This is a genomic window from uncultured Maricaulis sp. (genome assembly GCF_963975345.1).
Classification (GTDB): domain Bacteria; phylum Pseudomonadota; class Alphaproteobacteria; order Caulobacterales; family Maricaulaceae; genus Maricaulis.
This window is the reverse complement of sequence record NZ_CAXBGE010000004.1, coordinates 168940-224382: the sequence shown is the minus strand read 5'-3', so window position 1 is coordinate 224382 and position 55443 is coordinate 168940. Positions and strand designations below refer to the sequence as shown.

Annotated in this window: 58 protein-coding genes (2 of these 58 cut by a window edge); 38 read left to right on the top strand and 20 right to left on the bottom strand. The window is 60.8% G+C overall.

The window, feature by feature from the left end:
* Positions 1-878, bottom strand: partial view of an AraC family transcriptional regulator gene (locus tag AAC029_RS06080; RefSeq protein ID WP_339745146.1) — the 5' portion only. Its footprint begins 295 nt before the window's first position; 878 of the gene's 1173 nt are visible here — the first part of the coding sequence; it begins with the start codon at positions 876-878; its stop codon lies beyond the left edge, outside the window.
* A gap of 258 nt (positions 879-1136) precedes the next feature.
* Here AAC029_RS06080 and AAC029_RS06075 point away from each other — a divergent pair, with 258 nt between their 5' ends.
* The 8 genes from AAC029_RS06075 to cyoD all read left to right on the top strand — a co-directional run bounded on the left by AAC029_RS06075 (position 1137) and on the right by cyoD (position 10047).
* Complete coding sequence (locus AAC029_RS06075; RefSeq protein ID WP_339745144.1) at positions 1137-1817, top strand: hypothetical protein; 681 nt, start codon at positions 1137-1139, stop codon at positions 1815-1817.
* A gap of 108 nt (positions 1818-1925) precedes the next feature.
* Positions 1926-2600, top strand: coding sequence for a hypothetical protein (locus tag AAC029_RS06070; RefSeq protein ID WP_339745142.1), 675 nt, complete (start codon positions 1926-1928; stop codon positions 2598-2600).
* A 56-nt stretch (positions 2601-2656) separates the two neighbouring features.
* Positions 2657-4939: a DVUA0089 family protein gene (locus tag AAC029_RS06065; protein ID WP_339745139.1), complete on the top strand. Its 2283-nt coding sequence runs from the start codon at positions 2657-2659 to the stop codon at positions 4937-4939.
* A gap of 59 nt (positions 4940-4998) precedes the next feature.
* Entirely contained in the window at positions 4999-5880 is an 882-nt protein-coding gene (locus AAC029_RS06060) for a hypothetical protein (RefSeq protein ID WP_339745136.1), read from the top strand.
* Between the two features lie 159 nt (positions 5881-6039).
* Positions 6040-7020, top strand: a complete 981-nt coding sequence (locus AAC029_RS06055; protein ID WP_339745134.1) for a hypothetical protein — start codon at positions 6040-6042, stop codon at positions 7018-7020.
* The gene (locus tag AAC029_RS06050; protein ID WP_339745131.1) at positions 7017-9107 is read left to right on the top strand and encodes a cbb3-type cytochrome c oxidase subunit I; all 2091 of its coding nucleotides are present in this window, start codon (positions 7017-7019) and stop codon (positions 9105-9107) included. The genes AAC029_RS06055 and AAC029_RS06050 overlap by 4 nt, the downstream gene beginning before the upstream one ends.
* Entirely contained in the window at positions 9104-9733 is a 630-nt protein-coding gene (locus AAC029_RS06045; protein ID WP_339745129.1) for a cytochrome c oxidase subunit 3, read from the top strand. Before AAC029_RS06050 ends, AAC029_RS06045 begins: the two co-directional genes overlap by 4 nt.
* Positions 9733-10047: a cytochrome o ubiquinol oxidase subunit IV gene (gene cyoD, locus AAC029_RS06040; RefSeq protein WP_339745126.1), complete on the top strand. Its 315-nt coding sequence runs from the start codon at positions 9733-9735 to the stop codon at positions 10045-10047. Before AAC029_RS06045 ends, cyoD begins: the two co-directional genes overlap by 1 nt.
* A gap of 85 nt (positions 10048-10132) precedes the next feature.
* Here cyoD and AAC029_RS06035 read toward each other — a convergent pair whose 3' ends face one another.
* Positions 10133-10471, bottom strand: a complete 339-nt coding sequence (locus AAC029_RS06035) for a hypothetical protein (RefSeq protein ID WP_339745124.1) — start codon at positions 10469-10471, stop codon at positions 10133-10135.
* Complete coding sequence (locus AAC029_RS06030) at positions 10468-11454, bottom strand: J domain-containing protein (RefSeq protein ID WP_339745121.1); 987 nt, start codon at positions 11452-11454, stop codon at positions 10468-10470. The genes AAC029_RS06035 and AAC029_RS06030 overlap by 4 nt, the downstream gene beginning before the upstream one ends.
* Positions 11455-11589: 135 nt before the next feature.
* On the opposite strand from AAC029_RS06030, the gene AAC029_RS06025 reads away from it, so the two are divergent.
* A complete protein-coding gene (locus tag AAC029_RS06025) occupies positions 11590-11976 on the top strand; it encodes a DUF302 domain-containing protein (RefSeq protein WP_339745119.1) in 387 nt (128 codons plus the stop codon).
* A gap of 4 nt (positions 11977-11980) precedes the next feature.
* Here AAC029_RS06025 and AAC029_RS06020 read toward each other — a convergent pair whose 3' ends face one another.
* The gene (locus AAC029_RS06020; RefSeq protein WP_339745117.1) at positions 11981-12187 is read right to left on the bottom strand and encodes a LapA family protein; all 207 of its coding nucleotides are present in this window, start codon (positions 12185-12187) and stop codon (positions 11981-11983) included.
* 150 nt (positions 12188-12337) lie between these two features.
* Between AAC029_RS06020 and AAC029_RS06015 the strand changes: the two genes are divergently transcribed.
* Both AAC029_RS06015 and AAC029_RS06010 read left to right on the top strand, forming a co-directional pair.
* Complete coding sequence (locus AAC029_RS06015) at positions 12338-12487, top strand: hypothetical protein (protein WP_339745115.1); 150 nt, start codon at positions 12338-12340, stop codon at positions 12485-12487.
* A 60-nt stretch (positions 12488-12547) separates the two neighbouring features.
* Positions 12548-12856 (top strand): GNAT family N-acetyltransferase, encoded by a 309-nt coding sequence (locus tag AAC029_RS06010; protein ID WP_339745113.1) that lies wholly within the window; start codon positions 12548-12550, stop codon positions 12854-12856.
* 22 nt (positions 12857-12878) lie between these two features.
* Here AAC029_RS06010 and AAC029_RS06005 read toward each other — a convergent pair whose 3' ends face one another.
* The 4 genes from AAC029_RS06005 to rimI form a co-directional block, all read right to left on the bottom strand.
* The gene (locus AAC029_RS06005) at positions 12879-13238 is read right to left on the bottom strand and encodes a GFA family protein (protein WP_339745110.1); all 360 of its coding nucleotides are present in this window, start codon (positions 13236-13238) and stop codon (positions 12879-12881) included.
* Complete coding sequence (locus AAC029_RS06000) at positions 13235-14800, bottom strand: GNAT family N-acetyltransferase (protein WP_339745108.1); 1566 nt, start codon at positions 14798-14800, stop codon at positions 13235-13237. Before AAC029_RS06000 ends, AAC029_RS06005 begins: the two co-directional genes overlap by 4 nt.
* Before the next feature lie 549 nt (positions 14801-15349).
* Positions 15350-16825 (bottom strand): RimK family protein, encoded by a 1476-nt coding sequence (locus AAC029_RS05995; protein ID WP_339745105.1) that lies wholly within the window; start codon positions 16823-16825, stop codon positions 15350-15352.
* Positions 16826-16828: 3 nt separating this feature from the next.
* A complete protein-coding gene (gene rimI, locus AAC029_RS05990; RefSeq protein ID WP_339745102.1) occupies positions 16829-17371 on the bottom strand; it encodes a ribosomal protein S18-alanine N-acetyltransferase in 543 nt (180 codons plus the stop codon).
* A gap of 183 nt (positions 17372-17554) precedes the next feature.
* Between rimI and msrP the strand changes: the two genes are divergently transcribed.
* Both msrP and AAC029_RS05980 read left to right on the top strand, forming a co-directional pair.
* Entirely contained in the window at positions 17555-18535 is a 981-nt protein-coding gene (gene msrP / locus AAC029_RS05985) for a protein-methionine-sulfoxide reductase catalytic subunit MsrP (RefSeq protein WP_339745099.1), read from the top strand.
* Between the two features lie 2 nt (positions 18536-18537).
* Positions 18538-19218 (top strand): protein-methionine-sulfoxide reductase heme-binding subunit MsrQ, encoded by a 681-nt coding sequence (locus AAC029_RS05980; RefSeq protein WP_339745096.1) that lies wholly within the window; start codon positions 18538-18540, stop codon positions 19216-19218.
* Here the strand turns inward: AAC029_RS05980 and AAC029_RS05975 are convergent.
* Complete coding sequence (locus AAC029_RS05975) at positions 19155-19643, bottom strand: hypothetical protein (protein ID WP_339745094.1); 489 nt, start codon at positions 19641-19643, stop codon at positions 19155-19157. The genes AAC029_RS05980 and AAC029_RS05975 overlap by 64 nt on opposite strands.
* Positions 19644-20039: 396 nt before the next feature.
* Between AAC029_RS05975 and AAC029_RS05970 the strand changes: the two genes are divergently transcribed.
* From AAC029_RS05970 to AAC029_RS05935, 8 genes are all read left to right on the top strand, one after another.
* Positions 20040-21449 (top strand): cytochrome ubiquinol oxidase subunit I, encoded by a 1410-nt coding sequence (locus tag AAC029_RS05970; protein ID WP_339745090.1) that lies wholly within the window; start codon positions 20040-20042, stop codon positions 21447-21449.
* 9 nt (positions 21450-21458) lie between these two features.
* Positions 21459-22514 carry a cytochrome d ubiquinol oxidase subunit II gene (cydB, locus tag AAC029_RS05965; protein WP_339745088.1) on the top strand — a complete coding sequence of 352 codons (1056 nt, stop codon included), beginning with the start codon at positions 21459-21461 and terminating at the stop codon, positions 22512-22514.
* Entirely contained in the window at positions 22507-22659 is a 153-nt protein-coding gene (locus AAC029_RS05960) for a hypothetical protein (protein ID WP_339745085.1), read from the top strand. Before cydB ends, AAC029_RS05960 begins: the two co-directional genes overlap by 8 nt.
* A 78-nt stretch (positions 22660-22737) precedes the next feature.
* Positions 22738-22965: a hypothetical protein gene (locus AAC029_RS05955; protein WP_339745082.1), complete on the top strand. Its 228-nt coding sequence runs from the start codon at positions 22738-22740 to the stop codon at positions 22963-22965.
* A gap of 2 nt (positions 22966-22967) precedes the next feature.
* Positions 22968-23381, top strand: a complete 414-nt coding sequence (locus AAC029_RS05950) for a type II toxin-antitoxin system VapC family toxin (protein ID WP_339745257.1) — start codon at positions 22968-22970, stop codon at positions 23379-23381.
* Positions 23382-23423: 42 nt separating this feature from the next.
* Positions 23424-23825: a hypothetical protein gene (locus AAC029_RS05945; RefSeq protein ID WP_339745080.1), complete on the top strand. Its 402-nt coding sequence runs from the start codon at positions 23424-23426 to the stop codon at positions 23823-23825.
* 30 nt (positions 23826-23855) lie between these two features.
* A complete protein-coding gene (locus AAC029_RS05940) occupies positions 23856-24989 on the top strand; it encodes a M14-type cytosolic carboxypeptidase (RefSeq protein ID WP_339745079.1) in 1134 nt (377 codons plus the stop codon).
* On the top strand, positions 24986-25444 hold the full coding sequence (locus AAC029_RS05935) for a YaiI/YqxD family protein (RefSeq protein WP_339745077.1): 459 nt from the start codon (positions 24986-24988) through the stop codon (positions 25442-25444). Before AAC029_RS05940 ends, AAC029_RS05935 begins: the two co-directional genes overlap by 4 nt.
* Positions 25445-25476: 32 nt before the next feature.
* Here AAC029_RS05935 and AAC029_RS05930 read toward each other — a convergent pair whose 3' ends face one another.
* Positions 25477-26220, bottom strand: coding sequence for a hypothetical protein (locus AAC029_RS05930; RefSeq protein ID WP_339745075.1), 744 nt, complete (start codon positions 26218-26220; stop codon positions 25477-25479).
* 187 nt (positions 26221-26407) lie between these two features.
* Here AAC029_RS05930 and AAC029_RS05925 point away from each other — a divergent pair, with 187 nt between their 5' ends.
* The 3 genes from AAC029_RS05925 to AAC029_RS05915 all read left to right on the top strand — a co-directional run bounded on the left by AAC029_RS05925 (position 26408) and on the right by AAC029_RS05915 (position 29059).
* A complete protein-coding gene (locus tag AAC029_RS05925) occupies positions 26408-28282 on the top strand; it encodes a M2 family metallopeptidase (protein ID WP_339745073.1) in 1875 nt (624 codons plus the stop codon).
* Positions 28283-28409: 127 nt separating this feature from the next.
* Entirely contained in the window at positions 28410-28640 is a 231-nt protein-coding gene (locus tag AAC029_RS05920; protein WP_339745071.1) for an AbrB/MazE/SpoVT family DNA-binding domain-containing protein, read from the top strand.
* Positions 28637-29059, top strand: coding sequence for a PIN domain-containing protein (locus AAC029_RS05915; RefSeq protein WP_339745069.1), 423 nt, complete (start codon positions 28637-28639; stop codon positions 29057-29059). Before AAC029_RS05920 ends, AAC029_RS05915 begins: the two co-directional genes overlap by 4 nt.
* Before the next feature lie 13 nt (positions 29060-29072).
* Here the strand turns inward: AAC029_RS05915 and AAC029_RS05910 are convergent, their stop codons facing one another.
* Entirely contained in the window at positions 29073-29660 is a 588-nt protein-coding gene (locus tag AAC029_RS05910) for a HupE/UreJ family protein (RefSeq protein ID WP_339745067.1), read from the bottom strand.
* Between the two features lie 212 nt (positions 29661-29872).
* On the opposite strand from AAC029_RS05910, the gene kynA reads away from it, so the two are divergent.
* The 6 genes from kynA (at position 29873) to AAC029_RS05880 (ending at position 37353) form a co-directional block, all read left to right on the top strand.
* A complete protein-coding gene (gene kynA, locus AAC029_RS05905; protein ID WP_339745065.1) occupies positions 29873-30721 on the top strand; it encodes a tryptophan 2,3-dioxygenase in 849 nt (282 codons plus the stop codon).
* A gap of 6 nt (positions 30722-30727) precedes the next feature.
* On the top strand, positions 30728-31372 hold the full coding sequence (gene kynB, locus AAC029_RS05900; RefSeq protein WP_339745063.1) for an arylformamidase: 645 nt from the start codon (positions 30728-30730) through the stop codon (positions 31370-31372).
* On the top strand, positions 31372-32598 hold the full coding sequence (kynU, locus tag AAC029_RS05895) for a kynureninase (protein WP_339745061.1): 1227 nt from the start codon (positions 31372-31374) through the stop codon (positions 32596-32598). Before kynB ends, kynU begins: the two co-directional genes overlap by 1 nt.
* A gap of 24 nt (positions 32599-32622) precedes the next feature.
* On the top strand, positions 32623-34917 hold the full coding sequence (locus AAC029_RS05890) for a bifunctional salicylyl-CoA 5-hydroxylase/oxidoreductase (RefSeq protein WP_339745058.1): 2295 nt from the start codon (positions 32623-32625) through the stop codon (positions 34915-34917).
* Complete coding sequence (locus AAC029_RS05885) at positions 34914-35672, top strand: SDR family oxidoreductase (protein WP_339745056.1); 759 nt, start codon at positions 34914-34916, stop codon at positions 35670-35672. The genes AAC029_RS05890 and AAC029_RS05885 overlap by 4 nt, the downstream gene beginning before the upstream one ends.
* 304 nt (positions 35673-35976) lie before the next feature.
* Positions 35977-37353: a hypothetical protein gene (locus tag AAC029_RS05880; protein WP_339745054.1), complete on the top strand. Its 1377-nt coding sequence runs from the start codon at positions 35977-35979 to the stop codon at positions 37351-37353.
* A 66-nt stretch (positions 37354-37419) separates the two neighbouring features.
* Here AAC029_RS05880 and AAC029_RS05875 read toward each other — a convergent pair whose 3' ends face one another.
* Entirely contained in the window at positions 37420-38523 is a 1104-nt protein-coding gene (locus AAC029_RS05875; RefSeq protein WP_339745052.1) for a DUF2855 family protein, read from the bottom strand.
* A gap of 213 nt (positions 38524-38736) precedes the next feature.
* Here AAC029_RS05875 and AAC029_RS05870 point away from each other — a divergent pair, with 213 nt between their 5' ends.
* Genes AAC029_RS05870 through AAC029_RS05840 form a run of 7 tightly spaced genes read left to right on the top strand, consistent with a single transcriptional unit; the run spans position 38737 to position 44900 of the window.
* A complete protein-coding gene (locus tag AAC029_RS05870) occupies positions 38737-39546 on the top strand; it encodes an enoyl-CoA hydratase family protein (protein WP_339745050.1) in 810 nt (269 codons plus the stop codon).
* On the top strand, positions 39547-40719 hold the full coding sequence (locus AAC029_RS05865; RefSeq protein WP_339745048.1) for an acyl-CoA dehydrogenase family protein: 1173 nt from the start codon (positions 39547-39549) through the stop codon (positions 40717-40719).
* Entirely contained in the window at positions 40719-41132 is a 414-nt protein-coding gene (locus AAC029_RS05860; RefSeq protein ID WP_339745046.1) for a thioesterase family protein, read from the top strand. The genes AAC029_RS05865 and AAC029_RS05860 overlap by 1 nt, the downstream gene beginning before the upstream one ends.
* A complete protein-coding gene (locus AAC029_RS05855) occupies positions 41132-41524 on the top strand; it encodes a RidA family protein (RefSeq protein ID WP_339745044.1) in 393 nt (130 codons plus the stop codon). Before AAC029_RS05860 ends, AAC029_RS05855 begins: the two co-directional genes overlap by 1 nt.
* Positions 41525-41563: 39 nt before the next feature.
* A complete protein-coding gene (locus tag AAC029_RS05850; RefSeq protein ID WP_339745042.1) occupies positions 41564-43168 on the top strand; it encodes an AMP-binding protein in 1605 nt (534 codons plus the stop codon).
* 49 nt (positions 43169-43217) lie between these two features.
* Entirely contained in the window at positions 43218-43478 is a 261-nt protein-coding gene (locus tag AAC029_RS05845; protein ID WP_339745040.1) for an Lrp/AsnC ligand binding domain-containing protein, read from the top strand.
* Between the two features lie 36 nt (positions 43479-43514).
* Positions 43515-44900, top strand: coding sequence for an L-serine ammonia-lyase (locus AAC029_RS05840; RefSeq protein WP_339745038.1), 1386 nt, complete (start codon positions 43515-43517; stop codon positions 44898-44900).
* On the opposite strand, the gene AAC029_RS05835 is transcribed toward AAC029_RS05840, so the two are convergent.
* From AAC029_RS05835 to AAC029_RS05810, 6 genes are all read right to left on the bottom strand, one after another.
* The gene (locus AAC029_RS05835) at positions 44881-46260 is read right to left on the bottom strand and encodes an aspartyl protease family protein (protein WP_339745036.1); all 1380 of its coding nucleotides are present in this window, start codon (positions 46258-46260) and stop codon (positions 44881-44883) included. The genes AAC029_RS05840 and AAC029_RS05835 overlap by 20 nt on opposite strands.
* Positions 46261-46381: 121 nt before the next feature.
* On the bottom strand, positions 46382-47449 hold the full coding sequence (locus AAC029_RS05830; protein WP_339745033.1) for an efflux RND transporter periplasmic adaptor subunit: 1068 nt from the start codon (positions 47447-47449) through the stop codon (positions 46382-46384).
* Between the two features lie 24 nt (positions 47450-47473).
* Positions 47474-50557 (bottom strand): efflux RND transporter permease subunit, encoded by a 3084-nt coding sequence (locus AAC029_RS05825; protein ID WP_339745031.1) that lies wholly within the window; start codon positions 50555-50557, stop codon positions 47474-47476.
* Between the two features lie 105 nt (positions 50558-50662).
* Positions 50663-51322 carry a CoA transferase subunit B gene (locus AAC029_RS05820; protein WP_339745026.1) on the bottom strand — a complete coding sequence of 220 codons (660 nt, stop codon included), beginning with the start codon at positions 51320-51322 and terminating at the stop codon, positions 50663-50665.
* The gene (locus tag AAC029_RS05815) at positions 51322-52026 is read right to left on the bottom strand and encodes a CoA transferase subunit A (RefSeq protein ID WP_339745023.1); all 705 of its coding nucleotides are present in this window, start codon (positions 52024-52026) and stop codon (positions 51322-51324) included. The genes AAC029_RS05820 and AAC029_RS05815 overlap by 1 nt, the downstream gene beginning before the upstream one ends.
* Before the next feature lie 60 nt (positions 52027-52086).
* Positions 52087-52989 (bottom strand): YihY/virulence factor BrkB family protein, encoded by a 903-nt coding sequence (locus AAC029_RS05810; protein WP_339745021.1) that lies wholly within the window; start codon positions 52987-52989, stop codon positions 52087-52089.
* A gap of 87 nt (positions 52990-53076) precedes the next feature.
* On the opposite strand from AAC029_RS05810, the gene AAC029_RS05805 reads away from it, so the two are divergent.
* Complete coding sequence (locus AAC029_RS05805; RefSeq protein WP_339745019.1) at positions 53077-54069, top strand: WYL domain-containing protein; 993 nt, start codon at positions 53077-53079, stop codon at positions 54067-54069.
* 19 nt (positions 54070-54088) lie between these two features.
* On the opposite strand, the gene AAC029_RS05800 is transcribed toward AAC029_RS05805, so the two are convergent.
* Both AAC029_RS05800 and AAC029_RS05795 read right to left on the bottom strand, forming a co-directional pair.
* Positions 54089-54340 (bottom strand): hypothetical protein, encoded by a 252-nt coding sequence (locus AAC029_RS05800; protein ID WP_339745017.1) that lies wholly within the window; start codon positions 54338-54340, stop codon positions 54089-54091.
* Positions 54341-54631: 291 nt separating this feature from the next.
* Positions 54632-55443: the 3' portion of a CaiB/BaiF CoA-transferase family protein gene (locus tag AAC029_RS05795; RefSeq protein WP_339745014.1), read on the bottom strand. It continues 283 nt past the right edge of the window; 812 of the gene's 1095 nt are visible here — the last part of the coding sequence; its start codon lies beyond the right edge, outside the window; the stop codon is at positions 54632-54634.

Sequence of the window (55443 nt, the reverse complement as noted above, 5' to 3'; positions counted from 1 at the left end):
CGCACCATCGCCGCCTCGATCTTGGCCGCGATCCGTTCCGCCTGCTCCTGGCTCAATGCCGAACGCGTGTATTTCGCCTCGGGCGCGGCATTGGGTGCAGGGGCAGAACTGTAATCGACCGGATCATCGAGGTACCGCCCCTCAAAACCGGGCTTTTGCCGCAAACCCCAGACGGCCAGTGTCCAGACGAGAATGAGCGACATGAGCGCGGCGGTCCGCGGCCCGGCGATCATCTGGCCGATGAAATTGTCTGTGATCAGACTGACAACCGATAAAAGCCAGCTCATGCCGATGATCAGGAGCAGCCAGCCAATCCATCCCAGTTCGCTATCGTCGGTGCTCGCAAACAGCATTTTGAGCCGGCGGCGGTAGGCTGTGATGCGGTGCATGAGGCGAACCAGATAATATCCCGATTGCACCACCCACCCCAGCACGAGCACAAATATGAAGCTGACCACCAGTGTCGGATAGAGCCCGTCACTCAACTCGCCGACGATGAAAATCTGATGCCGCGCCTGCGCCGAAAGCATGTTGGCCAAAACGGCGGCGGTCAAGCCGAGACCAAACGGGATCAAATGGCGCCAATCACGAATATCCGGGCGCCAGGGCCGTTCCGAGGTCAAACCCTCGACATATAAATAGAGCGCCGGGCCCAATAGCAGATAGGCCGGAATGGTGATCGCGAAATAGCGCGTTTCCAGCGCGGGCCAGAACACGGGTACAAGCGGTGCCGCGCTGATAATCGCCGTGGCCATGAAGAAGGTCGCCAGCGGCCAATAAAGTGGTCGTTGCCCGACGCGCGTTGCCAGAATGCTGGTGCATAACGCGATCTGGCCCAAAGTCGCCATCGCAAGTGCCAATGTCGTGCTGTCTTCCAAGCCGGTTCTCCAATAGGCGAGGTCGGTGGCCTGCGGGGCCGCGGTCCAAATCCGGAAATTGTCAGACTGTCCTGCCCGACAGGCGTGGCCGTGTCCATGTCTCAGCCAATAGGCGCGGGCGACAGCGGGACTGCGCTCGGTCAAAAAGCGGCACTTCACAGTTGGCGTGCCGGGCTTGTCCGGCGAACGCGACCCCACCCGTTTACGAGGTCAGCCCTTGGTGGCCCCGGACATTGTTTGACCAGGACAATTACCAGCATGATCAATTTTCAAAAACTTGGCGGCATGGCGGCCATCCTCGCGGCAGGCACTTATTTGATAGGCTTTTGGTTTTACTTCAGCGTCCTTGGCCCAGCCCGCTATGGCAGCGCCCTGATCGATCCGGCGCAGCATGTGCTGTTTCTGGTCGAGAACCAGAGCGTGATGCGCGTGTGGAATTTGTTCATTTATGTGGCCAATGCGATCTGCCTGGTCATCCTTGCCATCGCCCTGCATCAGCGGATCAAATCTGGGAACGGGGCGCTCGCGCAAATCTCGACCGCCTTTGCGCTTATCTGGGCCGGACTGCTTTTGGCCAGCGGAATGCTGGCCAATGTCGCGCTCGCCACGGTTATCAGCCTCCATCATGCAGATTCAGCTCTGACGGCGACCATCTGGCAGACCCTCGCCACCGTGCAGGAAGGCCTGGGCGGCGGCAATGAGATTGTTGGCGGGCTCTGGATTTTGCTGGTGAGTTGCGCCGGTCAGTGGGCGAAGTCCTTGCCGAGCGGGCTCAACGCGTTGGGCGGAATCATCGGCATTGCAGGCCTGATGACCATCCTGCCGGCGTTTGCGGAGGCGGGAAGCGTTTTCGGACTGGGCTTCATCGTCTGGTTCATCTGGGTCGGCGGTGTGTTGCTGCTTGGCCGCTCCCAATCTGCGCACGCCGCCAGCGCCTGACCCGCCCTTCGGCACTCACCACACTCACACGCTCTCAATCAACGCGCCGCTCGCCACGAGCGCAAGGGAAACCCGTCGATGGAAATACCTCAAATCGCCCTCCTCCACTTGATCACCGGCACCGTGACTGTGCTGGCCGGAACACTGGCACTTTTGTCCAGCAAGGGTCTATTGTTGCACCGCTTTGCCGGAAATCTCTTCCTGGGATGCATGGTCGCCCTATCCCTGAGTGGTCTCTATTTGAGTTTCACGCGGATGATCGTGTTTACCGGCTTTCTGGCGATGTTCGCCCTCTATCTGGTCACGACAGGTTGGGTCGCCGCTAAGCGGAAGGACGGGGCGAGTGGCCTGTTCGAAAAGATTGCGATGGGCGGGATTATCGCCTGCGCGCTGGGCTGTGCGGTCAGTGGGTTTTTCACCCCTCCCAGCCTTGCAGCCCCCGAGGATGTGCCGCCGCCCGTGGCCTATTATGTGCTGGCTGTGCTGGCGTTGGCTTTCGGAATACTGGATTTTTCCGTTGTCCGGCGCGGCGGCGTTTCCGGCAAGCACCGCATCGCACGGCATCTTTGGCGGATGTGCTTTTCGATGTTTATCGCCGTCACCATCTTTTTCCTCGGGAACAACAATATATTGCCCGAATTTTTCCGCCAACCGGCGCTGCTGGTTGCGCCGATACTGAGCGTGGTGATCATTTCCATCTTCTGGCTTTTGCGTGTCCTGTTCACGCGTTGGCGCCCCTCGCGGCGTGCCGTCTCTTGTGACCGCCCGACGCTGCCGTTATAGCTGGCGCAGATAACAGCCTCCGGCGATTCCGCTGGCTGGCAGATCCGGGGGGATTCATGCGCGCTTCCATCATCAGTCTGGCCATGTCCGCGTTTTTGGCCAGCGGCGCGCTGGCGCAAATGCCAGCCAATCAGGTTCTGAATGGCGAGCTCACCGAAGCCGCCCCCGCCGCCACGTTTGAATTCCAGCTTGAGGCCGGTCAGGTCGTGACGCTGACGACCGCGTCGCTCGACCGTCTCGATACGATTTTGACACTGACTGGCCCGGACGGCCAGGTTGTGGCGGAAAATGACGATGCCGAGCCAGGCGTGCTGACCTCGCAACTGGTTCAGCTGCCGGCCGCAAGCGGACGTTATACGGCTGAAGTCACCGGCTATAATGGCGCGCTGGGCGGGTTTTCGCTGACCCTTTCGTATGGCATTGATGCCGGGCTGTCGGATGCGGCGCAAATCCTGCGCGAAGACACCCTCAGCTTCGATGCCAGCATGACCGAAACCCGCTTCTATGCGGATCTGGCCGAGGGCGACATTCTGGTTGCTTCGACCTTCGCGCTCAGCGAAGCGCTCGATTCGACCCTCACGCTGCTCGACACCGACGGTAACATTCTCGCCCAGAATGATGACCGTGGCGATGGCAGCCTGAATTCCCAGATCATCTATCTGATCCCGGCTGACGGAAGCTATCAGCTGCTGGTCAGCACCTTTGGCGGCAGCGGCGTCGGCGATATGGCCGTCTCGATGGCGATTGATCCTGAGGCCGAGTTGCCGTTCGATTTCACGGCCATTGATGGCACGCTGATCGTCACCCATACCGGCGAACTGGGCGATGACCAGCCCTCAATCATGTTTCCTGTCACGCTCGAGGCTGGCCAGACCCTGCTCGCCCTCGCCGACACGGTCAGCGGCGATCTCGACCCCGTCCTGCGGCTCACCGGCCCGGACGGCTTTCCGGTGGCGATGAATGATGACCGCGGTGACGGTTCGCTCAATTCCGCGATCGCCTACACCTCACCGCAAAGCGCCACCTATCAGCTCGAACTCTCGCGTTATCGCAGCGGCGCCAGCAGCGGCGCCTTCGAGCTTGTCCTGTCCTCGGTCGATGCGTCGGTGGTCGATCTGATCCAGGCCCTGATGGAAAATTCGGTCACGCTGAGCGGACCCGAATTGCTGATCCAGACGCCCGATTTCAATGTTTATTACACGCTTGAAGGGGTTGACGCCTCGAGCGAAGACTATGCCCGCTCGGTCGGTGAAGCACTGGAAGAGGTGCTGGAAACCCAGGTGACGCGGATCGGTTGGGCCGAGCCTGTGCGTGATGATGACGGCCGCTACCGCGCCTATGTCGCCGATGCTTTCGGCTCGATGGGGGTCACCCGGCCGGTCCAGATCGTGTTCGACAATCCCAACACGTCCGATGTGCGTGAAAGCGCCGCCGCCCGCACCGTCTTCGTCATCGACAATGATTTTGTCGGCATGGGCAAGACCGCGCCGGTTCATGCCCTGATGCGCGCGACGGTGACGCATGAATTCAACCATGTCGTCCAGTTCGGCTATGACGCGGAAGAAGCGCTGGACTGGCTGTATGAAGCGACCGCCTCATGGACCGAAACCACCACCGTTGGCGCCGACCAGGACGCGACGGATTATACCGAAACCGATTTTGAGACGCCGCAATTATGCTGGACCACTACGGTGGAAGGTCATGATTACGGTCAGTGGACGCTGCTGCAATCCATGGCCGACAGCTATGGCGAAGGCTTCATCGTCCAGGTCTGGGAAAACAGTGTCACGATGGACGGGTTCGAAACCCTCGAACACGCGCTCAATGATGTCGGCTCGACCATTCCGGATGCCATCGAACGCTGGCGCGTGCAGAATTACGCCCGCGCCTATGATCTCGCACCGCTCTTTCCGATCGCGGTTCACACCCAACACAGCTTCACCCAGCCAGGCCGCTGGATGTTGAAGGGCGGGCTGGAACAGCTCGGCGCCAATTATATCACGGTCGATATGGCCGGCCGTTACAATATCGCGCTGGGCGGGGACGCCAATCTGGACGTGACCGCTTTGGGTCAACGCAACGGGCAGATCGAAGTGATCCCGCTGGGTCGTGGCGGCGTTGTCGATACGACGGGCTTTGAATCCACCGCCCTGATGGTGTTCAACCGCGCCATGCCGGAAGCGCCCGGCGTATGCAGCGGCACCGGCTATTCAATCGAGGTCACCGCCTCGACCCGGCGCCCGGCCCGCACCGCCTATCGCTTCAGCGCCGAGCATTTGGTTCCGGTCGAACGCATCGACGATGGCGATGCCTCGGAGGCTGCATCCCAGCATCCCTGACGTCACCGGCGTCGAGCCCCATTCAAGTTATCCTGGACGAAACCAGCGGGGTGCCCGGCATGAAGAGGCTCATCAAAACGCTCGCCAAGGCTGGCGCCTGCTTGGCGGCGGCGCTGACGCTGACGGCCTGTGCCACCTGGACCGAGCCGCTGGCCCTTGCCGTTTGTGGCCCGGTCAAGCTTGAGCTCAAATACAAGGATGATGGCCATCTCGACACGGCCTATATCGTCGCGAGGCATGCCGGCTGGGATGCGGCGGCAGCGGCCGAATTGGCGTTCTACACCCAAGCCCCCGATGATTTCGCGGCCGCCTATTCGGCGCCGAGCGGCTCGGCACGCCTGCTCGCCCTGCAATTTGAACGCGCCCATCTGCTTTCCGCCGTCCTGCACTCGCTGCATGGCGGCGGCACCGACGATGTCGCGCATCGCCAACGCGTGCTGGCGCAAATGATCTCCGAACAATCGCGCGTCTGGGCCGATCCGGCACGGCCGGGCGATCACTGGAAGCTGGGTTTTCTGGTCCATGCGCTGGGCGACAGCTATGCCCATGTCTGGGGCGTCAACCAGAACCGCCCCGGATCGGTCGCCTATAACCCCATCACCGGCCATATCCCCGACGGGCTCGTACACGGCAATCCCGACAATATCGCCGCCAATTACACCAATTACGCCGCCTATGTCCGCACCCTGTATGCGGCCTTGGATCGCGGCGATGGCGATCGGGTAGCGCTGGAAGCCTATCTCGCCGATGTCGAACAGGCCGTTGCCCGCGAGGCACGCGGCGGGGTTGGCGCCACCACGGCGCTGATCCGCAGCACCAGCACAGATGATTACGGCCGCGCCGGCAGCCTGGATTGCCCAGGCTGGGCGACACGACTGAATTATGAGAGCGGCGTCCGGCCGTTTCTGCAGCAGATCGAAGCGCGGCTGGAATCGCGTTAGAAAACACCCCAAGCCCAAGTTCCAGCGTTTCAACATGGGCCTGGCGTTGGGCAATTTCCCGACGAAAACCTTGCCAGCAACATGTTAGCGTATGTTAGCCTCGTAGTTATTGCTTGGGCGACGGGGCCGTATCGGCACTGCGACATCGAAGGAATTGGGATGATCAAGCCTTCATCGTGTCACCTGGGTATGACCCTTGTCGCGGCGATGGTCTTGCTGGCGGTCCTGCCTGATGCAGGCTTTGCCCAGTCATCGTTCTGGACCCCGCAAGGGCCGGTAGCGGTTGAACAAAAAGCGCACCTGATTCGGGTCACGCTATTGACCATGATCGCCGTATTGCCGGTGCTTGTTCTCGTGCCGCTGATGCTGTGGCGGTACAGATACCGGAACAAGAAAGCCAAATACTCGCCTGAATGGGAATATTCCGGCTTTCTCGACATGTTGATGTGGGGCGTGCCTATCGCGATCGTCATCGCGCTTTCAATTCAGCTTTCCCTGAGCGTCAGGAGGCTTGACCCATACCGCCCGGTCAGCACCTCTGACGCAACATTGCGTGTTCAGGTCGTCGGGCTCGATTGGAAATGGCTGTTTATCTATCCGGATCTGGGGATTGCAACCATGGGGGAGATGGCGTTCCCGTCCGAGGTGCAGGTCGGATTGACCCTGACATCCGACACGGTCATGCAATCCTTTACGGTCAGCGCTCTGGCCGGGCAAATATATGTGATGCCCGGTATGGAAACCGCACTCTACCTCGACGCCAATGGCCCCGGCCGGTTCCAGGGGGAAAACATGCAATTCAACGGGACCGGTTTTGCGCAGCAGAAATTTGACGCCGTCGCAATGAGCGACGCAGATTTCGAGGCCTGGGTCGATCAGGTAAGATCGACGGGGGTCCCCTTGAACGTCCAGACCTACCAGACGTTAAGTGTGCGCTCGACCCAGGCCGAGGCCCGCGCGGCACTGGGAAACTCAAACATGCCGCAAACGGCATTGTTCTTCGCGACAATTCCTGACGGGTTTTTCGCGCAAATTGTGGATCGCTATCGAACGGGGCACCCGGTTCGGGCGCATGAACAACCCGGCGCACCCGGCTTCGATGCCCCAGTGCCGGCACCGCGTCAGGGGCTGCAAGAATGACAGGACCCCATTGGCTATTCGGGCGATTGAACTGGCAATCTCTGCCTTTCGTTCAAGCCTATCAAAACCCGAGCACCAGCGAATTGATCGGTGCGGCCGCCGCCGGAGTGGCGGTCGTGGGGGCGCTGTTCGCCGTGATCATCCTGACCCGGTTTGGCTGGTGGCGTCCGCTGTGGCGGGACTGGCTGACCAGTGTGGATCATAAGCGGATCGGCATCATGTATATCGTGCTGGCCCTTGTCATGATGGCTCGCGGGGTAATTGAGGGCGCATTGATGCGAACTCAGCAGGCGGCTGGGTTGGGGGGTGGTTTTCTCGCGCCAGACCACTTCGCCGAATTGTTCAGCACCCATGGCACCATCATGATTTTTTTCGTCGCGATGCCGTTCGTAACGGGCTTCATCAATTACATTATGCCGCTTCAGATCGGTGCGCGGGACATGTCTTTTCCGGCGATGAATCAAATCAGCCTTGGCCTGACGGCTGCCGGCGCGGCATTGATCATGATCTCGCTCGTGGTGGGGCAATTCTCGACGGGAGGATGGACGGCATATCCGCCCTATACCGGCAAAGTGTTCAATCCCGGCCCAGGCCCGGACTATTGGATCTGGTCGGTCGCCATCGCCGGCATCGGGTCGACCTTGTCGGGGATCAATTTTGCCGTCACGATCTACAAGGAACGCGCGCCTGGAATGACCCTGCTCCGGATGCCGCTGTTTACATGGACTGTTTTGTGCACGGCCATCATTCTGATTTTCGCGATGCCGCCCCTGACCGTGGCCACCCTGATGCTTGCTCTGGATCGCTATCTCGACTTCCACTTCTTCACCAGTGACCTTGGTGGCAATCTGATGAATTATGCCAACCTGTTCTGGTTGTTTGGTCATCCCGAGGTCTATCTGCTGGTTCTGCCCGCCTATGGCATTTTTTCAGAGGTAATCTCGACCTATTCGGGCAAGCGCCTCTATGGCTACAACTCGCTGGTCTACGCGACCATGGCCATTGCCGTGCTCAGCTTCACGGTTTGGCTGCACCATTTCTTCACAATGGGCCAAGGCGCAAACGTCAATATTGCCTTTGGCATTGCAACAATGTTCATCGCGGTTCCAACCGGGGTGAAGGTGTATGACTGGATGGCGACCATGTTCCGGGGACGGATCCGGTTTTCTGTTCCGATTGTCTATTCGACCGGCTTTTTGATCCTGTTCGTGATCGGCGGTTTGACAGGCGTGATCCTGGCCAATCCATCGATCGATTATCAGGTCCATAACTCTGTGTTTCTCGTCGCGCACTTCCATAATGTGCTGATCCCTGGTGTTCTGTTCGGCTTGCTTGCGGGCTATCACTACTGGTTTCCCAAGGCTTTCGGATTCCGACTGCACGAGGGCTGGGGCTATGTCTCCGCGACCTTGTGGATTGTCGGTTTCGCCGTGACGTTCTTCCCGCTTTACGTGCTTGGAATCATGGGGCTTCCGCGTCGGTCTGTTAGCTATCAGGACCCGAGTTTTTCACCGCTCACATTGATTGCTGTCATCGGGGCCGCCCTGATCCTCTGCGCGCTGGCGTCCTTGCTAATTCAGTTGTGGGTCAGCATTCGGAAACGCCACACCCTGGCGGTTCCTCTGGGTGACCCCTGGAATGGGCGCACACTGGAATGGGCGACCTCGTCGCCGCCCCCGGACTATAATTTCGCGGTCATTCCGCAGGTGTCGGAGCGGGATCAGTTCGCCTGGGCGAAGGCGAATGGGACAGCCTTTGAGCCGCCGAAGCGCTATGTGGACATTCAGGTGCCGCGAAACACTTCCGTGGGAATGGTCTTCCTGATTGGCGGCACTGCCCTGGGGTTTGCTCTGGTCTGGTACATGTGGTGGCTTGCGGTGCTGTCACTGGTCGTGATGCTGGGGGCGTTGATCGCGAGATCATTCATTTCCGACCCCCACCGAACGATCCCCGCAGCGGAGATAGAGGCGGACTGCACAGATTGGCTGGCCCAGATCGCGCAGTCACCGGCAATCACAAGAGATGTCGAAACGACCCTTGAAAACCGGGGGCTCGCGGCTGTTGAGACCCCGGAGGAGTCCGCATGAGCCGTGTCGAAAATAAATATCCCGGACTGAATTTGGGTGATCATCACGGGTCCGCTCATGAGGGCGCAGAATCGCTGGTTTTCGGTTTCTGGGTCTTCCTGATGAGCGACCTGATCATCTTTGGGCTGATGTTCGCAACCTATGTCACCACGTTGAATCCAGGCGCCATGGCTGGCGGGCCGGGACCGGTTGAGCTGTTTGACATCAACAGTGCCCTTATCCAGACCCTTCTACTTCTGACCAGCACTTTGACGTTTGGCATGGCCTCCCTCTCCTTGCGACACGAGCAGGGAAAACGGAATCTGACGGTGTGGCTGTGCGTGACACTGGTACTGGGGTTGGGCTTCTTGTCGTTTGAATTGCGGGATTTTGCCAAAATGTTGGCCGCTGGTGCCGGACCGGATCGCAGCGGTTTCCTGTCAGCTTTTTTCGGGCTCGTGCCCCTGCATGGCCTGCATGTGACCGCCGGAATTATCTGGCTTGTCATCATGTTGATCCAGATCCACGTCATCGGACTTGTTCCAATGGTCAAGACACGACTTCTGCGCCTGGGCCTGTTCTGGCACTTTCTTGATATCATCTGGATCGGAATATTCTCTGTTGTCTATCTGTGGGGGCTTGCCTGATGGATCACCTGCCCGATTACAAGGCCGAACGGCGGGACTATCTAACAGGCTTCGTTCTAGCCCTGGTCCTGACACTCCTGCCCTTCCTGGCCGTCGCGCTGCCCTCCGTTTCGCGTCAGACGGCCATTTACGTGATCGCAATCTGTGCGCTCCTTCAGGTCGTGGTCCAGCTTCGCTTTTTTCTTCACATCGACCTGAGCCGGCAGAAACGCGAGGATTTGCACTTGATTCTTTTTGCCACCCTGCTGGTCTTGCTAATGGTGGCCGGAACGATCTGGATTATGGCCAATCTTGCAACCCGAATGACAGGATAGGCTTGCGAGACCGGCCTTTGCCGCGCCAACACCGGTCTCGCAAGCCTATCCATCGCTGCCGACCGGAATCAGGCTGACGCTCAAATTATCCACCGCGCGCGGCCCGCCAGGCGGCCAGCACACGCTCACGCACTTCGGCCGGCTGTTGGTCAACGGCAGCACCCAGAGCCTGCAGATCGGCGCGGGCACCGTGGAGTTGATCGACCAGCGACATCACCATTTCCAGCGCGTCATCGGCGAGTTCATGGCTCTGTTGCAGTTCGCAAATCAGCTGCAGGCGGGCGCAATCAATCGGCGCAAACAGAGGCCCTGCCTCGCCCTGAACCGGGATGATGATGCCGATCTCGATATAGGTCGTCAGCCGATCCGGGGTCAGCACCGAAATCGTCGCGAGGATTTCGTCGGCGGTCAGATTATCACTCATGACATCATCTCCTTGCGCGGATTATAGCCATGGGTGGCGCGCCAGCTTGTCATGAAGTCGTGTAGCGCCTCGTCGATCTTCGGCGGCATCACGATACGCAGTTCGACCCGCTGATCGCCGCGCGGCTTCTTGCCCGGCGGTTGCACGCCGCGGCCACGCAGGCGCAGCAGCTGGCCGCTACTGGCGCCCTTGGGAATGGTCAGGGCGACGACACCGTCAATCGTCGGCGTTTCGACCTTGCCACCGAGCGCGGCTTCATCGATCGAGATCGGCAAGGTGATCAGGATATCATCACCCTCGCGTCGAAACAGCTTGTGCGGCCGCACGCTCAGCGTCACCAGCGCGTCGCCATCGGGCCCCTCACCCATCCCCTCACCGCCCTTGCCACGCAGGCGGATGGTCTGACCATCGCTGGTTCCGGAAGGGATTTTGACGTCGAGGCTCTGGCCGCCCGGCAGGGTGATGCGTTTTTGTGTTCCCTTGGCGGCTTCAAGAAAATCAAGCTCAAGCTGATAGCGCCGGTCCGGTCCGGGCGCATTGAAGGCCCAGCCCCCCGCATCGCCCTGGTCCTGAGCCCGACCATGGGTTCTACCCTGACCCCGCTGGCGCAAAATCTCCTCGAACAGGTCAGACGCGTCGAATTCCGCCGAACCGCGACCCGGCCCATACGGATTGCCGGGCTGCTGCGCATAGTCGCGATAGAAGGGCCGCTCCGCCTGGCGTTCTGCGCCGCTGGCATCAATCTCGCCCTTGTCGAAGCGGGCCCGCAAGGCGGGATCCTTGAGTAGGTCATGCGCGGCGGTTGCCTCGATGAAACGGTCCTGGGCACCGGCGTCATCAGGATTGAGGTCGGGATGGCTGGTGCGGACGATTTTGCGATAGGCCTTCTTGATCTCGTCAGCTGTGGCGGCCTTGGTGAGGCCAAGAACTTCATAGGGATCGCGGGACATGCGCACCTCGGCGAGGGTGAGTGATGATGCCATTGTCACGCATTGGCGCCGGCGCACAAGCCGGACGCGACCAATTGCCTCGGCTGAACCCGGCGCGCCACCGGCGCACAAGGATCGCAGACATGCTAGGCTTGCCCATCTCCCCCCACTGTCTTGAAAGATTGAGCCATGGCTTACACGATCAACCGCAGTTTTTCCGGCGCCGATTTTGCCGATATCGATAGCCGCACCCGCAAGGCGCTCGGTGAAAAAGGCTTCGGCGTCCTGACCGAGATCGATGTCCAGGCTGTCTTGAAGAAGAAAATCGATGCCGACATCCCGGCCTACCGTATTCTGGGTGCCTGTAATCCCCACATGGCACACCAGGCCATGCAGCTGGAGCCGCGCGTCGGGGCCATGCTGCCCTGCAATGTCATTATCCGTCAGCTCGAAAGCGGGATCGAAGTCAGCGCCATCGACCCGGTCGCCTCAATGTCGGCGATCGAGAATCCCAAGCTCCACGCCGTCGCTGGCGAAGTGCGCGACCTGCTCGCCTCAGCGGTCGCTGCAATCTGAGCCGTCAGCGCCCGCCGCCGGGATGCCAGAAGGCCTTGAGCAACCAACCCACCACGCCGCCGAGCAAGAAGCTCGCCCCGATCACGACAATCCGGCTGGTGTGAAAGCTCCAGAACAATACCGTCAATTCAACCTCGGCGATATTCTGCAAGGCAAACAGCGCCAGTAACCCGACCAGCGCGGCAATAATCCATAGTCTGAAATGACGCATCGGGGCGGCCCGTCCTCTTGTTCTCGCCCCCAAGTCTGGGCCGATCGCGGTGGGGTGACAAGCGCCCCCCGTTCCTGCCCTCCCGGCGCAAGTCTTTTTCCAGCGCGGACCTTATTTCGGCCCATCTCCCACACCATCTGGAGGTCAGTGATGATGGAGGCCCCGATGCGGTGGGCAGGATTGATATTTTCGGCTGTGATATTGGCGACGACGCTGTGGTTTGTCGTCGCCGCCCCGCGTTCGTCCGGCGACCAGCTGGTGCTCGCCGCTGCGAGCTGGGTCAGCTCTGATACGGTTTAGGATTGACGGGGCATCAGGCGGGTACGCCCGCAAGGGTACCGACAAGTTAAGGACACAGCGATGACCCAGACTCCCAGCATCACATTCACCCTTGAAGATCAAGGAGATCGCGGTCGCTATCTCGCCCATATCGAGGAAAGGCCGGAGACCGGTGAGCTGAGTTTCAAACGCGTCGGCGAACACCGGATCCGGGTCGACCATGTCGGCGTGCCCGACGCCCTGCGCGGCACCGGTCTCGGCGTTGCCCTGGCCCGCCATGTCGTGGCCGAAGCGCGCGAGCATGGCTTCACGATTTACCCGCAATGCCCTTTCCTGGCCTCGCAAGCGCTCAAGAATCCCGATTGGGCCGACGTGATCGAACCGGTCTGAGCCCCGCGCGCCAGGCGAAAGTCTAGTCCAGAAAGGCCCAGCTGTCGGCACCGTCGAAATGACGGATGCGATAGCGCGCAATCCCGGCCGGATCGGCCATGTTCACATTGACCGCCATGCGGGTGCTGGCCTCAGGATCGCGCCCTTCCCAATGGGTCGTGTTGCCGCACGTCTTGCACGAGACAAGCGCGAGGCATTTATCGCCCCAGACATATTTCACGACGCCGTCTTGCGGATATTCCAGCGTGATGTCCGAGCGATCGCCATAGGCCCACAGCCCGTTGGTTCGACGGCAGGAGGAGCAATTGCACCGGGTCAGCCATTCCGGCTCCACCGTCAGCGTCCAGCGCACGGCGCCGCAATGGCAGGCCCCCTCGATCATCGCGGCTGGATCCGGGTCTTGCCGGTCCATTTGATCGAATAGAGATCGAAGCGCCGGTCGCGCAGATTGCGCACCGTGCCCTCTTGGCGCACCCAGTCGAGATCATTCAGATTGAGATCGGCGATGGCGACGGTTTCGACATTCTCCGAGCATTCCGCCGCGATCCCGTCGCGCGCGAAGCGGAAATCGCACGGGGTGAGAATGCAGGACTGGGCGTATTGAATGTCCATGTTTTCCACACCAGGCAGGTTTCCGACATTGCCGGACATCACGACATAGCACTGGTTTTCAATCGCCCGCGCCTGGCTGCAATAGCGCACCCGCATATAGCCTTGGCGGTTATCGGTGCAGAAGGGCACGAACAGGAGTTTCGCGCCGGCATCGACCAGCTGGCGCGCCAGTTCGGGGAATTCGCTGTCATAGCAGATCAGAATGCCGATCGGACCGCAATCGGTCTGGATCGTGGCGATGGAATTGCCGCCCTTGATGCCCCACCACATCTGCTCTGACGGGGTGGGATGGATCTTCTCCTGCTGGTGCACCGAGCCATCGCGCAGGAAGACATAGGCGACATTCTGGATATCGCCGCGTTCGGTGCGCGTCGGGTGTGAGCCGCCAACGATATTGATATTATAGCTGATCGCCAGATTGCGCATCGCGTCAACGAATTGCGGCGTGTATTCGGTCAGCTTTTCAATCGATTGTGACGGTGTCAGCCGGGTCTCGGCAAAACCGAGTAATTGCAGGGTGAACAGTTCGGGGAAGACGACGAAATCGCAGCGATAATCCGCCGTGACGTCGACGAAATATTCCACATTGCTCATGAATTCTTCGAACGAGTGCACCTTGCGCTGCTGGAATTGTACGGTGGCCACGCGCACGTCTTCCTTGGCGCCCGGTGGGGCGTAGGCGCTCTTGGTGTGGACCGCCGCATAAGGGTTGTTCCAGACCATATGGCTGGCATAGCCGCCCGAGGCGTCATCGATCGGCAGGTAATCCTTCAGCACGCCAATCGGCTCAAAACCAAGCCGCATATGGAAGCGGATCACCGGATCAGAGATTTTCTGCGTCGCCACAGCCTGCAGGTAATCGCCTGGGTCGGGATAGGCCTTGCGGCGTCGTTTCCAGCCCGGCATCCGGCCGCCAAACACAATCCCCTTCAGCTCGAGGCGTTCGCACAATTCGCGGCGCGCATCATAAAGCCTTTGCCCGATCCGCAGCCGGCGCCGGTCCGGATCGACACAGACCTCCATCCCATACAGCCACTCGCCTTTGGAATTATGGCGCGAGGCATAGCCGGATCCGGTGATCCCGGTCCAGGTATGCGGCTCCAGCGCCGAGGCTTCGTCGATGATGAAGCTGGCGCAATAGCCAACAATCTCGCCATCATATTCCACCAGCACCTGGCCCTCAGGGAAATTGGTGATCTGCCCCTGCACCATCGCAGTGATATAGGTCTCCTGCTCGGGATAAACCTTGTCGACCAACGCAATGATCGCCGGAATATCCGCGATACGGGCATAGCGGATATTGAGTGAAGAGCGCGATTTCTGACTGGCCATGGATGCAGTTCCTGTTGCGTGAACGCACCCTATCAGCTGCGCAAAAGCGGCCATACAGGATTTGCGACGCCGCACATAGCGGTTTGTTGGTCGGGGGCGTGTCGGATGCTCAACTTCCTAATCCATAACCCACCTTCCCCCGGAGGAGCGAAGCGAATTCCGGGGCCTGCCATCGCTGGCAAGCTTGGCTGGATTTCCCTCCGGCAGACCCCGGACTGAATCCGGGGGAATTTGGGTGGTGTGGGTGTGCTGTAGCGGCGTCTCAACACAAGTCGGGACACGTACCGGCTGGACGCCGGTACGTGTCCCGGGCCCCAACAAGCCTCCCCCGGTAGCGCGCAGCGCATTGTGGGGCCGGTATGTGACCCTATTCGTTCAACAGAGCCCTGAGAGGGCATTGCGAGTCCGTCACCAGCTCCGGCCGCTTCGCGGCCACCTCTTCCATCCAGGAAGAGGAGGGAGACAAGCGAGGTCGGTCAGATCAAACACCCACCTCTTCCTTGATGGAAGATGTGCGCCGGACGAAGCCCGTGTTGAACCCCTCGCCCCCTACCCCTTAACCTTCACCGCGTGCATCCGCCGCTCCAGCCGCATGGAGAACCAGCGGATGATCGCGCGCCAGAGTTCGTCTTTCAGCACCGCGCCTTCGACTTCGGTTTCGAGATTGGGGTTGTCGTTGATTTCGATGACGAAAATCCCCTTCTCGTTTTGCTTCATATCGATGCCGTAGAGGCCGTGACCGATCAGGCTGGCGGCTTTGCGGGCAATCTCGATGACTTCGGGCGGGGCGTCGCTGATGGCGAGGGTTTCGAAACCGCCCTCGGTGTATTTGCCGTCGGCTTCGTGCTTGATGATTTGCCAGTGGCCGCGCGCCATCTTGTATTTGCAGGCAAAAAGCGGCTCGCCATCGAGCACGCCGATGCGCCAGTCATAGTCCGTGGGCATGAATTCCTGGGCGATGATCAGGGCGGTGTCGGCGAAGAGCTGTTTGGCGCGGCTGACGAGTTCGGCCTCGGTGGTGACCTTGTGGACCTGACGGCTGAAGGAGCCGTCGGGGGCCTTGAGCACGACGGTCGAGCCCAAGCGGTCAAACAGGCCGGTCAGCGGGGTGGTAGCGTCGAGGATTTCGGTTTTCGGCGCCGGCACACCGCCCTGCTCCATCAGCTCTTTGAGGAAGACCTTGTTGGTGCAGCGGATCATCGAGCGGCAATCATCGATCACCGGCATGCCTTCCTGCTCGGCGCGGCGCGCGAAACGGTAGGTGAAATTATCGATCGCCGTGGTGGTGCGGATAAAGAGCGCGTCGTATTCGGCCAAGCTGGCGAGATCATTCGGCCCGATCAAATCAACCTCGACGCCCATTTTGGCGGCCACACTGGCGAGGCGTTGAACCGAAGATTTGCTGGAAGGCGGGAATTCTTCCTTTGGATCGGTCAGAATGGCCAGCGACCAGCGCGGCGCCGTGCGTTCCTTCGGCGCGACCCATTGGCGGCGGGTGTATTGGCCGAGGCAATCGAGGAAGAATTGCCGGTCCTCATTTTTGAGCGTGTGCGGCGAGATGGCGCGTATCTGTTTGATTTCCTTTCCCGATGAAGCCAGCGTCACATCGAGCACCGGGGCACGAAACCAATCGAACAGAAGTTTGGAAAACTTCGCCAGTGCCTTGTTCTGGCAATGGCCGAAGGAGACCAGCAAATGCTTGTCCTCCGAGGCGGCGCCACCGAGATCCTTCAGCAGAGCGACATTGAGATCGGGCAGGGCCTGGGCATAGAGCCCCTTGCGGCTGAGCTCGACGACCGATTGCGCCGTCGGCACGATGCGGTGACCGCGCGCCTCCGCCAACAGGGACGCGTAATAGCCGTTCGATTGATAGCTATAGCTGCGCGCCAGATTGATGATGTTCGGCCGTCGGCCGGTGAAGAGCTGCGCGTTGACGATATAATCGCGGGTGCGCATGACCTTGTGGGGCGTTTCGTGCTGGCCGAGATCGCCAGCATGTTCAACGAGAATGAGCCAGTCGCTCACGAGCTATCGCTCTCCTGGGCTGTGCGGCGCGTCGGCTTCAAATAGCAACGCCGCTTCCCTGTCCTCGTAATAGGCTTCGCGCGTGCCCCGCAAGCGAAATCCTGCACGTTGATACAAGTTGATCGCCTTGGTGTTGGATTTGCGCACTTCCAGATGCACTTGGCGGCAGCCGCGCCGCCCTGTCAGATCGAGCGCCGCGTCGAGCATGGCCCGCGCGACGCCCGATCCGCGATGCTGCGGGGCGACGGCGATGGAGTAGATGCGCGAAATCCCGCTGCCGCGACGAAAAGCCAACGCCAGGTAGCCCGCCGCCTCGCCGCCAATCCGCGCCAGCAAAAAGAGCGTTTTTCCGGCGTTGAGCATGCGGCGCAGATTGCGGCGTTCGAACCGGTCGGCGATGAAGCTGTCGATCTCGATCTCATCGATCGCGTCCAGATCGGCGCGTCCGGCCAGCCGCACTTCGATCACGGCCTCGCCGTCGCGGCAATCGAAACGCCAGCGCAAATCGCCTGCGCCAGGCTTCGGCAGATCGGTTTTGGCGGTCATGAGTGATCCAGTCTGACGGAGTGATCGTATAGAGGCAGGTAATGAACACTCAGCGATAGCCGGGCAGGCATTGAGCGGATGCCGGGCAATCATTGATCGATCACGATGGCGTGCGGCGGGGATGCGTTTGGCGCAAACTCCACTATCCTCAATTCCAACAAGCGCCAAGAGCCGAGGAATCCGATGCTGATCAGAAAACCCCACCGCTGGCAATTGCCCGAGCGCGAGGTCACCGCAAAAGCCGATTTTCTCAATCGCCGCCAGATCATGGCGAGCGCTGGAGCGCTTGGCTTGGCAGGTCTGGCCGGCTGCTCGGCGGCCGAAGAAGCCACCGCCCAAGCGAGCCATACGGGCCGCCCGCTCTCCGGTGCACTCCCCTTCCGCCCGACCGAATATAATGTCGCTGATGAATCAACTCCTTACGAGGCGGTGACCGGGTATAATAATTTCTACGAATTCGGCACCGACAAATCCGATCCGGCCCGCTATGCCAGCGCGATGACGACCGATCCGTGGTCGATTGAAATCGAGGGCCACGCCGCCCGCACCGGCACGTTCGCGCTGGAAGATGTCGTTGATTTTTCGGCACTTGAGGAGCGCATCTACCGGCTGCGCTGCGTCGAGGCTTGGTCGATGGTGATCCCCTGGATCGGGGTTCCGCTCGCCGATGTATTGCGCCAATTCGAGCCGACATCCGATGCGCGCTATGTCCAGTTCATCACTTATCAGGACGCCGGCGAAATGCGCGGCACCCGGACCCGTGTTCTCGATTGGCCTTACAGGGAAGGCCTGCGCATGGATGAGGCGATGAATGAGCTCGCCTTCGTCGCGGTCGGGCTTTATGGCGAAGTCCTGCCAAACCAGAATGGCGCCCCGATCCGTATCGTCGTGCCGTGGAAATATGGCTATAAGTCCGCGAAATCCATTGTCAAAATCCGCTTCGTCTCGGATGAGCCCGACACCTCGTGGAAGCGCTCGGCGCCGCGCGAATACGGATTTTATTCCAACGTCAATCCAAACCGCGCCCATCCACGTTGGAGCCAGGCCTCGGAACGCGTCATCGGAGCGGGCCCATTTGCTCGCCGCGACACCGAGATGTTCAATGGCTATAGTGCTGAAGTCGCCGGACTTTATGCCGGCATGGATCTGATCGAGAACCATTGAGCATGGCCAAAAGCGCAGTCCTGCGGGCCTTCGGCAGGCATTGGCTCAAACCGCTGACTTTCTGGGCTTTGGCCCTGCCCGGCCTGTGGCTGATCTGGCAATGGTCGCTGCTGCTGAGCGGCGCGCCTAATGATCTCGGCTTCAACCCGATCGAGAAAACCCACCGTTTTCTCGGCGATACCGCCTTACGTATCCTGTTGATATCACTGGCCGTCACGCCATTTCGCGATCTGACGCGCTGGCTGCCGATCATGAAGGTCCGCCGCCGCATCGGCCTCGCCGCCTTCTGGTATGCGGCCGCGCATTTGGGCGCCTATCTCGGCCTCGATCTCTATCTCGCCGCCGGGATGAGCCTGACCGGCATGTGGGCCGGGCTATGGCGCGATGTCGTCAAGCGGATCTATATCACCCTGGGCATGACGGCTTTCGTCCTGATCGTGCCGCTGGCGCTGACCTCATTCAATTCCATGGTGCGTCGACTGGGGGCCAAGCTGTGGCAGAAGCTGCATTACAGCGTCTACCCGCTCGGCGTAATCGCCTGTCTGCACTACGGATTCATGGTGAAGGGCAACCAGATCGGACCCTGGATCCATGGCGGGATATTGGCGCTGCTGCTGGCCTATCGGGCCGGCGTCTGGATCAGGAGCCGGATGAGGCCGCAACCGATTGCCAGCGCCTCCTGACGTTTGAGCGCCAGCAGAACGATGCAGGACAGCCACACGCCGCACGCTGCCATGAAGAGCCCGCCGCCATCCTGGTTGGGATCGATCCCCAAAGGGGTGAAGAGATGGAAGGAAATCGCCCCCGTCATCACCGCCAAACCCAGAGCGGCGCCGATCACCTGAAGGCGTCGCAATTCGGGTATAAATCCGATCAATAGGGACGTTGAAGCAATGAGTTCCGCCGATCCAATAACGTATTGGCTGAACAGGCCGGTATGCCCGAACAGGCCCGCAGCGCCCCAACTTGCAGCCCAACCATCGAGTAGGCCAAAGATCACCTGCGTCTCCGGCGCATCGGTAAATTTGTAACGCAGCGAGTCGAGAAAAATCACTGCGACAAAGAGCGGCAGGATGATCAGCACGAAGCGTTGAATTGTTTTGGCCATGAGAGCCCTCCCCGATTGATGCCAGCCTAACCGCAAGGGGCGGCCGCGTGAAATAGACTTCTACTCGACCGGCGCAATTTGATCCCGTAACCATGGCGTGAGCACGCTGCGAGGGCAGCCCGAACAGACAGACATACGCCGTGATTGCCGATCAGGCCGAAACCCGGCTCGTTACCGGAACCGTAGATGTGCAAGCCCCACCGGGTCGGCCTGCCAGATGCCGGCAAGAGCCTTCGTGATGTTGTGGTATATTGATCGCGGAAAATCCGCCGTGCGGCCCAATTCGGGGGCAATTCAGGATTGCCCCGGCGAGCATGTCGCGCGACCTTGCGTCGCGTTTGCAGCGTCGTCGATGCGTGGTTGATATGAATTATTGCGCTACGAAAGACACTGGCTATGGAATTCGACGCCCTCCTGTTGTCCCGGATGCAATTTGGCTTCGTCATTGCGTTTCACATCCTCTTCCCCGCCTTCACCATCGGGCTCGCCGCCTTTCTCGCGGTTTGCGAAGGCCTGTGGCTGAAGACCGGCCGCGAAGTGTTCAAACAGCTCTATCTCCACTGGATCAAGATCTTCGCCCTCGCCTTCGCCATGGGCGTGGTGACCGGTGTGGTGATGTCCTACCAGTTCGGTACCAATTGGAGCGTCTTCTCCGACCGCACTGGTAGCGTGCTCGGGCCGCTGCTGGGCTATGAAGTCCTGACGGCCTTCTTCCTCGAGGCCAGTTTTCTCGGCGTCATGTTGTTTGGCTGGAACAAGGTCGGACGCAAATTGCATTTTGCGGCCACCATCATCGTGGCGATCGGCACCTCGATTTCTGCGTTCTGGATATTGTCAGCCAATTCCTGGATGCAAACGCCGCAGGGCTTCGAGATCGACCCGGTAACCGGCAATTTCTTCGCCACCAGCTGGATGGAGGTCATCTTCAACCCCAGCTTCCCGGCGCGTTATATCCATATGATGCTGGCCGCCTTCATCACAACCGCCGCCGTCGTGCTGGCTGCCGGCGCTTGGCAGACCCTGCACGGGCAGAAGAGTGAGCCAACGCGCTGGCAGATGCGGATGGCGGCCGGCACGCTCGCTGTGCTGATGCCGCTGCAGATCTTGGCCGGTCACTGGTCAGGCGAGATCGCGCATGAATATCAACCCGCCAAGGTCGCCGCGATGGAGGGCTGGTGCGAGACACGCGACGTCCAGGGCACTGTCCTGCTGGCCTGGCCGGCGGATAATGCCTGCGGCCGCAGTGAAATCACCATTCCGGGCACCAGCCCTTTCCTGTTCAATACCGACGCCCCCTTGCGGGCGCTGTCCAGCTTTGCTGAGGATGAACGTCCGCCGCTCTGGCTGGTCTTCTGGGGCTTCCGCATTATGGTCGGGTCCGGCCTGCTCCTGCTTGCCCTTGGCGTATGGGGCGTTGTCCTGTGGGCGCGCAAACGGATCGATCAGCCTGGCCTGTTTCATTGGCTGGCGATACCGGGCGGGAGTCTGGGCTTTGTCGCTGTCATAACCGGCTGGATCGTCGCCGAGGTCGGGCGTCAGCCTTGGACCGTCTACGGCATGCTGCGGACGGCCGACAGCGTTTCGCCGGTCGAGGCCGGCCAGGTCGCCTTCTCGCTGATTGTGTTCATCACCGTCTACGCGATCATTTTCACAGCCGGCGCCCTCTACATGGCCCGTATCGCGACACGGGGATTCGATGACCGTCCACCGGACACGGGGCCGGGCGAGCGTCGCGCACCAGGCTCGCCGCTCGGTGCGGTGACCGATCCGGCGCAGTCATCCGCCGGCCCTGCAGCGAACGGATAGGAGCGAAACATGGACCTGTCTCACCTCGACCTGCCGTTGATCTGGTCCGTCCTGATCGCCATCGCCATCATGATGTATGTCCTGCTCGATGGCATGGATTTGGGCATCGGCATGCTGGCAGCCCTGGCCGGCAGCGATGATGAACGCAATTTGATGACGGCGACGGTCGAGCCGGTCTGGGACGGCAATGAGACCTGGCTGGTGCTGGGTGGCGGCGGCTTGTTTGCCGCCTTCCCGCTCGCCTACTCGATCCTGATGCCGGCCTTCTATCTGCCCGTCTTCTTCATGCTCATGGCGTTGATCTTTCGAGGCGTCGCCTTCGAGTTTCGTCACAAGGCGGTGCGGCAGCCAACCCGATTGTTCTGGAACGGTGCCTTCTATACCGGCTCCTTCATCGCCGCCTTGTCCCAGGGTCTGATCCTCGGCGGCTTCGTCCAGGGCGTCACGGTGGAAGGCCGCGCCTTCGCCGGCGGCCCGTTTGACTGGCTGACCCCTTTCTCGCTGATGGTCGGCTTCGCTGTCGTCGCCGGCTATGTCCTGCTCGGCGCCTGCTGGCTTGTGCTCAAGACCGAGGCCGAATTGCAGGCCAAGGCGCGCCGCTGGGCCGCGCTTGCCCTGATCGGCGTCGCGATCGGTTTTGCCGCGATCAGCCTGGCGACACTGTCGATCGATCCGCGAGTCACGATGCGTTGGGGATTTTCGATGACGCATTTCGAGTTCGGCTCCCTCCTGCCACTCGGCCTCATCCCACTGTCGGGACTGGCCTTGACGCTATGGCTGGCACGCGATCTGCTGATCGGAGCCGGCAAGGCGCCGGATTGGCGGCCGAGTCTGCTGGCGGCCGGAATTTTCCTGTCGGGTTATCTCGGCCTCGCCGTCAGCCTGTTTCCTTGGCTGGTGCCCTTCGCCTTCACGGTCGAGCAAACCGCCGCGCACGATAATGCGCTGGGCTTCCTGCTGGTTGGCGCTGTGGTGATGTTGCCGGTGATCCTTGGCTATACCGCTTATGTCTACGCGGTGTTCTGGGGCAAGGTGAAGCCAGGCGATGGTTATGGTCATGCCTGACCTCTTCACCCCCGCGCCACCGTCCGAACCCGGCGAGGACCGGCCGCTGGCGCACAAGCTTCTATGGTTCTTTGGACTTTGTCTGGCCGGGTCGGGAGCCGTCGCGATCACGGCCTATGCACTTCGCTCCTTGCTGTTCCTGTAGGGGTGATCGAGCCGCAAACGGCTTGTCGCCGGACCCAGTTTTAAGTTATGATAGCAACCTGCTAACACGGAACACGTCATGGGCCAGATTCTCATCCGCAATCTCGATGACGAGGTCATCGCCCGGCTGAAGCTCAATGCCGAAGCGGCCAGCACGTCGTTGGAGCAATATCTGCGCGATCTGCTGACCACGAAGGTCACCTCGGACAAAGAGGCTTTCCTGGCCTTCGCGAAAGGGATGCGGGACAGCTCACGACCCTCGGCTCTCGATCCAACGGACCTTATCCGTGAGGATCGCGAGCGTTGAGCGTGTTCATCCTCGATGCCAGCGTCGCCACAAGGCTCTTTATTCTGGTCCCGGGTCACGAGCAGGCGGCAGCGGCGGTGGAAGCTCATGAGTTCATCGCGCCGCGGCTGATCCTCACGGAGACAGCGAATGCACTCTGGAAATACGTCAGACGTGGAGACACATCGCTCGCGCAGGCACAGGATGCCATTCGCGAACTGAACCGCCAGCTGTCCATCGTCGATGATTTCAGACTGATCATCCTTGCGCAGCGCCTTGCGGCGGAGCTGGACCACCCGGTCTATGACTGTGTCTATCTGGCGACCGCGCAATCCTACCAATACCCTCTCCTCACCGCCGACAAGCGCCTCGCCACCCTCGCCCGTCAGCTCAGCCTTGATGTCGTCGATCTGGCCTCAATACCGATTGACGGGTAAGAGACGGATGAAGACTCACCCCTTGTCCCGGATAGCGCGCCAATGTTTCCGCACGTGACCAACCGTTTCAACAACGGCGAGATCGTCAGGGGTTCGCTTGTAGTGCTTGGATGTTTGGCGTTGGCGACAAGCGGCTGTACGGATCCGCTCACAGGTGCATGTGAGTATGAAATTGTTGATCGTGTCGCCCTGACCGACGAGCTGACCGCGACATCGCTCTCGGTCGGCTGTGGGGCGACGGTTGCAGACACAAGCTGGGTCGTTATCGAGGCAGACGGCGAACAAACTGACTATTCCCGCGACCGCATCGTTGCGTTCGAAGGCGATCACGTCGAATTAAGTTGGGATGGACAGGAATTGATGGTGCGCCACCGCGCCGGCCAACTATTTGGTCCAAAGGCAAACTATCGCGGAGTTCATATCCGGTACGAGCAAATCGACTAGCCACTGCGCTGGTCACACTAGGAAAATTACATGACCCTGAACATCTCTGATTGTTTCGACAGCGGTAATATCGTCGTCAAGAAATTGCGCGACCCGGAAAATATCGAACTGGAAATCCGCAAAGATAACGGCTCGGACTTCTATCAATGGTTCCATTTCAAGGTCTCCGGAGCCTGCAATGAGGATCTGGTGATGCGGATCACCAATGCTGGCGGCGCGGCCTATCTTGAGGGCTGGCCGGGCTATCAGGCCTGCGCCTCCTATGACCGCGAGAACTGGTTCCGGATCGAGACGAGCTACGCCAAGGGCGTTTTGACGCTGCAGCACACACCGGAACTCGACACGACCTGGTTTGCCTATTTCGCACCGTTCTCGATGGAGCGTCACCTGGACCTGATCGCCGCAGTGCAAAGCTGTGAAGGCGTTACGCTGGAAGTGCTTGGTGAGACGCTGGACGGCCAGACGATGGATTGCATCCGAGTCGGCGAACCGTCGAAGAAGAAGCGCACGATCTGGGTTACCGCGCGCCAGCATCCCGGTGAGACGATGGCGGAATGGTGGATGGAAGGCTTTCTCGACCGCCTGCTCGACCCCGATGATCCGGTCGCCCGCAAACTGCGCTCCAAGGCGGTGTTTCACATCGTGCCGAACATGAATCCCGATGGCTCCAAGCGCGGTCATCTGCGCACCAATGCCAAGGGCGTCAATCTCAACCGCGAATGGGACAAGGCGAGCCTGGAAAATTCGCCGGAAGTGTTTCATGTTCTCAAACGCATGCGCCTGACCGGTATTGATCTCGCCCTCGATGTCCATGGCGACGAGGCCCTGCCGTATAATTTCATCGCCGGTGGCGAGGGCGCTCCGAATTTCGATGAACGCGGCCAAGCCAATCTCAACGCCTACAAGGCAGCGCTCGCCAGCGTCAGCCCGGATTTCCAGACCAAGCACGGCTATGATGTCGATGCCGCCGGCACCGCCGATCTGTCGATTTGCACCAACTACCTCGCCAATGAATTTGGCTGTCTGGCGATGACGCTGGAGATGCCGTTCAAGGACAATGCCGATCTGCCCGACCCCGTCCATGGCTGGTCGCCGGAGCGCTGCCGCAAGCTCGGCGCTGCCAATCTGGAAGCGATGCTGGCGCTGGTGGGTCAGTTACGGTGAAGCTCTACGTCGATGCCGATGCCTGCCCGGTGAAGGATGAAGTGCTTCGCGTCGGCGAACGGCATGAGATCGAGATGCTGTTCGTTTGCGATGGGGGCATCCGTCGGCCCAATTCCAACTGGGCGCGGCTGGTGATTGTCGATCAGGGCACCGATGCGGCCGATAACTGGATTGCCGACGAAATCGGCCCGGGTGATGTCTGCATCACCACCGATATTCCCCTCGCTGATCGCTGCCTCAAGGCCGGCGCGCTGGCGGTCGATCATCGCGGCAAGGCTTTCACGCCCGATAATATCGGCTCGGTTCTGGCAACGCGCAATCTGATGACCGATCTGCGCGAAACCGGGATGCAGACCGGCGGCGCCAAGCCCTTCGGGCCCAAGGATCGCTCGGCCTTTCTCAACGGGTTGGAAATCGTCATCCAGGCTGCCAAGCGAGGCAAGGCTCCGCGTTAGGTAGCCTTGCCAATGTCAAAGGCCTCAAGCCGCTATTTCCTCACCTTTTTCTGGGTCTTGGCCTTCGCGGCTGGCGCGCCGTCGGGTGGGAAATGGAAGTCGCTCGGCTGCACGAATTCATTGCGCCGATCAAACGCGTGGTCGGCATAGGGGCCATTGCGGTCAACGAAATCATAGAAGAGATGCGCCGACCATTCATTCGGGTTCGGATCGTGCCGGCCATGCAGCCGATTGACGCCGTCATAAATCACCGCATCACCGGGCTGCATCGGAATCCGCAACATGCTCATCTGCGTGCCGTCCGGCAATATTCCCCCCTTCGCCGCCGCTGAGGCGTTCGGCTTGACCGCTTCCTGGCTGACCCAGAGCGGCCAGGGGATATCGTCCGAATAACCCAGCGTCAGCGAGATCGCGTATTCAGCCGCCGGCCGATCGACATGCAGGGCACAGTGATCGCCCTTGCGGTAAACGCGGAAATACGAGGTCGTTGGCAATAACTCCTTGCCCGTCAACGCTTGCATATAGGGCGTCAGCGACCACAGCAGGCCGGCATGGAAGGGGTAATGGTAAGCGTAGGATTCGAAACAGAATTCCTTGGTGAATGGGCCCTTGCCCCAGATTCCGGTATAGGTCTCGGGGGTATTGCCCAGCCCACGCTGGAACTGAAACAGCATTGCCGCCGCGACCTCGGCCGGAAACATCTGGTGTGCCAGCGCCCAGCCTTGAGTCTCCACACTCTTGCGCAGCACTTCAAGCTGCTTCAACCGATCGAACATGGCCGCCCCTCAACGTCATTTCCGCCCCAATTAGTGCATTCCGGCGCTCCATGAGTCGAGATATACCTCACGAGCGCCCGTCGAGGTGCGCAGGCGAGCGACATCAGCGCGCTTGACGGCACGGGCCAGAAAGCGAGGATAGGCGCAATTTGGCGCGGTGCGCCGCAAATGAGGGGAGAATTGAACCATGACCAAACTTCTGGCTGGTGTAGCCTTTGGTGCCTTGTTGGCGGCCGGCGGGTTCTACGCCTATGGCAATATGCAGGACGATCAGTCCGTTAGCGGTGAAGTTGCCTCGACTGAAACCGCCGCTCCAGCGGCCGGTTCGGTCGACGATGCCGCGACATTCCTCGCCTCAACCGAGGCCGAGATCGGCGATTTCGGTGAGTTCGCCGCCCACACCGCTTGGGTCTATGCGAATTTCATCACCTCCGACACCGAGTATCTGGTCAGCCGGATGAGCGCGGAAGCCACCGATTTGTCCGTTCGCCAAGCTGGCGAGACCGCCCGCTTCGCCGATACCGATCTGCCACTCGATATGCGTCGCAAGATGACGATGCTGACTGCCGGCATCACCCTGCCAACCCCCGCCGGCGGCGATTATGCCCAACGTCTCGCGGAAATCACGACGCGGATGAGTTCGGCCTATTCTACCGGCACGATCATGTTTGACGACACGCCGGTCTCGCTCGACGAGCTGGAAGTGATGATGGGCACCGAGCGCGATCCCGAAGTGCTGGCCACGATCTGGAATGACTGGCGTGCCGCGATCAATCCGGCCCAGATGAGCCAAGATTATGCCGAGATGGTGGAGATCGCCAATGCCGGCGCGCGCGAACTGGGCTTCTCCGATCTCGCCGAGATGTGGCTGTCCAATTACGACATGCCAGCCGACGAGATGGAAGCCGAGGTTGAGCGCCTCTGGGGCCAGGTCGAGCCGCTGTATGAACAGCTCCACTGCTATGTTCGCAACGGGCTCAACGAGACCTATGGCGATGATGTCCAGGCAACAACCGGCCCGATCCGCGCCGATTTGCTCGGCAATATGTGGGCCCAGGGCTGGTCGCCGATCAATGATATCGTCGGTATCCAGTCCGGCGATGGCCCCGGCTATGATCTGACGCAATTGCTCGAAGAGCATGACTATACGCCGCGCCAGATGGTGGAGACGGGCGAACGCTTCTACACCTCGCTCGGGCTCGATCCGCTGCCGGAAACCTTCTGGGAACGTTCCCTGATCACGCGTCCGCGCGATCGCGATGTCGTCTGCCACGCCTCGGCCTGGGATCTCGACAATGAGGAAGATATCCGGATCAAGATGTGTACCCACGTGAATGCGGAAGATTTCCGCACCGTGCATCATGAGCTGGGTCACAATTTCTACCAGCGCGCCTATCGCGGCCAGGACATGCTGTTCCGCAATGGCGCCCATGACGGCTTCCACGAAGCGATTGGCGATTTCGTCGCTCTGTCGGTGACGCCGGATTATCTGGTCCAGATCGGCCTGCTCGACCAAGACCAGGTCCCGGACGAGTCCGCCGATATCGGCCTGATGATGAATCTGGCGCTCGACAAGATCGCCTTCCTGCCCTTCGCGGTGATGATGGATCAGTGGCGCTGGCGCGTCTTCCGCGGTGAGATCACGCCGGAGCAGTACAACACCGCCTGGTGGGAATTGCGCGAGCAGTACCAAGGCATCATGCCGCCGGTGGAACGCCCCGCCGACGCCTTCGATCCGGGCGCGAAATACCACATCGCCAACAATGTGCCCTATCTGCGCTATTTCCTGAGCTATATCCTGCAATTCCAGTTCCAGCAGGCCGCTTGCGACATGGCCGGCTGGGAAGGCCCGCTCAATCGCTGCACGATTTACGGCAATGAGGAAGTCGGCCGGCGTTTCAACGAGATGCTCGAAATGGGCGCCTCGCACCCTTGGCCCGACGCGCTGGAAGCCTTCACCGGCACCCGCGAAATGGACGGCTCGGCGATCATCGCCTACTTCCAGCCGCTGATGGATTACCTGGAAGAAGAAAACCAGGGCAGCAGCTGCGGTTGGGAATAAATCCCAACGCGTGGATGATGGAAAAGGCGGCCCTCGGGCCGCCTTTTTTGTTTGGGGCTTCGACGGCTCACCAGTTCATGATATACATTGCCAATTATGTATATCAAGCCCGCTGGAGGCGACAATCATGCAAGTATCCAAATGGGGCAATAGCCTCGCCGTGCGACTGCCCGCTGCCGTCGTGGAGGCACTCGACCTGAAAGCTGGCGACGAGGTCGAAATCAACATCGCGGGGCTGCGCGCGTTCGAGATCGGCCGTAAGCCCACACTCGACGAGCGGCTGGAAATCATCCGCGGCTTTCGCGACAGCTTGCCCGAAGGGTTCAAGTTTGACCGCGACGAAGCCAATGAGCGATGAATGCCCCGGCCCGGATTGAGCGGGTATTCCTCGATACCAATGTCTTGGTCTATCTGGTCTCGACCGATGCGCGGAAGGCCGAAATCGCGTCGACCCTGCTGCACAATTCTGGGTACAACCGATCCATTTCTACGCAGGTCCTGAGCGAGTTCGTCAATGTCGCGCGCAGGCGCAGCGGTCTCGGCTGGTCAGAAATCCGGTTTCTGCTGGGCACATTCCGGGAGGCCTGCGCCGTTGAACAGGTCGGCGAGATCGACATCGAGCTTGCCCTCGCGATCGCCCAATCACATCGGTTTTCATGGTATGCCTGCCTGATCGTCGCGGTCGCAATCCGCTGCGGCGCGACGATCCTGCTGACCGAGGACTTGCAGCATGGACAGGTCATCGGCCGGCTGACAATCCGAAATCCGTTTCGCTAGAGTCCCAGCCCCGCTACCCCACCAGAAACACCCGCTCCACCACCCACCAGAGCGCAATTACCGCTATCAGTGCCGAAGCGCCCTTCGCCAGCCATGGATACCAGTTCGCGTCGCGAAACCGGTGCAGCGCGAACCAGAGTGCCAAAACGATGGTCAACTGGCCGGCCTCGACGCCGAGATTGAAGCTGAGCAGGCTCGGCAGCAATTGATCATGCGGCAGGCCGAGATCGACCAGCACGCCGGCGAAACCGAGACCATGAAACAGCCCGAAGCCGAACACCACCAGTGGCCGCCAGCGCTGCATGTCCTTGAACACCAGGTTCTCCACCGCGACGAAGGCGATGGAGAGCGCGATCATCGGCTCGACGATGCGTGGTGACAGGGTGATCAGGCCCAGCACGGCGAGGCCCAGCGTCAGCGTATGGGCCAGGGTGAAGGCGGAGATTTGCAGCGAGAGCGGCTTCAGCCGCGATGAGGCGAAGAATAGCGCCAGCACGAACAGGATATGATCCAACCCCTTGGGCAGGATGTGCTGATAGCCCAGCTGCAGATAGAGCCCTATCACGTCCCAGACCGTCTGCTCGGTGACCCCGTCCATCATCGTCTGTCATCTCCCCCGCGCCGAAAGACGCTAGGCAGGCGAGCCAGAGCTGACAAGAAGGGCTGGCAGGTCGGTGCGGCAGGGCGGGCGCGGCAATCGGACGCCGGTCGGGCGCTGTTGCCCCCGGCCCGGCTTATCCCCTACACCTGTGGCACCAGACCGGCGCGCGAGTCGCAGCAATATCCCTGCAATCCTGGGATCAAAGGACGATCATGGCTGACAAGTTTTCTTCCAGTGTCGACGTCTCCGATGAGGGCATTCACTGGGATATGAAGGACAAGATGACCTATGCCGGTTATCTCGGCCTCGACACGCTATTGGCCTCACAACACCCGCTCTCGGGCGAGCATGACGAAATGCTCTTCATCCTGATCCACCAGGTCGGGGAAATTTGGATGAAGCTGATCCTGCACGAGACCGCCGGAGCCGTGGCGCATTTGCGCAAGGACGAGATCGGGCCGGCACTGAAAATGTTTACCCGCGTCGCCCGTGTCCAAGAGCAATTGATCGCCGCTTGGGATGTGCTGGCGACGATGACGCCGGCCGATTACCTCGCCTTCCGCGACAGTCTCGGCCAGAGCTCGGGCTTTCAGTCCTATCAGTATCGCACGATGGAATTCCGGTTGGGCAACAAGAATGCCGAGCTGGCGCGGGTCCACAAATCCAACCCCGAGGCTTGGGCCATGGTGACCGGTGCGCTCGAAGCGCCGAGCCTGTGGGATGAGACGCTGCGGCTGCTGGCGCGTCGCGGCTATGCCATCCCCGCCGACAAGGTCGACCGCGACTGGACCCAGCCCTATGAGCCGTCCGCAGAGGTCGAGAATGTCTGGCGCGAGATCTATCGCGACAGCAAGACCCATTGGGAAGCCTATGAGCTCGGCGAGAAACTGGTCGATCTCGAACATAAATTCCAGCAATGGCGCTTCAACCATATGAAGACCGTCGAACGCATTATCGGTTATCGCCGTGGCACTGGCGGTTCGGCCGGCGTCGGTTATCTCGTCAAGGCACTCGATCTGCGGTTTTTCCCGGAGATCTGGACCGTTCGAACCTCGCTCTAGGGCATCATGGCAAAACAACTGATGGCGAAAATCTGGGACATCTCGCAAACCTTGCGCCCGGGCCTGCCGGTCTGGCCCGGCGATACCGCGTTTGCGATTGACGAGACCTGGGCCATCGGGCCGGGCTGCCCCGTCAAGGTCTCTCGCCTGACGCTCTCCACCCATAGCGGCGCCCATGCCGATGCGCCCTCGCATTACGACACCGCCGGGATCGACGCCGCCAGCGTTGACCTGACGCCCTATCTCGGTCCCTGCCGGCTCGTCACTGCGGGCTGGACCGGCGAGCATGTCATGATTGACGATCTCGACTGGCCGCTGATTGAAGGCGAGCAGCGCGTGCTGATCCGTACATATCAGGCCTTCCCGCATGATGCCTGGGACGATAATTTCCGCGCCCTGCATAGCGATGTGATCGAACGCTTGGCGAAGGCCGGTTGCCGCCTGATCGGTGTCGACGCCGCCTCGCTCGACCCGCAGACCTCCAAGACGATGGATGCGCATCACGCCGTGCAACGCCATGATATGCGCATCCTCGAAGGCCTCGTTTTCGACGGTGTGCCCGATGGGCGCTATGAATTGATCGCCCTGCCGTTAAAAATAGCCGGTGCCGATGCCGCGCCGGTGCGGGCCGTATTGCGAGAGTTGAGCTGATGGACCTCGAAACAATCCGCAAGATGGACGCGAACGATCCGCTACTCAGCTTTCGCGGCCGCTTCGAACTGCCCGAAGGCGTGATCTATCTCGACGGCAATTCACTCGGAGCCCTGCCCAAGGCGACAGCCGCGCGGATCGCCGATGTGGTCAGCCGCGAATGGGGGCAGGATCTGATCCGCTCCTGGAACAAGAATCATTGGATCGAGGCGCCGCGGCGGCTCGGCGGCAAGATTGCCCGTCTGATCGGTGCCAAGCCACACGAAGTCGTTGCCGCCGATTCCACCTCGATCAATGTTTTCAAGGCCCTGAGCGCGGCGATTCAATTGCGGCCCGACCGGACAACCATCCTGTCGGAGACGGGCAATTTCCCGACCGACGCCTATATGATGCAGGGCTTGGCCAAGCTCAGCGGCGGCCGTATCGAGCCCAAACTCCTGCCCGCTGCTGATATCCCCGCCGCGCTCGACGATCAGGTCGCCGTGCTGCTGCTGACCCAGACCCATTACAAGACCGGCCGCCTGCACGACATGGCCGCCCTGACACGCGCCGCCCATGAGGCCGGAGCCCTGGTGATCTGGGATCTCAGCCATAGCGCTGGCGCCCTGCCCGTCGATCTCAATGGCTGCGACGCCGATTTCGCCATCGGCTGTGGCTATAAATATCTCAATGGCGGCCCCGGTGCCCCGGCCTTCATCTTCTGCGCCGAACGCCATCACGACCAAGTCTTCCCGGCCCTGTCAGGCTGGCTCGGTCATGCCGATCCCTTCGCCTTCAAGGATGCCTATGAACCGGGCGCCGGGATTGACCGCTTCCAGTGCGGCACACCCGGGATTCTTGGCATGGCGGCGCTGGAATGCGGCCTAGATTTGATGCTTGAGGCGGATATGGCGGCCATCCGGGCGAAATCGCAGGCGCTGGGCGATCTCTTCATCGCCTTGAGCGAAGCGCGCCTGACCGGGTTTGAACTCGCCAGCCCGCGCGATGCGGAGCGACGCGGCAGTCAGGTCTCGATCCGCCACGCGCAGGGCTATTCCATCATGCAGGCGCTGATCGCGCGCGGCGTGATCGGCGATTTCCGGGCGCCCGATATTTTGCGCTTCGGCTTGACGCCGCTCTATACCCGCTATGAGGATGTCTGGCTGGCGATCGAAGCGCTGGTGGAGATCATGCAAACCGCCGAGTGGCGCGAGACCCGTTTCGCGACCCGTTCCGCCGTCACCTGAACCGGGCCAAAGAGGGCTGCGAACATGAAAATTGCCTGTATTGGCGGCGGCCCCGCCGGTCTCTATTTCGCGATCTCGATGAAATTGCGCGATCCCGATTGCGTCATCGATGTCTATGAGCGCAACAGGCCCGGCGATACCTTTGGCTGGGGCGTCGTCTTCTCCGACCAGACGATGGAAAATCTCGGCCGCAATGATCCGGTCAGCGCCCGCGCCATCGGTGCCAGCTTGGCCCATTGGGATGATATCGATGTCATCATCGAGGGTGTTACCGAGACCTCGACCGGCCATGGATTTTGCGGCATTGGCCGCCTGAAGCTTTTGAACATACTCCACGAACGTGCCGCCGAGCTTGGCGTCGGCCTGCATTTCGAGACCGAGATCGGTGATGATCTGTCACGCTTTAGCGACGCCGACATGATCGTCGCTTCGGACGGGCTGAATTCCAAGATCCGCACCCGGTTCGCCGACAGTTTCAAACCGGATATCGAGGTGCGCCGCAATAAATTCGTCTGGCTTGGCACCAATAAGGTGTTCGACGCCTTCACCTTTATCTTTGTCGAAACCGAGCATGGCTGGGTCTGGGCCCATGCCTACCGGTTTGACGACAATACCTCGACCTTCATCGTCGAATGTGCACCGGAAACCTGGGACGCTTTGGGCTTCGGCGAGATGGACCAGGATGAGTGCAGCCGGGCCAGTGAGGCCCTGTTTGCGCCTTGGCTTGATGGCCATGAGCTGATGTCGAATGCGCGGCATTTGCGCGGCTCGGCCTGGCTGAATTTCCCGCGCGTGCTGTGTGAAAGCTGGGTGCATGACAATATCGTTCTGCTCGGGGATGCCGCCCATACGGCGCATTTCTCGATCGGTTCCGGCACCAAGCTGGCAATCGAGGACGCAATCATGCTCGCCGATGTCCTCACCAGCACCGATCAGCCGGTGGCAGAAGGCTTGAAGGATTATCAAGCGGTGCGCACCGTCGAAGTGCTCAAACTGCAAAGCGCGGCGCGCAATTCGACCGAATGGTTTGAACATCTGGGCCGCTATCTCGGCTTCGAGCCCAAGCAGTTCGCCTATTCCCTGCTGACCCGCTCGCAACGCATCAGCCATGAGAATCTGCGCCTGCGCGACCCCGACTGGCTGTCCAGCGTCGAGAGCTGGTTTACCGGCAAGGCCACGCGCGGCACCAAATCCGATGCGCGTCCGCCGATGTTTGCGCCGTTCGAGCTGCGCGGCATGCGGCTGGAGAACCGCGTCGTCGTCTCGCCGATGTGCATGTATTCCGCCGAGGATGGCCTGCCCGGCCCTTTCCACAGCGCCCATTATGGTGCCCGGGCCTTGGGCGGCGCCGGCCTCGTCTATAGCGAAATGACCGATGTCAGCCGCAATGCCCGCATCTCACCAGGCTGTACCGGCCTCTATAACGACGCGCACGTTGCCGCCTGGCGCGCCATCACTGATTTCGCCCATACGCAAAGCCGCGCCAAAATGGCGATCCAGCTCTCCCATGCCGGCCGCAAGGGTTCCACCCGAATTGGTTGGGAGGGCTATGACGTACCGTTGGACCAGGGCAATTGGCCCCTGCTCGCCCCCTCAGCCCTTGCCTGGAGCGAAGAAAATCAGACACCGCAGGCGATGAGCCGCAAGGATATGGATGCGGTGCTGGCAGATTTTGTCGCCGCGACCCATCGCGCGCTCGATGCCGGCTTCGACATGGTCGAGCTGCATTGCGCCCATGGCTATCTGCTCTCCAGCTTTCTCACTCCTATCTCCAATCATCGCAGCGACGAGTATGGCGGATCGGTCGAGAACCGGTTGCGCTTCCCGCTCGAAGTCTTCGCCGCCATGCGCGCCGCTTGGCCGGCCGACCGTCCGATGGCGGTGCGGCTCTCGGCCACCGACTGGCTTGGCGATGATGGCCTGTCAGAGGCCGATAGCGTTGCGATTGCCCAGGCCTTCCGTGATGCCGGTGCCGATCTGATCGATGTCTCGGCCGGGCAGACTTCGCCGCTGGCGCGGCCAGTCTATGGCCGCATGTTCCAGACGCCGTTTTCCGACCAGATCCGCAATGAACTCGGCTGCGCCACCATGGCCGTCGGCAATATCTATGAGACCGATCACGTCAATTCGATCCTCGCCGCCGGCCGCGCCGATCTGGTCGCTCTGGCGCGTCCGCATCTGATCGATCCGATGTGGACGCTGCGCGCGGCGGCCGAACTGGGTTATCATGGCGTACATGTACCGCCGCAATATCAGGCCGGTTTTGAACAATTGACGCGCAATCTCGCGCGTGCTGCCGAAGGGACACCCCAAGCATGAGCAAGCTGACAGGACATCGCGCCGTTATCACCGGCGGCGGCACCGGCATCGGCCTCGCCTGCGCCAAGAGCCTCGCTGCCGAGGGTGCCCACGTGGTTATCATGGGTCGCGATCTGGTGCGGCTGCAATCGGCCGCCAAATCCATCCCCGGTGCCGAAGCGATCCAGCTCGACGTCACCGATGCCGCCAGTGTCGAGGCGGCGTTCGCCAAGGCGAGCGCAGGCGGTGCGATCGATATCCTGGTCAATAATGCCGGCATTGTCGGCGCGGGCGCCTTCCACCGCACCTCAATGGAGGAATGGCAGCATATCCAGGCGGTCAATGTTGAAGGTCTGGTGCGCTGCACCCAGGCGGTGATGGGCGGGATGGTCAAAGCGCCCTATGGCCGCATCGTCAATATCGCCTCGATTGCCGGCCTGCGCGGCGGCGCCTATATCGCGCCCTATGTCGCCTCAAAACACGCCGTGGTCGGTCTGACCAAATCGCTGTCGCTGGAATATGCCAAGACGGCGGTCACCGTGAACGCGGTCTGCCCCGGCTATGTCGAGACCGCCATCGTCGATAATTCGGTCGCCAATATCATGGCCAAGACCGGCCGTTCGCGTGAAGACGCGTTGGCCGAGCTGACCAAGACCAATCCGCAAGGCCGTCTGATCCAAGCCGATGAAGTCGCCGAAGCCGTCACCTGGCTGTGTTCGCCGCTGAGTAAATCTGTGTCAGGACAAGCGATTACGATTTCCGGTGGCGCAATTTAACCATAACAGCGGTTTTCAGCCAGAGGCCGCCGTCGGTGTGGGCGGGTCGTGCATCATGCCGGGTGGCCTGGTTCGGGTATCCGGCAGTGTCGGGCTCCAGGTGTCGTCACTCAGCGCGTGGTCCTACCGGCCCTCGGATCTCCGGCTGACGATCGCACGGCCCCCTCTGTTCCGGATGTTACATCGGGTGGATTCCACAGTCAGTACGGTACCGATTGGAGTTGTGGGAGAACTGTAACTCAAAATTGCACTACGAGCTTGCATCAGGTCAGACTGCAGCGCTGAGGTAGCTGGTTGGGCAATTATGAGATTATTCGCGGTAATAATTTTTTTCCTGCCAATGGGTCACTTGCAGGCACAGGGACTTCCTGAGGCCTGCTATTTCACTCAGGTGGAATGGGCTCAAGGAACGAATCAACTCGTTCTCCTCGGGCCTGATTTACAATCGACCACAATGCATCGTCGGCACCAGTATGCCCGAATTCCAGCCAACATCCGCAACCCGCCGACCAGTGCCGTCATCAGCGTCGATTGCCTCGCGTCGGATGATTCGCCACTCAGCTGTGCCAGCCGCGCGTCACCACCACTCGACAGGGTCGCGCTCGCTGCGGGCGATAAAGGCACATTGGACCGAGCGCCCCTTCTGAGGGCCGCGTTTGATCAATACGATGTCTATCTTGACTACCCGGTCAGCGCGAGATTCCATTTCCTGGCGCTGGAGCACTTTCTGGATGGCCGGCGCTTCATTTTGGTGGATGTGGAAGATGCCAGCTTTCGCGATATTCTTGAGCCGTGCCTGAGGCCCCGCAACCAGAAATATGATCGGCAACTCGTTCATCTGCGCGTGAGTTCTGACGGCGAAATGGTGGATTTCTTCCGGATCACAGCGCGCCCGGCTGCAGAGCCGACCGAGAATTCCGAACCATCGAGTTCATTTGTGCGCCCATTATCCGTGGAGGGAAGCAATCAGGAGGCCGTTGACGAGGCACGCGTCCGCGTCCTCGGCCGACCGTCCCGGTCCGGGGTCGAATGCCAAAGGCATGATATACCTGAGGGTGCGTTATTACCTGTCCCCTCAGGCTCCGCAGAGCCACCACTGCCGCGTGAACCCGTGAACCATCTCGCCCTGATTATAAGCCAGAACAAGCCCGAGGCCAGCCAGAGCGTCGGGTTGGATTGGCGTGCGTACACGCATGCCAGCCAGAATGTCGACGTTTTCGTGCCCGCCGGTAATGGTGCGGAAATAAGGGATGGTTGTGCGTCCATCATCGAGGATATTCGTCGGGAATACCCACAAGAGTACGACGCGATTGGCATCCTGGCACATGGTTCAGGTTGGCAATTCGCCGAGCCCGCAGCGAACACGCCATCAGGATGCAGTGCAGATTTTCTGATGCTGATTCAGAGCATCTACCCACCCTATGGAAGCCTGAACCAGGTCACCGAATTCCGGCGAGACATACCGATCTACCTCGAACTATTGACTGGCGAGGAATTTGGCGCGCCTCAGGCGCAGGCCCTGCTCGAACAAGGAAACGAACGATACGATAATATCGTCATGCGAGCCTTAAACCGATATTTTGAACCGGATTTCAGAGAGATGGACCGGTTGCGTGACCGTGTCTTGGGCTCCAGTTCACCCGAACGTTTTCTCGATATCCTGGTAACCCATGAACGCTAGCGTCATACGACCACCCAAATTGACCGCCGCACTCTCACTCGGACACGACACCCAATCGCGCTCACCTCAATCCAGCTCGATCATGTGACCAATCGCTGGATCGCCGCCAGATTTGACCAGCGTCGCGATCACCGCCTGCGCCGCCTCGAAACCATGCCCGGTCTTGACCGTCATCCAGGCCGGATCGGCCGAACCGACCTGTTCGAAAAACGCTTCCTGCGCCGTATTGAAGCGGGCATTGAAGGCGTCAGGCCCCCAATCCTTGTTGCGCTTGGCGATCTGGTCCGGCGCGAAGAAGAATTTCGGGGCCGGCCCCGGCATGTCGACCGGCTTGCTGTGCGGCGCATTATGGGCCGCGCCGACAACGCAATCATGCATCAGCGACGATCCAAAATGATGGTGGATTCGGGCCCGCAAGCCGGCATCGCCGGCAAAATCCACATAGACCGTCGCCAATGAGGCATCGAGCCCTTCGATCCCGTCATACAGCGCCGTTGTCTCGTAACAGCCCAGCCCCTGCACAAATGCCTCATTGCGCGTCGATGTCAGCGCCGTCAGCTTCACCCGGTCCTCACTCAGCAGGCAAAAAGCGGTCCCGTAGGCCGTCTTGCTCGAGGCGCTGGAAAGCAGCAATTGCTCGGCCCCGAACCAGTCATTATCCTCGAGATAATCGGCCAGCATGAAGGCGGTAACGAAAAGCGGCCGGAACAGCGCCTGCAAAGCCTCGCGTTCGGGCCGGTAGACGGGGTCTTCGCTGCAGCGGCTGTATTGGTTATAGGCCGAGACCAGATTGAGCCGGTGATCGGCAATATCGAAGAAGCCGCGCGGCGAAATCCGGCCGGGGCGCATCACCAGATGACTGGCGATAGGGTAATAACCATAAAACCGTTCCCCAACAGCAATCCCGCGGGTATTGGACGCCACCACATCGGCAAAGCCCCAGACCGGCATATGCCCAAAGCCCTTTTCCCCGGTCGGGAAGAAGTTCCAATACTGCATCGCATCGCCAAAGGCGGCATAGGTGATATTGTTCGTCGTCAGCGAAAAGCTCTTGATTTCAACCAATATCTCGCCGTCCTGCAGCGCGCCTTGCTGATGGTTTCTCAGCTCAGTGTGGCCAAGCTCGGATTTGTCGGTGAACAGGCGGGAGATCGTGATGGGAGCGTTCATGATGACCTTACAGCTTGAAAAGACGGGCAGACCCAGTCTCTACCAAATCACCGCCCGAGGCCAATCCGTTTCTGCGACAGCGTGACAGGTGCGAGCCCAGCAGTGGACGCTACGCGTACGGCGTCGTAGGTCTTGGGGTCATCACCCCGGAATCACGGGTGGAACGGGAATGGCCACGCCTCGCGCCGGCCGGCAATACAGGGATCAATCTTGATGGACCCGAAGACCTATAGACCAACGCATTATCTCTGGTCCTTCGCCGACGGGATTGGCACGGTCACCTTCAACCGGCCCGAACGCAAAAACCCGCTGACTTTCGAGAGTTATGCCGAGCTGCGCGACATGTTCCGCGCCCTCGTCTACGTCAAATCGGTGAAGGCCATCATCATCACCGGGGCCGGTGGCAATTTCTGCTCCGGCGGCGATGTGCATGAAATCATTGGGCCACTGGTCGGGATGGAAATGCCGGAACTGCTCGATTTCACGCGCATGACCGGTGATCTGGTCAAAGCCATGCGCGATTGCCCACAACCGATTATCGCCGCGATTGACGGCGTTTGTGTCGGCGCCGGCGCGATCATGGCGATGGCGTCGGATCTGCGCATCGCGACACCGGAAGCCAAATGCGCCTTCCTGTTCAACCGGGTAGGTTTGGCCGGCTGTGATATGGGCGCCTGCGCCATGCTACCGCGCCTCATCGGCCAGGGCCGCGCCTCGGAACTTCTTTATCTTGGCCGTTCCATGTCGGCTGAAGAAGGCGAAAAATGGGGCTTTTACAATCGCATCACTCCCGCAGATTCACTGATGACGGCCGCCAATGACTGGGCGGCCCGGATCTCCGCGGGCCCAAATTTCGGCAATGCGATGACCAAGAACCAGCTAAACGCCGAATGGGATATGAGCCTGCACACGGCGATCGAGGCCGAAGCCCAAGCGCAGGCAATCTGCATGCAGACCAAGGATTTCGAGCGCGCTTACACGGCCTTCGTCGCCAAGCAAAAACCCGTCTTCGAGGGCAATTGAATGGCCGACCGGACCTATCTCGACTGGCCCTTCCTCGATGATGCCCATCGCGAGCTGGCGGCGCGGGCGGGCAGCTGGGCCAAGGCACAATTCGGCGATCACGGCTTTGCCGACCATGGCGATGTCGATGCGGATTGCCTGACCATCCGGACGCAACTCGGACAAGCTGGGCTCACGCGCTATTGCGTGCCCGCTGCCTATGGCGGCGTCACCGAGACGCTGGATGTTCGCTCGCTCTGTCTGATACGCGAACACCTCGCCTATCGCTGCGGTCTGGCCGATTTCGTGTTTGCGATGCAGGGCTTGGGCTCGGGCGCGATCTCGCTATTCGGCACAGAGATGCAGAAGCAGGCCTGGCTGCCCGGCGTTGCCAGTGGCGAGCTTTGTGCCGCCTTTGCCCTGACCGAGCCCGAGGCCGGCTCCGACGTCGCCGCCATCGCGACCACGGCCACACCCGATGGCGATGGTTGGCGGCTCGACGGAGAAAAAACTTTCATTTCCAATGGCGGGATCGCCGATTTCTACGTCGTCTTCGCCCGTACCGGCGAGGCGACAGGCGCGCGTGGCCTCAGCGCTTTCATCCTCGACGCCAACACGCCCGGCCTCAAAATTGCCGAGCGGATCGAGACCATCGCGCCGCATCCCCTCGCCCGCCTGGTGTTCGAGGATTGCCATTTGCCGGCGGAAAGCCTGATCGGCGCATCGGGATCGGGTTTCAAGATCGCGATGGCGACGCTGGATGTGTTCCGCTCCACTGTTGGCGCAGCCTCACTGGGCTTTGCCCGCCGCGCCCTGGACGAGGCGACAGGCCGCGCCACGACGCGCAAACTGTTCGGGGCGACGCTGGCCGATCAGCAGGGCGTGCAGACGCAATTGGCGGAAATGGCGCTCGATATCGATGCCTGCGCGCTTTTAATCTATCGCGCCGCCTGGACCAAGGACACGGGTGCCACCCGCATCACTCGCGAAGCCGCCATGGCCAAGCTCTACGCCACCGAAGCGGCCCAGAAGGCCATCGATACGGCGGTACAAATATTCGGCGGCCTCGGCGTTACCAAGGGCTCAGTGCCGGAGGCGCTCTACCGCGAAATCCGGGCCTTGCGGATTTATGAGGGCGCGTCGGAAGTGCAAAAACTCGTCATCGCCCGTCAGCATCTATCGGAGTGGAAATAATGGTATTTCGGGTTGATCGCCGCGTCCGCTTTGCTGATGTCGATGCGGCGGGGATTGTTTTCTATCCGCGCTATTTCGAGATGATCAATGCCTGCGTCGAAGACTGGTTCGAGACCGGTCTGGAGCATGGTTTCGACGCCATGATCGTGCAGGGCAATCACGCCATACCGCTGGCGCATATCGAGGTCGATTTCAAAGCCCCGAGCCGGCTTGACGACGAACTGGCTTTCAAACTGGTGGTCACCGAGGTCGGACGGAGCTCATTCAAGCTGAAAATCGAGGCCTGGCACGAGGATGTGGTCCGGATCCGCGCCGATCTGGTGCTGGTCTATATCGATATGGACAAGCATGTTCCGGTGCGGATTCCGGAGGTCATGCGGGCCAGAATGCTCACTTTCGAAGAGGTCAAGTGATGCAGATCCTGCTGCCACCCGGCTGGCCGCGTCCGAAAGGCTATTCCAACGGCATCGCCGTCACCGGCCGCCAGATCTATGTCGCCGGACAAATCGGCTGGGACGAGCAGGGCGTCATCGTCTCGGATGACTTCGCGGCCCAGTTCCACAAAGTGCTCGAGAACACGCTCGCCGTGCTGGCCGAAGCCGGTGCCGGACCAGAGCATATCGTGCGCATGACCGGTTTTATCACCAGCCGGGACGAGTATAACGCGGCCAGCGCTGCCATTGGCGCAAGCTGGAAGGCCTTGATGGGGCGCAATTATCCAACGATGGCCTTTGTGATCGTTGCCGGCCTGATCGAGCCGGGTGCCAAAATCGAGATTGAGACCACAGCGGTGATACCGCTTTAAATCTGAGCTTTATAAGTCGGACACGTCGGGGAGGACGTCATGACGATGCAGACCAGCGGCCATGTCGATGCCTTCACCCGCGAGCATTTGCCCGCCGCCGCCGACTGGCCCGATTTCCGCTTCGACCTGCCGCAACTGACCTATTCGGATCGCTTGAACTGCGCCGCTGAACTGCTTGATGCCAATATTGAAAACGGGCTTGGCGACAAGACCGCCATTTATTCGGCAGCGCGAAATATCAGCTGGTCAGACTTGCGCGCAGACGCGAGCCGGATCGCCCATGTTCTGGTGACGGATATGGGTCTGGTGCCAGGCAATCGCGTCCTGCTGCACGGTGCCAATTCAATCGAGCTGATCGCCAGCTGGTATGGCGTCATCCTGGCGGGCGGTGTCGCGGTGATGACCATGCCGATGCTGCGCGCCGGCGAGATCGCCAAGGTGATCGCCAAGGGCCAGGTCAGCCACGCCCTGTGTGATGCCGCGCCGGTGGCTGCGGTGCGCGAAGCGGCGGTGCAGGAGCCTGTCCTCGACCGCATCGCCTGCTGGGGGCCTGGGGGCGATCTTGCGGACGCCATGGCGACCAAGCCAGTCAATTTCCAAGCCGCCAACACGGCGCGCGACGATATCGCTTTGCTCGCCTTCACCTCGGGCACGACCGGCGAGCCAAAGGCATGCGCCCATTTTCACTCCAGCGTTCTGGCAATGGCCGACACCTTCGCAGCCAGCGTGCTGAACCCCGACCCTGACGAGATTTATCTCGGAACACCGCCCTTCGCCTTCACCTTCGGGCTGGGCGCATGCGTCGTGTTCCCCGCCCGTGCAGGCCTCGCGGCGGCCCTGCCCGACCGGCCCGGTTTTGAAGCGCTGTGCGAGACAATCGAGCGCTTCGGCGTCACCACACTGTTCACCGCGCCGACCGGATATCGGGCGTTGATGGGCTTGTGGGAGCGTTTCGACCTCTCCAGCCTGCGCAAGGGTGTTTCGGCTGGCGAGCACTTGCCGGCAGCAACATCGGACGCCTTCCACGCGTTGAGCGGTATCCGCCTGATCGACGGCATCGGGGCGACGGAGATGATCCATATCTTCATTTCCGCCGCTGGCGCCGATGTCCGGCCCGGCGCGACGGGCAAGCCTGTGCCGGGCTATCAGGCGCGGGTGGTCGGCGACGATGGCAACCCGGTGACGGACGGCGAGATCGGACGATTGGCGGTCAAGGGCCCGACGGGCTGTCTTTATCTCGACGACAAACGCCAGAAAACCTATGTCCAGAACGGCTGGAACATTACCGGCGATCTCTATCGCCGCGATGGCGAAGGCTATTTCTGGTATGTCTCTCGCGCCGACGATCTGATCGTCTCCTCCGGCTATAATATCGCCGGACCAGAGGTCGAGCAGGCCTTACTTCAACACGAGGCGGTGCTGGAGTGCGCGGTTGTCGGAGCGGCAGATGTTGAGCGCGGCACCATCGTCAAGGCCTTCATCGTCTTGGTCGAGGGGCAAGACGGCGGGCCGGAACTGGTGAAAGCATTGCAGGATCACGTCAAAGCCGCCATCGCCCCCTATAAATACCCACGGGCGATTGAATTTTTGACCGCACTGCCCAAGACCCAGACCGGGAAGATTCAACGTTTCAGACTTCGCTAGCTTGGTATTAGGCTCGCTGCGAATCCGATGATTGGGAAGGAAGTCCGCTATGCGCCAATTCTACGTCTTCATCAAATGCGAGTTGGGGCACACCTATGATGTTGCCGCCTCGCTGGTCGACAAGCTCGATGAAGCGCCGATGGTGCATTCCATCTCTGGCGCGTTTGATTTGCTGGCACATTTCGGGATCGAGGATGATGGCGATATCGGTCGTTTCGTGAACGAGAAAGTCCAAACCATCCCCGGCATCAAAGATACCCAGACCATTATCTGTTTCAACGCATTCACGCGCGATCGCGGTCTCGGCTGACGCCAGGGCTCGCCGTGCCCATCGGGCTTATTTCTCATGCATTTTGGTGTTTTCGACCTGTTCAAAATCGGCGTCGGACCGTCCAGTTCCCACACGGTCGGGCCGATGCTGGCAGCGCGGCAATTCGTTGAACGCGTGATCGAGCGCAATGGCGAGGCGGCGATTGCACGTCTTGAGGCCGAGCTTTATGGCTCGCTCGCCCTGACAGGGCTTGGCCACGGCACCGACAAGGCGATCCTGCTCGGGCTTGAGGGCTGCGATCCGTCTCAGGTCGATCCGGCTGAGATTCCGGCGCGGCTGGAGCGGATCCGCAGCGAACATCGGCTCAATTTGCCCGGCGGCCGAAATATCGAGTTTTCAGAGCGGCGCGATCTGCAGTTTCGCGGCGATATCCGCCTGCCCTTCCACTCCAACGCCATGAAGTTCCGAGCCTTGGCAAACGATGAGACCGTCCTGCTCGAGGAAATCTGGTATTCGATCGGCGGTGGCTTCGTGATTGACGAGCACGAGGCTGGCCGCAATTCCGCCGCCGACGTCAAGGAAGGCGAGCCCTACCCGTTCGACTCCGCCGCGGAATTGCTGGTGATTGGCGAGCGCGAAAACCTCTCCATCTTCCGCATCATGCTGGCCAATGAATGCGCCTTTCGCACCGAAGCCGAGGTGCATGCCGGGATTGAGACGATCTGGCGCACCATGGAGTCCTGCATCGATCGTGGCTTGCGCGAAGACGGCATCCTGCCCGGCGGGCTGAAGGTCAAGCGCCGCGCGCCGAAACTCTATCGTGATTTGATCGGCGAACAGACTGACCCGGCCGATGATCCGCTGGTCGCGATGGACTGGATCAATCTGTGGGCGATGGCGGTCAATGAGGAAAACGCCGCCGGCGGCCGCGTCGTCACCGCACCCACCAATGGTGCTGCCGGTATCATCCCTGCCGTGGCACGCTATTTCGACCGCTATCACCGCAATCCCTCCGACCATGAAGCGCTGCAGCGTTTCTTCCTCACGGCGGCGGCAATCGGTGCGCTCTACAAGAAAAATGCCTCGATTTCCGGCGCTGAAGCGGGCTGTCAGGGCGAGGTTGGCGTTGCCTGTTCAATGGCCGCCGGGGCGCTGGCTGCAGCGATGGGTGCCAATAACGCCCAGATCGAGGATGCGGCCGAGATCGGCATGGAGCATAATCTCGGCCTGACTTGCGATCCGGTCGGCGGACTGGTGCAAATTCCCTGTATCGAGCGCAATGCGATCGGCGCCATCAAGGCGATCGATGCGGCACGCCTGGCACTGAGGGCGACCTCGGCTGACATGAAAGTCTCACTCGACCAGGTGATCGAGACAATGCGTCAGACCGGCGTCGACATGCAGGAAAAATACAAGGAGACCAGCCAGGGCGGTCTCGCGGTCAATGTTGTGGAATGCTGATGGTGCTGGTGATTCCGTCGCGTACCACGGTCAAGTCTGCCGCCTGCGACCCGTCGAAGCTTTCAATCAGATAGTTCGCGACGCTGCATTTCGGATTCTCCTCGGTTACGATCATGGATTGCCCCGACAGCGCGGTGACCTGATCGCCCAGTCTCAGGCCCGCATTGGCGGGCGCTGACCCATCGAAAAGCTGGACCACCTCTACCTGGTCACCAATGAGGGCGAGCGAGTAGCCGGGCTCCTCGCGGGCCGACGCGGGCACATTTCGCACCTCGAGCAGGAATTGCTCGCCTGGATAATCCATCGTCGCGACATAGGAGGAAAGCACCCCGTAACCCACCAGCGTGGGGGGAACAGCGCGCGACGTTGCGCGGACCGCGCCGAGCGAGTCGTGACCTAAACGGAAGTTCTGCAGGGTGAACCAGGTCAAGGCACCGGCTTCACCCCGCCCGCCGGCGGATTCGCCCTCAAATCCGGTTCCGTTGACAATCGTGTCGCGCGGGATTTCCTGCTGAACTGAGGCCGTCTCGGCCACCTCGCTGAACAGCGTCACCCACGCCGAATTACCTGTATCAAACAAAGCCTTGTCTGACACATCTCCGACCGAATAATCGATGATCGGCGCGTGCGGATAGCCAAAATCATAGAGGTGGGTGGTCACGACCGGGTTGATCGGAGCCATCTCATCGAGGCTTGCCGCGAAGGTCAATTGCCGGGCTTCGGTATCGACCCGCCAAGCGCTGCCAGGAAAGAGTTCGGAGCCCAGTATGCCCGCACTCACCAGACAGGCGCCCATATCCAGGCCGCTGAAATCATGGATCAGGACTGGAACGTCGTGAAACACGGCCGTGCCAAGGGTCAGCGTGTCGAGGATGGCGAAATCCATCGTGATCTCCGTGCCGTTGGCATCACGCCCGGTATTTTGCGCCACTACTTCCAAGCCCAGGGATTCGGCGAATTCGCGCGACAGGACGGTCGGAGATCCAGTATCGAGGATGAATTCGGAAGTCTCGCCGTTCGCTGAGGCTTGCACGAAGAGGATGTTTCCCCGAGGCTCGAGCGGCACCGCGGTCACCGGTGTTGCCCGCTCGATCCTGATCGGCGCCGCTAGAAGGCGTCCGAGGTCGGCGTTTTGGGCCGAAGCCGGGGCCGCGACCATTGCCCAGCAGAGGAATACACCGAAAGCCCTGATCATTTGCTTTTGCCTCACCCGGTTGGCGCTTCGCGCTCCGGTCGGGCGAATATCACCCCTCGCTGACCGGAGATGTTTGCCGAGTTTAGCATCTTGTCTCTGGCGTGCGAACCCTTTGGACGGAGCCAGGACGCTCAGCGCGGCCATGGGGACGACCTCGGCGGACATGAAGGTCTCACTCGACCAGGGTATCGAGAGCATGCGCCGAACCGGCGTCGACATGCAGGAAAATACAAGGAGACCTGCCAGGGCGGTCTCGCGGTCAATGTGGTCGAGTGCTGAGGCCGGATCAGGCGTCTTCCCCCAGTTCCTGAACTTCGCGCCCGTCGGAGAGCGTTTCGGCACCGGAGACAACAACTCGCTCGCCAACCTCGATGGCGCCGGAAATGGCGATATAGCCATTATCGCGCACTCCGGCGATGACCGGGATCTGATGCGCGATATTCTCGGCATCTACCGTGAACACAAACGCACCGTTGGCGCGAAGGATCACCGCGTCATAGGGCGCGGCCAATTGCGTGCGTGGGGTTTCGGCGGGAAAAGCGGCGCGCGCTGCTGATCCGACAATCCAGTCTGAGCCGGCCAGATCAATGCGGACTTCAAAAGTGCGCGACACCGCATCGCCAACCGGGATGATGGCGCGGATCGGCGCGCTGGTGCTGAGGCCCTCGCCCATCGTCAGCACGACCTGCTGGCCAAGGCTGAGATAGGGCGCAATGGCAACGGGTGCCTGGGCAACCGCTTCCTTGTGATCAATATCCACCAGCCGGGCTATATCGCGGCCCGGCGCGGAGAGTTCGCCGGCCTGGATCAGGCGTTCCACGACGCGGCCAGCAAAGGGGGCGAGGATCCGGGTGCGTTCCAGCTCCAACTCGGCGCGCGACACGGCGGAACGCGCCTCGCGGACATCCTGCACCGCCAGATCGCGGGCCAATTCCACCTCACGCAGGCGCGTTGGCGGCACGGTGCCATTGCGCGCCAGGCTTTCAAAACGCGTCGCTTCGGCCGCTTGATATTCGCTGTTCGCCGCAGCGCGGGCCTGACGTGCCCTCGCCTCGTCCAGGGCAATGTGGGCCTGACGATCATCCATCTGCGCGATCAGACCACCGGCCTCGACCGTGTCGCCCGCTTCGGCAATGAAGGTGATGCGGCCGGAGGCCTCTGCCGCGATACGGGCATCATTGCGGGCCACGACACTGGCGGGCGTGGTGATGGTGCGCGCCATGTCCCGTTCGACAATGGTCGCACTGCGCACGACCGCTGGCGGCGGGGAGGTCTGGGCATGAGCGGGCATTGAAGCGAAGACGGTCAGGGCAAGGCCGACAAGCGCCGCGCGGGATTGAATGGAGATCGACATAAGATGGTGTCCTTGTGGCTCGGTCTATTCGGCCGGAGCCAGGGCGGGTTGGGCGATACGGGCTTGCTGACGGCTCTCGCCAAGCCTGAGCAGGCACGGAATCAGGATCAGGGTGAAGATCAGGCTGACGCTCATGCCGCCAACGATTGCCGCGGCGAGTCCGCGATAGATCGCACTGCCGACGCCGGGCACCAGCAGGAGCGGCAGCATGCCCAACAGGCTGGTCATCGTGCTCATGAAGATCGGCCGCAGGCGCATGCGCAAGGCCTGATCCACGGCATCACGGCGCGTCATGCCCTCACGTTCGGCTTGGCGGGTCTGGTCGACGAGCAGAATGGCGTTGTTGATCACCAAGCCAAGCAGAATGACAAAGCCCATCATCGTGAGCAGGTCGAGCGGCTGGGTGACCCAGATATTGAGAATCTGCAGCATGACCACACCGCCGACCCCGGCCAACGGCAGAGAGACAAGAACCAGAGCGGCATCGCGCAGCGAGCGGAACATCCCGGCCAGGATCAGGAAGAGGATGACCAGCGCCATCGCCATATTGGTCGCCATGGTGCGTTTGGCGCGCTCGAGACTATCGGCACTGCCGCCATAGGTGATGGAACCATCATCGGGCAAGGCCGCGCGAATGGCCGGCTCGACCTCATTCTGGATCACCGTGAGGATTTCCTCGAGCGACTGACCCTCGGGCTGATTGACATTGATGGTGATGGTGCGGCGACGGTTGAGGCGCTGGATACTGCCCGGCCCCACTTCCTCACGCACCTCCATCAAATCGCCCAGCGGGACGACTGCACCGGAAGGTGTCGCGATCGGCAGGCCGGCGAGCTGGTCGGGCGTGTCCCAACCGACTGCGCGCAGGATCACATTCATGCGGCTATCGCCATCGAAATACTCACCGATGAACTGGCCATCGCCGAGCATGGCGATCATGCCGGCCATGTTGCGGCGGGCCCAACCGGCTTCCTGGATGCGGCGATCATCGGGGATCATGGTCAGGCGCGGCTGATTGGCCTCGGTCGGCGGATTGGAATTGATATTCACGCCGGGAAAGCGGGTCCGAAGAATGCTCAGACCGGCCTCAACCGCGCGCCCTTGGGCCAGCGCGTCGGAGGACTGGACATTGATCTGGATATTGCCGCCTTGGGCGAAGCCACCGAACAAATCGCCCTGTTGGGCAAAACCGATCACGTCGGGAATCCCGGTGATAATCTCCTCGCGCACAATGCGTTCCAGCTCACCGACCCGGCTCTGGTCAATGACGCGGATGCCGGCCGTTGCGCCACCGCCACCGGGGAAGGTCCCGAAATAATAATTGCGCAGCGCCGGCTCGCGTTCACCGGACATATAGGGCGCCAGACGTTCAATAATCGTGGCGGCCACTTCGCTCTCGACCCAGTCCATATTGGAGCCGGGGGGGAAGATGAAGAATGCATCGACTGCATCGCGCTTGACGGGCGGCAGATAATCCATTTGCGGACGGATGAACCAGGTCAAGGCCAGCGGGATAACAATCAGGCCGACAATGATGACGAGGCGTCGTTTCGGAGAATCGCTGACAAACAGCACGCTATCCGCGACCCTATTCAGCATCCGCTGCCGGGTCGGCGTCTTGCGGTCGCGGATCCAGTATTTGGCGGCCACCGGCAGGATGGTCACGGCGACGATCATCGAAATCGCGACACCGACGGCGATGGTGATCGCAAGGTCCGCGAAAAGCTGACCCTCGACATCGCGGATGAAGATAATCGGCAGGAAGATCGCCACCGTCGTGATGGTGGAGGCGAGCAATGCACCCCAGACCTGGGTCGCGCCCTTTTCGGAAGCGGTGTCGGGATCTTCACCCCTCTCCCGGCGCCGGATGATGTTTTCCAACACGATAATGGCGGCATCCATCACCATGCCCGTGGCGAAAGCCAGGCCGGCCAGCGAGATGACGTTCAGGGAGCGGTTGAACAGGAAGAGGACGATCAGCGTCGACAGCAGCGAAACCGGAATGGCGAGCGAGATGATCAAGGTTGCCCGCGGTCGCCGCAAGAACAGCCAGAGCCCGAAAATCGCAAGCCCGATTCCGAGCAGAAGATTGGTGCGCAACAAATCGATCGCCCGCATGATGAAGACGGATGCGTCGAAGGATGGCGCCATCACCAGCTGTTGCTGGGCGAGGACATTGGCATTGATATCGGCGACTTCGGCTTTCACGGCATCGAGCGCGGCGAGCACATTGGCCCCGGCCTGACGGCGCACCTCAATCCCCATCGCCGGATTGCCGTTTTGATAGGTGAAATCCGTGCGCTCGCCATAGGCGATCTCGACCGTGGCGACATCACCCAAGCGTACCGGATTGCCATCACGCCAGACGATGACCAGCTGGTCCATCTCGCCAGGCTGGAATTCCCCCTCGAAGCGCATCTGGTAGGAGCGCCGTCCGATTTCCGCATTGCCGCCAGAGACATTCTGATTATTGGCGATGGCGGCGGAGATTTCCGGCAGCGTCACGCCCAGCGCGGCGGCGCGGTAGGGATCAACCGTGATCTGTAATTCCTGCGGCCGCTGGCCCCAGCCAATCTGGACACTGGCAACGCCCTGGATCGATTCCAGACGCGGCACGATCTGGTCTTCCACCAAGCTTGAATAATCGCTGATCGTATTGGGATTGCCCGGCAGTGCCTGAACGAAGAACCAGATCAGGCTTTGCTGGGCATCACCGCCGAAACTGCCGATATTCGGCCCGACGGCGTCGCGCGGGAGAGGCGGCAATTGCGACAGGCGATTGGAAATCTCGATCGCCGTCTGCGTCATGTCGGTTTCAAGCGCGAATGTCAGATTGATGAAAGCGGCGCCCTCGCCGGCAAAGACGCGCATCTCTTCCATGCCGGCCAGGCCGGCGAGAACCTGTTCCTGCGGCTCGATAATTTCCGATTCCATCTCCTCCGGCGAGGCGGAGCGCCAGAAAGTCGAGATATTGACCTGCGGCTGCTGCGTATCGGGAAAGAGCTGGATGGGCAGGCGCGTCAGGGCGACCAGACCGAGCAGGACGATCAGGGCAATGCCGACGAAAACGGCAGCCGGATTATTCAGTGACAGGCGTGTAAGTGGCATGTGCGTCTCCCTCGCACCTACCTCATATCACAGCCTTTTGATCGTGAAATTAAACCTTGCTAAGGCGGCTCACGCTCTGGTGAACCGCCTTAACTCAAGGAAAGGTCAAGCCGCTTCGTGCTTGAGAAGCGTGTCGGAGACGGAGTATTTGGCCTCGGTCTGCTGTGCGACCAGATCCAACGACACCTCCGGTGCCAGTTCGATCAGCACCAGGCCGTCGGGTGTGACATCGAACACGCCGAGCGTGGTGATGATGCGATCGACGCAGGCTTGGCCGGTCAGCGGCAGCGAACACGCCTTGAGCAGTTTGGATTGCCCGGCCTTGTTGGCGTGGTCCATGATCACGACGACGCGCTTGACGCCGGCAACCAGATCCATCGCCCCGCCCATGCCCTTGACGAGCTTTCCCGGGATCATCCAATTGGCGATATCGCCGCTTTCCGACACTTCCATCGCGCCCAGGATCGACAGGTCGATATGGCCGCCACGGATCATCGCGAAACTGTCGGCCGAGGAAAAATAGCTCGTGCGGCGCAGCTCGGTGATCGTCTGCTTGCCGGCATTGATCAGATCGGCATCGACCTCGTCGTCAAAGGGGAAAGGCCCCATGCCCAGCATGCCGTTTTCCGACTGCAGGGTGACGTCGATATTTTCGGGGATATAGTTGGCAACCAGGGTCGGGATGCCGATCCCGAGATTGACGTAGAAACCATCTTCCAGCTCAAGCGCGGCGCGCCGCGCCATCTCGTCACGTGACCAGGCCATTATGCTGTCTCCCTCTGGCGAACGGTGCGCTGTTCGATCCGCTTTTCAAACGAGCCGACAAACAGGCGCTGGACGAAAATGCCCGGCGTGTGGATGTGGTCGGGATCAAATGAACCCAGCTCGACGATTTCCTCAACCTCGGCGATGGTCACCTTGCCGGCGGTCGCCATCATCGGGTTGAAATTGCGCGCCGTCTTGCGGAAGATCAGATTGCCTTGCGGATCCGCCTTCCAGGCCTTGATGATGGAGACATCAGCGGTCAGCCCGGTTTCCAGGATATAGGTCTCGCCATTGAACTGGCGCGCTTCCTTGCCCTCGGCGATCAGCGTGCCAACGCCGGTCTTGGTGTAGAAGCCGGGAATGCCGGCACCACCGGCGCGGATGCGTTCGGCCAGCGTGCCTTGCGGGTTGAATTCCAGCTCAAGCTCTCCGGCGAGATATTGCCGTTCGAATTCCTTGTTCTCACCGACATAGGACGAGACCATTTTCTTGATCTGCTTGGCATCAAGCAAGACGCCGAGACCGAAGCCATCGACACCACAATTATTCGAGATCACCGTCAGATCCTTGACTCCGGTCGCGTGCAGCGCAGCAATCGAATTTTCCGGAATACCGCAGAGCCCAAAGCCTCCAGACATCACCGTCATTCCATCAAAGACCAGACCGTCCAGGGCGGCCTTGGCATCGGGAAATACTTTTTTCATGCGGACCTCGGTCGTAAGTTGATACTCGGTTCATGTTTATATCGCAGGCGCAGCATAATACTAGGGGCTTGCCTCGGGTTCGGGAATGGCAGGACGCCGCGCATCGATCTCGATGGCCAGCGCCCCCCCGAAAAATACGGCATAGGCCGACCAGTAAATCCACAGCAGAAAGACGACAAGCGCGCCCATCGAGCCATAAATGCCGAAATCCAGCACACGGCTGACATAGATGGAAAACCCCTTGGACAGACCCAGCCATAGCCCGCACGACACCGCCGCCGCAATCAATGACGGAACCCAGGCGACCGCATGCTCGCGCCGCCGCATCGTCATGTGGTAAAGCAGCGTCAGCGCCGCGAACATCGTGAAGCCTGTCGCCGACCATTCATTGATAACCGAACGGATATCCAGCGGCTCCAACCCGAGCGCTTCGAACAGCTGCCGCATGAAAACCGGGATCACCAACACCGCCAAATTCGCCGCCGTGACCAAGGCGCCACCGATCAGCAGCGAGGTGATGGCGAGAAAGTTGAAATGGATCACATTGCGGATATCGCGATCTTCGGCGAGGTGATTGAGACCGGCGATCAGGGCCTTGGCGCCGCGTGCGGCCGCAAACAGGGCGATCAGCAGCGCAACGGCACCATTGAACGACAGCGCCGTGATCGGCGCTTCGGTAATCCGGCCGATCTGACCCATCACAAAGACCTGCGCGCCATCGGGCATGATCTCGGCGAAACGACCGATCTGGGCTTCGGCCTCGGCGGTAGAGAAGGCCAGGCCATAAATCGAGATTCCCAGCGCAATCGTCGGGAACAGCGCCAGCATGCCAAAGAAAGACACACCGCCGGCAAACAGCATCACATCACGCGCCATGGAACGGCTGACCGCCGCGATAACGATCTCCAGCCAGACCGGCAGAACGATCTTGGTTTTTAACAAGCGCTTGATTGATTTCAGCATGGTGGCAGGAATAGGTCCGATTAACAGGGTATCGGTGCCTAATACGCCAAGATCGCGTTTTGCGCACCCTTGCAGTGAGGAGAGATCATGTCATTCGGCAAAGCCGTCGATCTGTTGCGCCTGGCGCGCATGGCCAGCGGTCATGTCGGCATCACGCTGAGTGAGATCGAGACCGAATTTGGCGTCGTCCGCCGCACGGCCCAGCGCATGACCGACGCCCTTGGGCAAGCTTTCCCGGACACTGAGGACTATGTCGATTCGGACGGTCGCAAGCGCTGGCGCGTGCCGCGCCGGCGGGTGGCCGAATTCTTCGCACCAACGCCGGACGAAATCGCGACGCTGGAACTGGCATGCACCACGCTGGAACATCAGGGCCTGCCGTCGGAGGCCGGGCGGCTGCGCTCCTTGCGCGAAACCATCAAGATCCTCACTCCGGACAAGCGCCATGCCCGGCTCGAAGCCGATGAAGAGGCCCTGCTCGAGGCGATGGGTCATGCCGCCCGTCCCGGCCCGCGCCCCGCCAACGACCCAGTTGTCGACGCCGCGATTGCCGAAGCGCTCAAGGGCCCCTTCGCACTCGATATTCTCTATCGCGGCCGTCAGGACGCGGCCGCGACGCAGCGCCGGGTCGAGCCCTATGGACTATTGCTGGGCGCGCGCCGCTATCTGGTTGCTCGCGATCCATCCAAGCCCGACGGCCAATTGCGTCATTATCGCGTCGAAGACATCGAACGCGCCGACGTTACCGAAGACTGGTTTGGCCGCCCGGAAACCTTCGACCTGGAGGCCTATGCCCGACGCGCCTTTGGCGTGTTCCAGAACGAGGCCGAGTTTGGCGAGGTCGTCTGGAAATTCACCGCCCGCGCCGCGCCGCACGCAGCGCGTTTCCGTTTCCATCCCGACCAGACCAGCGAGGTGCTCGATGACGGCTCGCTGATCGTGCGCTTCTTCGCCTGCGGCTATCTGGAAATGTGCTGGCATCTCTATGCCTGGGGCGACCAGGTCGAAGTGCTGGCCCCGCCCGCCCTCACCGCTTTAGTCGCCAACCACCGGCGCGATGACTTTCCCGGCTTTCCCTGACCCGGTCTTCTCTAGGCCGTCAGCGTATCGCGATGCGCACCAGATCGGCAGGCAACCAGGATGGCATGGAATGGCCGTCGGCAGCACTCATGGCCAAGCGATAGCCCTTGTGCAGATAGCGGCAGACCGAACGCAGGTCTTCCACGTGCAGGCAGCTGATATCATCGCCGGGCTGTTGCATGCGGAAATAGCCGTCGCGAAAACGGTGCGGGGCCATTGAGCGCAGCGCGCCGCCGGCGCCCTCGACATAGGCATTGATTGCGATTGCCATGATTGATCTCCATCCGATTGGCTCGTTGGAAATCATCATGGCTTGCGAAGGCGACAAAAACGGTCACCCCAAAAACCGGTCACTGCTTATCGCGATAGAGCGGCCCAAAAAGTGAGACGCCGGTCGTTGGGGGCGACCGGCGTCTCGGGGCATTCGTATTGCTACGAAGAGAAGCGGACTTGCGAGGGACAAGAGTGTCCGCTGATCTCGAGGATGAGGATGCAATTTGGGCGCTGAACCCGGTATGAACGCATTCAGTCATCTTCGTGGCGGCTCAAATACACACCTGTTTCAACCGCTTACCTTCCAATCTGCGAGCACAGCCTCGCGATCAGCGCCGGGCTTCGGCGCCGCGCCCTGGATCGCGCCCGGGGTACGCGAAAAGCGTGGTGCGGGCGCCGCCTGCCGCACGCCGTCGATCTTGGTATAGACGCCGCGTTCCGCCATGTGGGGATGCAGCGGTGATTCCTCGTAATTGAGCACCGGCGCGAAACAGATATCCGTCCCTTCCAGCAAGGCACACCACTCATCGCGCGTCCGGCCCAGAAAGATTTCCGCCAATCGCGCCCTCGCCGCCTCCCAGCCGTCACCGGTCCAGCTGGCTGGCATCGTGGCCGGGTCGATTTTGAGCAGCTCCAGCATCAACGCATAAAATTGCGGCTCCAGCGGCCCGATCGAGACATGCTTGTCGTCGCTGCAGCGATAGACGCCATAGAAGGGCGCGCCGCCATCAAGCAGGTTTTCGCCGCGCCGTGTATGCCACAGGCCCATCGCCGCGAGCTGGTGCTGCGAGGCCATCAGCGATGTGGCTCCGTCAACGATGGCGGCGTCGACAACCTGGCCCTCGCCGCTGGCACGGGCGTGCAGCAGACCAGCCAGGACGCCGAAGGCGAGATACATCGCACCGCCACCGAAATCACCGACCAGATTGAGCGGTGGGACTGGTGTGTCAGGCGTGCCGATAGCGTCGAGCGCCCCTGTCAGGGCGATGTAATTGATGTCATGCCCGGCCGCCTGCGCGAGCGGGCCGGTCTGGCCCCACCCCGTCATGCGGCCATAGACGAGGGCCGGATTGAGCGCGAAGGCGGCATCGGGTCCAAGCC

Bases quoted from the DNA above. Each gene is read 5' to 3' on its own strand.
- AAC029_RS06075 (WP_339745144.1), top strand. From the start codon at position 1,137: ATGATCAATTTTCAAAAACTTGGCGGCATGGCGGCCATCCTCGCGGCA.
- AAC029_RS06065 (WP_339745139.1), top strand. From the start codon at position 2,657: ATGCGCGCTTCCATCATCAGTCTGGCCATGTCCGCGTTTTTGGCCAGC.
- AAC029_RS06060 (WP_339745136.1), top strand. From the start codon at position 4,999: ATGAAGAGGCTCATCAAAACGCTCGCCAAGGCTGGCGCCTGCTTGGCG.
- AAC029_RS06055 (WP_339745134.1), top strand. From the start codon at position 6,040: ATGATCAAGCCTTCATCGTGTCACCTGGGTATGACCCTTGTCGCGGCG.
- AAC029_RS06050 (WP_339745131.1), top strand. From the start codon at position 7,017: ATGACAGGACCCCATTGGCTATTCGGGCGATTGAACTGGCAATCTCTG.
- AAC029_RS06045 (WP_339745129.1), top strand. From the start codon at position 9,104: ATGAGCCGTGTCGAAAATAAATATCCCGGACTGAATTTGGGTGATCAT.
- cyoD (WP_339745126.1), top strand. From the start codon at position 9,733: ATGGATCACCTGCCCGATTACAAGGCCGAACGGCGGGACTATCTAACA.
- AAC029_RS06035 (WP_339745124.1), bottom strand. From the start codon at position 10,471: ATGAGTGATAATCTGACCGCCGACGAAATCCTCGCGACGATTTCGGTG.
- AAC029_RS06030 (WP_339745121.1), bottom strand. From the start codon at position 11,454: ATGGCATCATCACTCACCCTCGCCGAGGTGCGCATGTCCCGCGATCCC.
- AAC029_RS06025 (WP_339745119.1), top strand. From the start codon at position 11,590: ATGGCTTACACGATCAACCGCAGTTTTTCCGGCGCCGATTTTGCCGAT.
- AAC029_RS06020 (WP_339745117.1), bottom strand. From the start codon at position 12,187: ATGCGTCATTTCAGACTATGGATTATTGCCGCGCTGGTCGGGTTACTG.
- AAC029_RS06015 (WP_339745115.1), top strand. From the start codon at position 12,338: ATGATGGAGGCCCCGATGCGGTGGGCAGGATTGATATTTTCGGCTGTG.
- AAC029_RS06010 (WP_339745113.1), top strand. From the start codon at position 12,548: ATGACCCAGACTCCCAGCATCACATTCACCCTTGAAGATCAAGGAGAT.
- AAC029_RS06005 (WP_339745110.1), bottom strand. From the start codon at position 13,238: ATGATCGAGGGGGCCTGCCATTGCGGCGCCGTGCGCTGGACGCTGACG.
- AAC029_RS06000 (WP_339745108.1), bottom strand. From the start codon at position 14,800: ATGGCCAGTCAGAAATCGCGCTCTTCACTCAATATCCGCTATGCCCGT.
- rimI (WP_339745102.1), bottom strand. From the start codon at position 17,371: ATGACCGCCAAAACCGATCTGCCGAAGCCTGGCGCAGGCGATTTGCGC.
- msrP (WP_339745099.1), top strand. From the start codon at position 17,555: ATGCTGATCAGAAAACCCCACCGCTGGCAATTGCCCGAGCGCGAGGTC.
- AAC029_RS05980 (WP_339745096.1), top strand. From the start codon at position 18,538: ATGGCCAAAAGCGCAGTCCTGCGGGCCTTCGGCAGGCATTGGCTCAAA.
- AAC029_RS05975 (WP_339745094.1), bottom strand. From the start codon at position 19,643: ATGGCCAAAACAATTCAACGCTTCGTGCTGATCATCCTGCCGCTCTTT.
- AAC029_RS05970 (WP_339745090.1), top strand. From the start codon at position 20,040: ATGGAATTCGACGCCCTCCTGTTGTCCCGGATGCAATTTGGCTTCGTC.
- cydB (WP_339745088.1), top strand. From the start codon at position 21,459: ATGGACCTGTCTCACCTCGACCTGCCGTTGATCTGGTCCGTCCTGATC.
- AAC029_RS05960 (WP_339745085.1), top strand. From the start codon at position 22,507: ATGCCTGACCTCTTCACCCCCGCGCCACCGTCCGAACCCGGCGAGGAC.
- AAC029_RS05955 (WP_339745082.1), top strand. From the start codon at position 22,738: ATGGGCCAGATTCTCATCCGCAATCTCGATGACGAGGTCATCGCCCGG.
- AAC029_RS05945 (WP_339745080.1), top strand. From the start codon at position 23,424: ATGTTTCCGCACGTGACCAACCGTTTCAACAACGGCGAGATCGTCAGG.
- AAC029_RS05940 (WP_339745079.1), top strand. From the start codon at position 23,856: ATGACCCTGAACATCTCTGATTGTTTCGACAGCGGTAATATCGTCGTC.
- AAC029_RS05930 (WP_339745075.1), bottom strand. From the start codon at position 26,220: ATGTTCGATCGGTTGAAGCAGCTTGAAGTGCTGCGCAAGAGTGTGGAG.
- AAC029_RS05925 (WP_339745073.1), top strand. From the start codon at position 26,408: ATGACCAAACTTCTGGCTGGTGTAGCCTTTGGTGCCTTGTTGGCGGCC.
- AAC029_RS05920 (WP_339745071.1), top strand. From the start codon at position 28,410: ATGCAAGTATCCAAATGGGGCAATAGCCTCGCCGTGCGACTGCCCGCT.
- AAC029_RS05915 (WP_339745069.1), top strand. From the start codon at position 28,637: ATGAATGCCCCGGCCCGGATTGAGCGGGTATTCCTCGATACCAATGTC.
- AAC029_RS05910 (WP_339745067.1), bottom strand. From the start codon at position 29,660: ATGATGGACGGGGTCACCGAGCAGACGGTCTGGGACGTGATAGGGCTC.
- kynA (WP_339745065.1), top strand. From the start codon at position 29,873: ATGGCTGACAAGTTTTCTTCCAGTGTCGACGTCTCCGATGAGGGCATT.
- kynB (WP_339745063.1), top strand. From the start codon at position 30,728: ATGGCAAAACAACTGATGGCGAAAATCTGGGACATCTCGCAAACCTTG.
- kynU (WP_339745061.1), top strand. From the start codon at position 31,372: ATGGACCTCGAAACAATCCGCAAGATGGACGCGAACGATCCGCTACTC.
- AAC029_RS05890 (WP_339745058.1), top strand. From the start codon at position 32,623: ATGAAAATTGCCTGTATTGGCGGCGGCCCCGCCGGTCTCTATTTCGCG.
- AAC029_RS05885 (WP_339745056.1), top strand. From the start codon at position 34,914: ATGAGCAAGCTGACAGGACATCGCGCCGTTATCACCGGCGGCGGCACC.
- AAC029_RS05880 (WP_339745054.1), top strand. From the start codon at position 35,977: ATGAGATTATTCGCGGTAATAATTTTTTTCCTGCCAATGGGTCACTTG.
- AAC029_RS05875 (WP_339745052.1), bottom strand. From the start codon at position 38,523: ATGAACGCTCCCATCACGATCTCCCGCCTGTTCACCGACAAATCCGAG.
- AAC029_RS05870 (WP_339745050.1), top strand. From the start codon at position 38,737: ATGGACCCGAAGACCTATAGACCAACGCATTATCTCTGGTCCTTCGCC.
- AAC029_RS05865 (WP_339745048.1), top strand. From the start codon at position 39,547: ATGGCCGACCGGACCTATCTCGACTGGCCCTTCCTCGATGATGCCCAT.
- AAC029_RS05860 (WP_339745046.1), top strand. From the start codon at position 40,719: ATGGTATTTCGGGTTGATCGCCGCGTCCGCTTTGCTGATGTCGATGCG.
- AAC029_RS05855 (WP_339745044.1), top strand. From the start codon at position 41,132: ATGCAGATCCTGCTGCCACCCGGCTGGCCGCGTCCGAAAGGCTATTCC.
- AAC029_RS05850 (WP_339745042.1), top strand. From the start codon at position 41,564: ATGACGATGCAGACCAGCGGCCATGTCGATGCCTTCACCCGCGAGCAT.
- AAC029_RS05845 (WP_339745040.1), top strand. From the start codon at position 43,218: ATGCGCCAATTCTACGTCTTCATCAAATGCGAGTTGGGGCACACCTAT.
- AAC029_RS05840 (WP_339745038.1), top strand. From the start codon at position 43,515: ATGCATTTTGGTGTTTTCGACCTGTTCAAAATCGGCGTCGGACCGTCC.
- AAC029_RS05835 (WP_339745036.1), bottom strand. From the start codon at position 46,260: ATGTCCGCCGAGGTCGTCCCCATGGCCGCGCTGAGCGTCCTGGCTCCG.
- AAC029_RS05830 (WP_339745033.1), bottom strand. From the start codon at position 47,449: ATGTCGATCTCCATTCAATCCCGCGCGGCGCTTGTCGGCCTTGCCCTG.
- AAC029_RS05825 (WP_339745031.1), bottom strand. From the start codon at position 50,557: ATGCCACTTACACGCCTGTCACTGAATAATCCGGCTGCCGTTTTCGTC.
- AAC029_RS05820 (WP_339745026.1), bottom strand. From the start codon at position 51,322: ATGGCCTGGTCACGTGACGAGATGGCGCGGCGCGCCGCGCTTGAGCTG.
- AAC029_RS05815 (WP_339745023.1), bottom strand. From the start codon at position 52,026: ATGAAAAAAGTATTTCCCGATGCCAAGGCCGCCCTGGACGGTCTGGTC.
- AAC029_RS05810 (WP_339745021.1), bottom strand. From the start codon at position 52,989: ATGCTGAAATCAATCAAGCGCTTGTTAAAAACCAAGATCGTTCTGCCG.
- AAC029_RS05805 (WP_339745019.1), top strand. From the start codon at position 53,077: ATGTCATTCGGCAAAGCCGTCGATCTGTTGCGCCTGGCGCGCATGGCC.
- AAC029_RS05800 (WP_339745017.1), bottom strand. From the start codon at position 54,340: ATGGCAATCGCAATCAATGCCTATGTCGAGGGCGCCGGCGGCGCGCTG.